At 68.3% G+C, this 57,671-nt stretch carries 45 protein-coding genes (2 of these 45 running past the window's edge); 21 read left to right on the plus strand and 24 right to left on the minus strand.

What is annotated here, in order from left to right:
- From EP7_RS24825 to EP7_RS24840, 4 genes are all read left to right on the plus strand, one after another.
- On the plus strand, positions 1 to 533 hold the 3' portion of the coding sequence (locus EP7_RS24825; RefSeq protein WP_463524912.1) for a LysR family transcriptional regulator. 460 nt of this gene lie to the left of the window's left edge; 533 of the gene's 993 nt are visible here — the last part of the coding sequence; the start codon falls outside the window, past its left edge; it ends in the stop codon at positions 531 to 533.
- Positions 534 to 722: 189 nt separating this feature from the next.
- Positions 723 to 5,288, plus strand: coding sequence for a glutamate synthase large subunit (gene gltB / locus EP7_RS24830; protein WP_463524913.1), 4,566 nt, complete (start codon positions 723 to 725; stop codon positions 5,286 to 5,288).
- Positions 5,281 to 6,753 (plus strand): glutamate synthase subunit beta, encoded by a 1,473-nt coding sequence (locus EP7_RS24835; protein WP_463524914.1) that lies wholly within the window; start codon positions 5,281 to 5,283, stop codon positions 6,751 to 6,753. The genes gltB and EP7_RS24835 overlap by 8 nt, the downstream gene beginning before the upstream one ends.
- Before the next feature lie 189 nt (positions 6,754 to 6,942).
- Entirely contained in the window at positions 6,943 to 8,634 is a 1,692-nt protein-coding gene (locus EP7_RS24840; RefSeq protein WP_463524915.1) for a hypothetical protein, read from the plus strand.
- A gap of 25 nt (positions 8,635 to 8,659) precedes the next feature.
- On the opposite strand, the gene EP7_RS24845 is transcribed toward EP7_RS24840, so the two are convergent.
- Both EP7_RS24845 and EP7_RS24850 read right to left on the minus strand, forming a co-directional pair.
- Positions 8,660 to 10,093 (minus strand): DUF1501 domain-containing protein, encoded by a 1,434-nt coding sequence (locus tag EP7_RS24845; protein WP_463524917.1) that lies wholly within the window; start codon positions 10,091 to 10,093, stop codon positions 8,660 to 8,662.
- 16 nt (positions 10,094 to 10,109) lie between these two features.
- Positions 10,110 to 12,599 carry a PSD1 and planctomycete cytochrome C domain-containing protein gene (locus tag EP7_RS24850; protein WP_463524918.1) on the minus strand — a complete coding sequence of 830 codons (2,490 nt, stop codon included), beginning with the start codon at positions 12,597 to 12,599 and terminating at the stop codon, positions 10,110 to 10,112.
- A gap of 413 nt (positions 12,600 to 13,012) precedes the next feature.
- Here EP7_RS24850 and EP7_RS24855 point away from each other — a divergent pair, with 413 nt between their 5' ends.
- Positions 13,013 to 13,831 (plus strand): SDR family oxidoreductase, encoded by an 819-nt coding sequence (locus tag EP7_RS24855; protein ID WP_463524920.1) that lies wholly within the window; start codon positions 13,013 to 13,015, stop codon positions 13,829 to 13,831.
- A gap of 115 nt (positions 13,832 to 13,946) precedes the next feature.
- Here the strand turns inward: EP7_RS24855 and EP7_RS24860 are convergent, their stop codons facing one another.
- The gene (locus EP7_RS24860; protein ID WP_463524921.1) at positions 13,947 to 15,020 is read right to left on the minus strand and encodes a hypothetical protein; all 1,074 of its coding nucleotides are present in this window, start codon (positions 15,018 to 15,020) and stop codon (positions 13,947 to 13,949) included.
- A 228-nt stretch (positions 15,021 to 15,248) separates the two neighbouring features.
- Between EP7_RS24860 and EP7_RS24865 the strand changes: the two genes are divergently transcribed.
- Both EP7_RS24865 and EP7_RS24870 read left to right on the plus strand, forming a co-directional pair.
- On the plus strand, positions 15,249 to 15,779 hold the full coding sequence (locus tag EP7_RS24865; RefSeq protein WP_463524922.1) for a rhodanese-like domain-containing protein: 531 nt from the start codon (positions 15,249 to 15,251) through the stop codon (positions 15,777 to 15,779).
- Positions 15,780 to 15,827: 48 nt separating this feature from the next.
- Entirely contained in the window at positions 15,828 to 16,811 is a 984-nt protein-coding gene (locus EP7_RS24870) for a DUF3592 domain-containing protein (protein WP_463524923.1), read from the plus strand.
- A gap of 97 nt (positions 16,812 to 16,908) precedes the next feature.
- On the opposite strand, the gene EP7_RS24875 is transcribed toward EP7_RS24870, so the two are convergent.
- Both EP7_RS24875 and EP7_RS24880 read right to left on the minus strand, forming a co-directional pair.
- Positions 16,909 to 18,516 (minus strand): hypothetical protein, encoded by a 1,608-nt coding sequence (locus EP7_RS24875; protein ID WP_463524924.1) that lies wholly within the window; start codon positions 18,514 to 18,516, stop codon positions 16,909 to 16,911.
- Between the two features lie 513 nt (positions 18,517 to 19,029).
- Positions 19,030 to 20,652 (minus strand): hypothetical protein, encoded by a 1,623-nt coding sequence (locus EP7_RS24880; protein WP_463524926.1) that lies wholly within the window; start codon positions 20,650 to 20,652, stop codon positions 19,030 to 19,032.
- A gap of 467 nt (positions 20,653 to 21,119) precedes the next feature.
- On the opposite strand from EP7_RS24880, the gene EP7_RS24885 reads away from it, so the two are divergent.
- The 3 genes from EP7_RS24885 to EP7_RS24895 all read left to right on the plus strand — a co-directional run bounded on the left by EP7_RS24885 (position 21,120) and on the right by EP7_RS24895 (position 23,193).
- Positions 21,120 to 21,617 carry an acetolactate synthase gene (locus EP7_RS24885; RefSeq protein WP_463524927.1) on the plus strand — a complete coding sequence of 166 codons (498 nt, stop codon included), beginning with the start codon at positions 21,120 to 21,122 and terminating at the stop codon, positions 21,615 to 21,617.
- Between the two features lie 63 nt (positions 21,618 to 21,680).
- Complete coding sequence (locus tag EP7_RS24890) at positions 21,681 to 22,793, plus strand: acyl-CoA dehydrogenase (RefSeq protein WP_463524928.1); 1,113 nt, start codon at positions 21,681 to 21,683, stop codon at positions 22,791 to 22,793.
- Positions 22,794 to 22,839: 46 nt separating this feature from the next.
- Positions 22,840 to 23,193, plus strand: a complete 354-nt coding sequence (locus tag EP7_RS24895) for a hypothetical protein (RefSeq protein ID WP_463524929.1) — start codon at positions 22,840 to 22,842, stop codon at positions 23,191 to 23,193.
- Positions 23,194 to 23,199: 6 nt separating this feature from the next.
- Here EP7_RS24895 and EP7_RS24900 read toward each other — a convergent pair whose 3' ends face one another.
- From EP7_RS24900 to EP7_RS24930, 7 genes are all read right to left on the minus strand, one after another.
- Positions 23,200 to 23,937, minus strand: coding sequence for a hypothetical protein (locus tag EP7_RS24900; RefSeq protein ID WP_463524931.1), 738 nt, complete (start codon positions 23,935 to 23,937; stop codon positions 23,200 to 23,202).
- A gap of 5 nt (positions 23,938 to 23,942) precedes the next feature.
- The gene (locus EP7_RS24905; protein WP_463524933.1) at positions 23,943 to 25,763 is read right to left on the minus strand and encodes a sulfatase-like hydrolase/transferase; all 1,821 of its coding nucleotides are present in this window, start codon (positions 25,761 to 25,763) and stop codon (positions 23,943 to 23,945) included.
- 61 nt (positions 25,764 to 25,824) lie between these two features.
- Entirely contained in the window at positions 25,825 to 27,147 is a 1,323-nt protein-coding gene (locus EP7_RS24910; RefSeq protein ID WP_463524935.1) for a nucleotide sugar dehydrogenase, read from the minus strand.
- Positions 27,144 to 28,109 carry an SDR family oxidoreductase gene (locus tag EP7_RS24915; protein ID WP_463524936.1) on the minus strand — a complete coding sequence of 322 codons (966 nt, stop codon included), beginning with the start codon at positions 28,107 to 28,109 and terminating at the stop codon, positions 27,144 to 27,146. Before EP7_RS24915 ends, EP7_RS24910 begins: the two co-directional genes overlap by 4 nt.
- 29 nt (positions 28,110 to 28,138) lie before the next feature.
- The gene (locus EP7_RS24920) at positions 28,139 to 31,498 is read right to left on the minus strand and encodes a UTP--glucose-1-phosphate uridylyltransferase (RefSeq protein WP_463524937.1); all 3,360 of its coding nucleotides are present in this window, start codon (positions 31,496 to 31,498) and stop codon (positions 28,139 to 28,141) included.
- A gap of 74 nt (positions 31,499 to 31,572) precedes the next feature.
- Positions 31,573 to 32,526, minus strand: coding sequence for a UTP--glucose-1-phosphate uridylyltransferase (locus EP7_RS24925; RefSeq protein ID WP_463524938.1), 954 nt, complete (start codon positions 32,524 to 32,526; stop codon positions 31,573 to 31,575).
- Between the two features lie 152 nt (positions 32,527 to 32,678).
- Positions 32,679 to 33,407, minus strand: a complete 729-nt coding sequence (locus EP7_RS24930; RefSeq protein WP_463524939.1) for a hypothetical protein — start codon at positions 33,405 to 33,407, stop codon at positions 32,679 to 32,681.
- Between the two features lie 284 nt (positions 33,408 to 33,691).
- Between EP7_RS24930 and EP7_RS24935 the strand changes: the two genes are divergently transcribed.
- The 5 genes from EP7_RS24935 (at position 33,692) to EP7_RS24955 (ending at position 37,280) form a co-directional block, all read left to right on the plus strand.
- A complete protein-coding gene (locus tag EP7_RS24935) occupies positions 33,692 to 34,237 on the plus strand; it encodes a pyruvoyl-dependent arginine decarboxylase (RefSeq protein WP_463524940.1) in 546 nt (181 codons plus the stop codon).
- Between the two features lie 138 nt (positions 34,238 to 34,375).
- Positions 34,376 to 34,606, plus strand: coding sequence for an addiction module protein (locus EP7_RS24940; RefSeq protein WP_463524941.1), 231 nt, complete (start codon positions 34,376 to 34,378; stop codon positions 34,604 to 34,606).
- On the plus strand, positions 34,603 to 34,896 hold the full coding sequence (locus EP7_RS24945; RefSeq protein ID WP_463524942.1) for a type II toxin-antitoxin system RelE/ParE family toxin: 294 nt from the start codon (positions 34,603 to 34,605) through the stop codon (positions 34,894 to 34,896). The genes EP7_RS24940 and EP7_RS24945 overlap by 4 nt, the downstream gene beginning before the upstream one ends.
- A 188-nt stretch (positions 34,897 to 35,084) precedes the next feature.
- Positions 35,085 to 36,251, plus strand: a complete 1,167-nt coding sequence (locus EP7_RS24950) for a homospermidine biosynthesis protein (protein ID WP_463524943.1) — start codon at positions 35,085 to 35,087, stop codon at positions 36,249 to 36,251.
- Positions 36,252 to 36,269: 18 nt separating this feature from the next.
- A complete protein-coding gene (locus EP7_RS24955) occupies positions 36,270 to 37,280 on the plus strand; it encodes an L-threonylcarbamoyladenylate synthase (protein WP_463524944.1) in 1,011 nt (336 codons plus the stop codon).
- Between the two features lie 11 nt (positions 37,281 to 37,291).
- Here EP7_RS24955 and ruvB read toward each other — a convergent pair whose 3' ends face one another.
- The 4 genes from ruvB to ruvA form a co-directional block, all read right to left on the minus strand.
- Entirely contained in the window at positions 37,292 to 38,392 is a 1,101-nt protein-coding gene (gene ruvB / locus EP7_RS24960) for a Holliday junction branch migration DNA helicase RuvB (RefSeq protein ID WP_463524946.1), read from the minus strand.
- 69 nt (positions 38,393 to 38,461) lie between these two features.
- A complete protein-coding gene (locus EP7_RS24965; protein ID WP_463524948.1) occupies positions 38,462 to 39,427 on the minus strand; it encodes a hypothetical protein in 966 nt (321 codons plus the stop codon).
- Positions 39,424 to 40,545, minus strand: coding sequence for a zinc ribbon domain-containing protein (locus tag EP7_RS24970; RefSeq protein WP_463524949.1), 1,122 nt, complete (start codon positions 40,543 to 40,545; stop codon positions 39,424 to 39,426). Before EP7_RS24970 ends, EP7_RS24965 begins: the two co-directional genes overlap by 4 nt.
- Positions 40,546 to 40,583: 38 nt before the next feature.
- Positions 40,584 to 41,246, minus strand: a complete 663-nt coding sequence (ruvA, locus tag EP7_RS24975; protein WP_463524951.1) for a Holliday junction branch migration protein RuvA — start codon at positions 41,244 to 41,246, stop codon at positions 40,584 to 40,586.
- Positions 41,247 to 41,483: 237 nt separating this feature from the next.
- Between ruvA and EP7_RS24980 the strand changes: the two genes are divergently transcribed.
- Genes EP7_RS24980 through EP7_RS24990 form a run of 3 tightly spaced genes read left to right on the plus strand, consistent with a single transcriptional unit; the run spans position 41,484 to position 44,336 of the window.
- Positions 41,484 to 42,323, plus strand: a complete 840-nt coding sequence (locus tag EP7_RS24980) for an MlaE family ABC transporter permease (RefSeq protein ID WP_463524952.1) — start codon at positions 41,484 to 41,486, stop codon at positions 42,321 to 42,323.
- The gene (locus EP7_RS24985) at positions 42,320 to 43,183 is read left to right on the plus strand and encodes an ABC transporter ATP-binding protein (protein WP_463524953.1); all 864 of its coding nucleotides are present in this window, start codon (positions 42,320 to 42,322) and stop codon (positions 43,181 to 43,183) included. The genes EP7_RS24980 and EP7_RS24985 overlap by 4 nt, the downstream gene beginning before the upstream one ends.
- A gap of 43 nt (positions 43,184 to 43,226) precedes the next feature.
- Positions 43,227 to 44,336, plus strand: coding sequence for an MlaD family protein (locus EP7_RS24990; protein ID WP_463524954.1), 1,110 nt, complete (start codon positions 43,227 to 43,229; stop codon positions 44,334 to 44,336).
- On the opposite strand, the gene EP7_RS24995 is transcribed toward EP7_RS24990, so the two are convergent.
- Positions 44,337 to 45,086 (minus strand): SDR family oxidoreductase, encoded by a 750-nt coding sequence (locus tag EP7_RS24995; protein WP_463524956.1) that lies wholly within the window; start codon positions 45,084 to 45,086, stop codon positions 44,337 to 44,339. It abuts the gene before it with no gap.
- A gap of 213 nt (positions 45,087 to 45,299) precedes the next feature.
- Between EP7_RS24995 and EP7_RS25000 the strand changes: the two genes are divergently transcribed.
- Positions 45,300 to 46,196: an AraC family transcriptional regulator gene (locus EP7_RS25000; protein WP_463524958.1), complete on the plus strand. Its 897-nt coding sequence runs from the start codon at positions 45,300 to 45,302 to the stop codon at positions 46,194 to 46,196.
- A 12-nt stretch (positions 46,197 to 46,208) separates the two neighbouring features.
- On the opposite strand, the gene EP7_RS25005 is transcribed toward EP7_RS25000, so the two are convergent.
- Positions 46,209 to 48,248, minus strand: coding sequence for an ArnT family glycosyltransferase (locus tag EP7_RS25005; protein ID WP_463524959.1), 2,040 nt, complete (start codon positions 48,246 to 48,248; stop codon positions 46,209 to 46,211).
- 173 nt (positions 48,249 to 48,421) lie between these two features.
- On the opposite strand from EP7_RS25005, the gene EP7_RS25010 reads away from it, so the two are divergent.
- On the plus strand, positions 48,422 to 48,964 hold the full coding sequence (locus EP7_RS25010; RefSeq protein WP_463524961.1) for a cysteine hydrolase family protein: 543 nt from the start codon (positions 48,422 to 48,424) through the stop codon (positions 48,962 to 48,964).
- A gap of 64 nt (positions 48,965 to 49,028) precedes the next feature.
- Here the strand turns inward: EP7_RS25010 and EP7_RS25015 are convergent, their stop codons facing one another.
- From EP7_RS25015 to EP7_RS25025, 3 genes are all read right to left on the minus strand, one after another.
- Positions 49,029 to 51,281: a KUP/HAK/KT family potassium transporter gene (locus EP7_RS25015; RefSeq protein WP_463524962.1), complete on the minus strand. Its 2,253-nt coding sequence runs from the start codon at positions 51,279 to 51,281 to the stop codon at positions 49,029 to 49,031.
- Positions 51,282 to 51,519: 238 nt separating this feature from the next.
- A complete protein-coding gene (xylB, locus tag EP7_RS25020; RefSeq protein WP_463524963.1) occupies positions 51,520 to 53,049 on the minus strand; it encodes a xylulokinase in 1,530 nt (509 codons plus the stop codon).
- A gap of 3 nt (positions 53,050 to 53,052) precedes the next feature.
- Complete coding sequence (locus EP7_RS25025) at positions 53,053 to 53,907, minus strand: MBL fold metallo-hydrolase (protein WP_463524964.1); 855 nt, start codon at positions 53,905 to 53,907, stop codon at positions 53,053 to 53,055.
- A 90-nt stretch (positions 53,908 to 53,997) separates the two neighbouring features.
- Between EP7_RS25025 and EP7_RS25030 the strand changes: the two genes are divergently transcribed.
- Positions 53,998 to 55,104, plus strand: coding sequence for a Fic family protein (locus EP7_RS25030; RefSeq protein ID WP_463524966.1), 1,107 nt, complete (start codon positions 53,998 to 54,000; stop codon positions 55,102 to 55,104).
- A gap of 1 nt (position 55,105) precedes the next feature.
- Here the strand turns inward: EP7_RS25030 and EP7_RS25035 are convergent, their stop codons facing one another.
- The 3 genes from EP7_RS25035 to EP7_RS25045 form a co-directional block, all read right to left on the minus strand.
- The gene (locus tag EP7_RS25035) at positions 55,106 to 55,435 is read right to left on the minus strand and encodes a hypothetical protein (RefSeq protein WP_463524967.1); all 330 of its coding nucleotides are present in this window, start codon (positions 55,433 to 55,435) and stop codon (positions 55,106 to 55,108) included.
- A gap of 492 nt (positions 55,436 to 55,927) precedes the next feature.
- A complete protein-coding gene (locus EP7_RS25040) occupies positions 55,928 to 56,971 on the minus strand; it encodes a methionine synthase (protein WP_463524968.1) in 1,044 nt (347 codons plus the stop codon).
- A gap of 95 nt (positions 56,972 to 57,066) precedes the next feature.
- Positions 57,067 to 57,671 carry the final stretch of a M1 family metallopeptidase gene (locus EP7_RS25045; protein WP_463524969.1) on the minus strand. Its footprint extends 1,309 nt past the window's final position, so 605 of the gene's 1,914 nt are visible here — the last part of the coding sequence; the start codon falls outside the window, past its right edge; its stop codon occupies positions 57,067 to 57,069.

The raw sequence follows: 57,671 nt of genomic DNA on the forward strand, positions 1-57,671 counted from the left end.
AGTGGCCCGAGCTCCGGGCCATCCCCTGGCGTGAGGAGGCGATGGTGCTGGCCGTCCATCCGACGCACAGGTTCGCCGGCCGCGCGTCCGTGGGCGTCGCCGAGCTGGACGGCGAGCGATTCGTCGGCTTCGACGCCGACCTTTCGATCCGCCGGGCGATCGACAAGTTCCTGCGGGCCCACGGCATCCACGTGCAAGTGGCCCTGGAATTCGACAATATCGAGAACATCAAGCGCGCCGTGGAGATCCCCGCCGGCGTGGCCATCCTCCCCGAGCCGACGCTGGCGCGTGAGCTGGCCGCCGGCACCTTGTGCAGCGTCCCCTTCGCCGACGCGAAGCTGACGCGCCCTCTGGCCGTGCTGCACCGCAGGGGCCAGACCCTGGGGCCCACCGCGGCCCGGTTCCTGGCGTTGCTGACCGCCGACGAAGGCGGGGCCGACGCCCACGCGACGACCGCCGGCGCGACCGCGACGACCGCCGCGGCCACGGCCGTATCCAAACCTGCCGAGGGGCACGTCCCCCTGGCCCAGTAAGCCAGGCCGGCTGCCCCCAGACCTCGACCGGCCCGCCCAGGTGCGAGCCCAGGGTCGCCGGCCTCTGTCCATTTCAACGTCAATCGCCCGGGACTTCCACCGGGCCCGAAGCCGCCGGGGCCCCCTGCCCGGCCCAGTTCGACGCGATCCCAAGTAGCGCCAGGCGCGAGTTGAGAAGGGTCCCAAACGATGAGTCACGGCCTCCCCCAAGCCCAGGGCCTCTACGACCCCGCACGCGAGCATGACGCCTGCGGCGTCGGGTTCGTTGCCGACCTCAAAGGCCGCAAGTCGCACAAGATCGTCCGCGACGGCATCACCGCCCTGATCAACCTCAACCATCGGGGCGCCTGCGGCTGCGAGGGCAACACCGGCGACGGCGCGGGCATCCTCATCCAGGTCCCCCACGCCTTCCTCTCCGCCAGGTGCGCGGAGATCGGCATCGAGCTGCCCGCCGCCGGCCATTACGGCGTCGGCGCCTTCTTCGCCTCGCCCAACGCCGAACGCCAGGCGTTCGGCAAGTCGCTCTTCGAACGGATCGTTGAGGAGGAGGGCCAGACCTTCCTCGGCTGGCGCCCCTTGAAGGTCGACAACTCCAACCTGGGCGACGGCTCCAAGTCGGTCGAGCCGGCCATGGACCACGCCTTCGTCGGCCGCGGCCCGTCGATCGCCGATGAGGACGCGTTCGAGCGCAAGCTCTACGTCATCCGCAAGCGGTTCGAGACCGAGATCATCGACAGCGGGCTGGAAGACCACACGTACTTCTATTTCTCCAGCCTCTCCTGTCAGACGCTCGTCTATAAAGGGATGCTCACCGTCGAGCAGCTCTCGTCGTACTATGCCGACGACCTGGGCGACGAGCGGCTCGTCAGCGCCCTCTGCCTGTTCCACTCGCGGTTCAGCACCAACACGTTCCCGAGCTGGGAGCTGGCCCACCCGTACCGGATGATCTCGCACAACGGCGAGATCAACACGCTCCGCGGCAACATCAACTGGATGCGTGCCCGCGAGGCCCAGTTCGAGTCGGACAAGTATGAGCCGGGCGACGTGAAGAAGCTGGTCCCGATCATCCGCGAGGGGCTCTCCGACACCGCCTGCCTGGACAACGCCGTCGAGCTGCTGGTCCGCTCCGGCTTCTCGCTGCCGCACGCGATGATGATGCTCATCCCGGAAGCCTGGGAAGGGCACGAGTCGATGTCGCAGGCGAAGAAGGACTTCTACGCCTACCACGCCAGCCTGATGGAGCCCTGGGACGGCCCGGCATGCATCGGGTTCACCGATGGCAAGTCCATCGGCGCGGTGCTCGACCGCAACGGCCTGCGGCCCAGCCGCTACTGGATCACCAAGGGGGGCATGGTCATCATGGCCTCCGAGGTCGGGGCGCTCGACATCCCCGCCGAGGAGATCGAGCGGAAGGGACGCCTGGAGCCGGGCCGGATGTTCCTGGTCGACCTGGAACGCGGCGTCCTGGTCGACGACGACGAGCTGAAGCACTCGCTGGCCAACTCCCAGCCCTACGGCGACTGGCTGGCCGAGCACCAGGTCAAGCTCAGCGAGCTGCCCGAGGCGCCCCACCTGCCCGAGCCCGACCCCGACACGCTCCTGAAGCGGCAGCGGGCCTTCGGCTACACGCTGGAAGACCTCAAGTACATCATCGGCCCGATGGGGACCTCCGGCGAGGAAGGGATCGGCTCGATGGGGACCGACACCCCCCTGGCCGTGCTCTCCGACCTGCCCCAGTCGCTGTTCAACTACTTCCAGCAGCTCTTCGCCCAGGTGACCAACCCCCCGCTGGACGCCATCCGCGAGGAGCTGGTCACCAGCGTCAAGACGGTCGCCGGCGGCGAGTGCAACCTGCTGATGCCCGGCCCCGACAGCTGCAAGCAGATCGCGCTCGACTCGCCCATCCTGGACAACGACGAAACCGCCCGGATCAAGCTGCTGGAGGGCTACCGCGGCTTCAAGTCGGCCGTGGTCCCCATGCTCTTCCGCGCCTCGCAGGGGGCCGAGGGGCTTGAGAAGGCGCTCGACGTCCTGTTCGACTCGGCCGTCGCGGCCATCGACGCCGGGGCCAGCCTGATCGTCCTGTCCGACCGCGGCGTCAACGCCGAGATGGCCCCCATCCCGTCGCTGCTCGCCTGCGCCGGCCTGCACCATCACCTCGTCGAGAAGGGCCTGCGCACCAAGGCGGGGTTGGTCGTCGAGTGCGGCGACGCCCGCGAGAACCACCACTTCGCCCTGCTGCTGGGCTACGGCGCCGGGTCGATCAACCCGTACGTCGCCTTCGAGACCCTGGACGCCCTGACCGGCCAGGGAGCCTTGAAGGACGGGATCACGCACATCGAGGCGGTCGAGAAGTATCGCAAGGCGATCAAGAAGGGGGTCGTGAAGGTGATGTCCAAGATGGGCATCAGCACGATCCAGAGCTATCGGGGGGCCCAGATCTTCGAGGCCATCGGCCTGAACTCCGCCTTCATCGACCGCTACTTCAAGAAGACCGCCTCGCGGATCGGCGGCATCGGCCTGCCCGAGATCGCACGCGACGTCGTCGAGCTGCACCGCCAGGCCTACACACCCCGCGAGGTCGGCCCGATCCTGCTCTCCGAGGGGGGCCAGTACCAGTGGCGCCGCGACGGCGAGTTCCACCTGTTCAACCCCGAGACCGTCTATCGCCTCCAGCACGCGACGAAGAGCGGTCGGTATGACCTCTTCAAGTCATACACTCGCGCCGTTGACGAGCAGGGCGAGCGGCTCTGCACCCTCCGCGGCCTGTTCTCGTTCGGCTTCGACCAGTGTACGCCGGTGCCGATCGAGGAGGTCGAATCGGTCGACTCGATCGTCCGCCGGTTCGCCACCGGGGCCATGAGCCTCGGCTCGATCAGCGAGGAAGCCCACGAGACGCTGGCCATCGCCATGAACCGGCTGGGAGGCCGGAGCAACACGGGCGAAGGGGGCGAAGACCCGCGCCGGTTTACGCCCGATGCCAACGGAGACAGCCGCCGCAGTGCCATCAAGCAGGTGGCCTCGGGCCGGTTCGGCGTGACGAGCGAATACCTCGTCAACTCCGATGAGATCCAGATCAAGATGGCGCAAGGGGCCAAGCCCGGCGAGGGGGGGCAGCTCCCCGGCGTCAAGGTCTCGCCCTACATCGCCAAGGTCCGGCACTCGACCCCCGGCGTGGGCCTGATCAGCCCGCCGCCGCACCACGACATCTACTCAATCGAGGACCTGGCCCAGCTCATCCACGACCTGAAGAACGCCAACACACGGGCGCGGATCAGCGTGAAGCTGGTGGCCGAGGTCGGCGTCGGCACCGTCGCCGCAGGCGTGGCCAAGGCCCATTCCGACGTCGTCCTGATCTCGGGGCATGACGGCGGGACCGGGGCCAGCCCGCTCACGTCGCTGAAGCACGCCGGCATCCCCTGGGAGCTCGGCCTGGCCGAGACCCAGCAGACCCTGGTGCTGAACAAGCTCCGCGACCGGATCGTGGTCCAGGCCGACGGCCAGTTGAAGACCGGCCGCGACGTGGTCATCGCCGCGCTGCTGGGGGCCGAGGAATACGGCTTCGCGACGGCCCCCCTGGTGGTCATGGGCTGCATCATGATGCGTGTTTGCCACCTGGGCACCTGCCCCGTGGGCATCGCCACCCAGGATGAGACCCTGCGGGCCAAGTTCGCCGGCCGGGCCGAGCACGTCGTCCAGTTCTTCAAGTTCATCGCCGAGGAGGCCCGCGAGCTGATGGCCCGCCTCGGCTTCCGGACCTTCGACGAGATGGTCGGGCGCAGCGACCTGCTGGAGACCGCCCGCGCGGTCGACCACTACAAGACGCAGGGGCTCGACTTCTCCAAGATCTTCCACCGCCCCGACGTCCCCGGCGCCGCCGTCCGGCGAATGATCGACCAGGACCACGGGATCGACCAGGCGCTCGACCAGACCCTGCTCGCCCCCGCCGCCCCCGCCCTGGAGCGAGGCGAGCCGGTGGTGATCGAGTCGCCCATCAAAAACGTCAACCGCACTGTGGGCACCATCCTCGGCAGCGAGGTCACCCGCCGCTACGGTGGCGCGGGCCTGCCCGACGACACGATCCGCCTGAACTTCAAGGGCTCCGCCGGCCAGAGCTTCGGCGCCTTCGTTCCGAAGGGGATGACGCTGACCCTGGAAGGTGACGCCAACGACTACGTGGGCAAGGGGCTCTCCGGCGGCAAGATCGTCATCTTCCCGCCCAAGGTTTCGACCTTCGTGGCCGAGGACAACGTGATCACCGGCAACGTCGCCCTGTACGGGGCCACCGCCGGCCGCGCCTTCTTCCGGGGCCGAGCCGGCGAACGCTTCTGCGTGCGGAACTCGGGCGCGATGGCCGTCGTCGAAGGGGTCGGCGATCACGGGTGCGAATACATGACCGGAGGCGTGGCCGTGATCATCGGCGCGACCGGCCGCAACTTCGCCGCGGGGATGAGCGGCGGCACCGCCTTCGTCCTCGACGAGGAGGGTGAGTTCGCCTCCCGCTGCAACCTGGGCATGGTTGATCTCGAAGCCCTCCAGGAGCACGAAGACGTCGAGCTGGCCCGCGACCTTCTCATCCAGCATGCCGGCTACACCGGCAGCGAGGTCGCCAAGCGGCTCCTGTCCGACTGGGACTGGGCCGTCTCCAAGTTCGTCAAGGTCATGCCGACCGACTATCGCCGAGTGCTCCAGGAACAGCGTCTGGCCGCCCAGCGCAAGCAAGACAGCGTCGAATTGGAGGTGAGCAATGGGTAAGCCGACCGGTTTTCTGGAGATCCTGCGCGAGACGCCGACCCGCAGGCCGATCGACGAACGCATCAACGATTATCGGGAGGTGTACAACCCCTTCCCGGTCGAGAAGCTGCGCGACCAGGGCGCCCGCTGCATGGACTGCGGAGTCCCCTTCTGCCACCAGGGCTGCCCGCTCGGGAACTTGATCCCCGACTGGAACGACCTGGTCTACCGCGACCGCTGGCACGCCGCCATCGACCGCCTGCACGCCACCAACAACTTCCCCGAGTTCACCGGCAAGCTCTGCCCGGCGCCCTGCGAGTCGTCGTGCGTGCTGGGCATCAATGACAAGCCGGTGACAATCAAGCAAATCGAGCTGTCGATCGTCGATCGGGCCTGGGACGAAGGCTGGATCGTCCCGCGCCCGCCGCAGGTCCTGACCGGCAAGAAGGTCGCCGTCATCGGCAGCGGCCCCGCCGGCCTGGCCGCCGCGCAGCAGTTGCGACGCGCCGGCCACGAGGTCACCGTCTTCGAGCGTGCCGATCGCATCGGCGGCCTGCTCCGCTACGGGATCCCCGACTTCAAGATGGAGAAGCGGTTCCTCGACCGGCGGATTGGCCAGATGGAAGGCGAAGGCGTCGTGTTCCGCGCCGGCGTCAACGTCGGCGTGGATGTCACCGGCGAGCAACTGCTGGCCGAGTTCGACGCCATCTGCCTGGCAGGCGGTGCCACCAAGCCGCGCGACCTGCCCATCGAGGGTCGCGAGCTTGAAGGCGTGATGTTCGCGATGGACTTCCTGCCGCAGCAGAACAAGCGGGTGGCCGGCGACACCCTGCCCGAGAAGACGTCGGTGACCGCCACGGGCAAGCACGTCATCATCATCGGCGGCGGCGACACCGGTGCCGACTGCCTGGGCACCTCCAACCGCCACCGATGCGCCAGCGTCCACCAGTTCGAGATCGTCCCTCGCCCGCCCGATAGCCGGAAAGCCAACAACCCCTGGCCGCAGTGGGACAACGTCTTCCGCGTGGCCCAGGCGCACGAAGAAGGGGTGGTCCGCGAGTTCTCTATCGAGACGAAGCGGCTCGTCGGCGAGGGGGGACGAGTCACCGCGCTCGAGACCGTGCACGTCAAGTCGGAGATGGTCGACGGCCGTCCCAGGTTCGTCGCGATCCCCGGCACCGAGAAGGTCTACCCGGCCGACCTCGTGCTGCTGGCCATGGGCTTCTCCGGCCCCGAGCCGGGCGGCCTGCTGGACCAGCTCGGCGTGACGCTCGACGGCGCCGGCAACGTCAAGACCGACGGACATCGGCGGACCTCGGTCGACAAGGTTTACGCCGCGGGCGACATGGCTCGCGGCCAGAGCCTGATCGTCTGGGCGATCGCCGAGGGCCGCCACGCGGCCCGCACCATCGACCTGACCCTGATGGGCCAGACCGACCTGCCCACCCCGCTCGACCACGGCAACATCGCCCGCCCCTTCATGTGAGCCGGGACGAGACCGAGATTCACTCCGACATCGTGGGGGGCGAGGCCATCAGCGGCCTCGCCCCTCGGCGATTCGCCCCCGCGCGATTGTCCCCCGGGCCTGGCTAGGGTTAAACTCAACGGCCGGCGGGGCACGTCGTCGACTTGCCTTCGCATCATCATGAGTCAGCCCAAGCGAGGATCTGGATCGATGCAAACCTGGACGCGAACCCTGGCGCTCGCCTGCTCGATCGTCGCGGCCTCGGGGGCTGCCTCGCTCGCCGCGGACCCGGAGTGGGAAGGGACCTGGAAGCTCGTCCTGCTCCCGTTCGGCGACTTCGAGACGCTCCTGCTCGACGCCAAGCAGGCCGATGGCAAGCCCGCGGCCGACGTCCGGGAAGCGCAGAAGGACCTGCTCCAATCCGCCAGCGTCGTCGCCGTCGACCGCAAGGATGGGTCGCTGGGATTGACCGTCATCTCGGCCGCCGGCGAGGGCAAGTTCGCCGGCACGCTGTCACGAGGCGAGGCCACCCCCACCTATCGCGGGACGTTCCTCCAGGGGGGGAGCTACCTCCCCGCCAAGCTCGAGAAGTCGACGAAGCGCAAGCTCGGCCCGCTGGTCGAGGGGCAGCTTTATAAGGACACGATGGCCGCCCGCAAGCTGTCCGACCTCAAGCTGCGGAAGCAGGCGCTCAGCGACCTGATCGCGAATCACCGCGACGACCCGTCCTCGACGCTGGCCCACGCCGACCTGCTCGCCGGCGCGACCGCCCTCAAGCTGTCCGAGGCCGAGGTCCGCGCCCTGCTGGAACGCTGGGTCGAATCGGCGAAGGTCTACGGGCCCGAGTGGATCGGCGAGATCCGCAACGTCGCGCTCAGCTCGCTGGCCGGGCAGCGGAATTACGCCGGCCTGACCCTGAAGCTAGCCCGCGAGGCCGAGGCCGCGATGCCCGCCGGAGTCCCGGTCGAGCGGCGGGCCGACATGATCCAGCTCATGGCCGATACCGCCAAGCTGGCCGACGACCCCGAGGCCGAGGCCGAGCTGCGTGCCCGCCGCGTGGCCATGGAACCCGAGCTGGACGCCAGCTATCGCAAGCTCGTCCCCCCGTTCGACCCGACCCCGTTCGCAGGCCGGCGCATGAAGGGGGCCGACCGCGTGGCCCTGGTGGAGCTGTTCACGGGGACCGAATGCCCCCCCTGCCTGGCCGCGGACGCCGCCTTCGACGCCCTGATCGAAGCCTACAAACCCGAAGATGTCATCACGCTTCAGTATCACCTGCACGTGCCGGGCCCCGATCCGCTGACCAATGCCGACGCCGAGGCTCGGGCCCAGTTCTATGACGTGCGAGGCACCCCGACCCTGATCTTCGGTGGCGAGCCCGGCGAGGCGGGCGGCGGCCCCCTGGCCGCTTCGGCGCAGGTCTACGAGGCCAGCCAGGGGCTGATCGACCGGATCCTGGAGACGAAGGCCAGGGCCAACATCGACCTCAAGGCCGACCGGGCCGGCGACGTCCTGACGATCCGGGCTTCGGCGAAGGTCGTCGGCGACCCCTCGCCCAATGCCAAGCTCAGGCTGCGGCTGGCCCTGGTCGAGGACGAGGTCAAGTACATCGGCGGCAACTCGGTCCGGTTCCACCACCACGTGGTCCGTGCCATGCCGGGCGGCGTCGGCGGCAAGGTGTTCGCCGACGGCAAGGCCGATGCCGAGGAAACCGTCGACCTCGGCCAGCTCCGCAAGGAGCTCGAGAAGCAGCTCGCCGACCGGGCCCGGCAGGGGGCCCCCTTCCCCAGGGCCCTCCCCTCGATCCCGCTGGAGCACATGTCGGTCGTCGCCTTTGTGCAGGACGAGGGCGACAAGAGCGTGTACCAGGCCGTGCTGGTCTCGCCCGGCCCGGCGAAGTGAGCGGCTGGCCGGCGTCCGCGGCGACTCAGACGGCCCGGACGCCGGCCAGCTTCTCGGAGACGGCCCCCTCGTTGACGGTCGCCCGCTCGGGGCGGCCCTTGTGCAGGTAGACGAGGCCGGCGTGGTCCAGGCCCATCAGGTGCATGATCGTGGCATGCAAGTCATGAACATGCATGCGATCTTCGACGGCGTGCAGGCCCACCTCGTCGGTGGAGCCGATGGTGCGCCCCCCCTGGATGCCGGCGCCGGCCATCCACATGGTGAAGCCGTAGGGGTTGTGGTCGCGGCCGTCCCCCTTCTCCGACATCGGCGTGCGGCCGAACTCGCCCCCCCAGACGACCAGGGTTTCGTCCAGCAGGCCGCGGCGCTTCAGGTCTGTGAGCAGGGCGGCGACGGGCTGGTCCATGGAGAGGCAGAGGTCGGAGTGGTTCTTCTCGATGCCTTGATGGGCGTCCCACTTCGACCCGGCGCCGTGGTAGAGCTGGACGAACCGGACCCCGCGCTCGACCAGCCGGCGGGCCAGCAGGCAGTTGCGGCCGAAGGCGGCGGTCTCCTTGCGGTCCAGGCCGTACATCGTGCGAGTCGCCTCGGTCTCGGTCGCCAGGTCGACGGCGCCCGGGGCCTCGGCCTGCATCCGGAAGGCCAGCTCGTAGGCGCGGATGCGGGCGTCCAGTTCGGTCTGCTCGGGGCGGTCCCCAGCGTGGCGGGCGTTGAGCTTGCGGAGGTATTCCAGCTTGCCCCGCTGGCGGTCGGGGCCCACCCCCTCGGGGGTCCCCAGGTTGGGGATGACCTCGACGCCCGAACCCAGCGACGTCCCCTGATGGGTGGCCGGCATGAAGCCCGAGCCCCAGTTGCGCGGGCCGCCGGCCACCGTGCTGGGCCTGTCCAGCAGGACGACGTAGCCGGGGAGGTCCTTGTTCTCTGAGCCCAGGCCGTAGCTGACCCAGCTCCCCAGCGAGGGCCGGCCGGCCAGGGTCGAGCCGGTGTTCATCTGGCAGACGCCGCCGACGTGGTTCAGGCCGTCCGACCAGCACGAGCGGATGACCGCCAGGTCGTCGGCGCAGCCGGCCGTGTGGGGGAGCCAGTCGGAGACCCATAATCCCCCTTCGCCATGCTGTTTCCACTTGCGCCTGGATGCCAGAAGCGGGGCTCGACCCTCGCCCATCGGGGTGAAGACGGGCTTGAAGCTGTCGGGCAGCGGCCGGCCGGCCAGGTCGTTGAGCCTGGGCTTGGGGTCGAAGGTGTCGATGTGGCTGGGGCCGCCTTCCATGAACAGGAAGATGCAGCTCTTGGCGCGGGCCGGGATCTTCCAGGCGGGTGAGGCGGGCGTCGAGGCGGCGGACGCCCTCCCCTCGCCCAGGAGCGAGGCCAGGGCCAGGGCGCCGAAGCCCCCGCCGCCTCGGATGAGCATCTCCCGCCTGGACATGCCGGGGCGTCGGTCGGTGTGTGCATCGCTCATGGGTCGGCCCCCTCGGTCAGTCGACATAGAGGAACTCGCTGGAATTGAGCAACGCGTGGCAGAAGTCGACCAGGGGGGTGTCGGGGGCCTTGCCGCCGGGCTGGTCGCGGAGGAAGGCGAGGGCCTCGGCCCGTTCGTCGGGCTCGGGGTTCCGGCCGAAGGCGCGGCGATAGGCCAAGGTCACGCGGCCTTCGGCGTCGGGGGCGGCCACCTTCAGGCGATCTGCGAAGGCGGAGGCGCGGGCCAGGGTCCAGGTGCCGTTGATCATCAGAAGCGACTGGAGGGGGGTCACGGTGATGTTGCGCTGGGGGGTGGTGGTCGACGGGTCGGGGGCGTCGAACCGGTCGAGCATCGCGTCGGGCGAGTTGCGCATCCCCCGGGTGTCGACGGTCCGTCGGGGCGAGGTCGCCGGCGCCGGCGGGCCGCCGATGGCGGGGTCCAGCTCGCCGCTGACGGCCAGCATGGCGTCGCGGATCGGCTCGACCTCCAGGCGGCGGGTGGACGCCCGCCAGAGCAGGCGATTCTCGGGGTCGACCCTGGCGCCGGCCTCGGGCGACGGGTGGCGGGCCGACTGCCGGTAGGTCGCCGAGCCCAGGATCAGGCGATGAATGGCCTTCAGGCTCCAGCCGCGGTCAACCAGCTCGCCGGCAAGCCAGTCGAGCAGCGCGGGGTGGCTGGGAAGGTCTCCCTTGCGGCCGAAGTCGCTCGACGTGCCGACCAGGCCGCGGCCGAAGTGGTACTGCCAGATCCGGTTGACCATCACTCGGCCGGCGAGCGGGTTGTCCGGGCGGGTAATCCAGGAGGCCAGGGCCGACCTCCGGCCGGTGGTCCGGGCGCCCGGCTTCACCGAGGGAATCGAGGCCGGGGACGGGTCGAGGAGCGTCAGGTATCCGGGCTCGACGGGGCTTTTGGTGCGGTCTCCGGGGATGGTCGTGGGCGGCGCCTCGGGGCCGACGTCGACGACGGAAAGGGCGGTGGGCAGCGGCTTGGGGCGGGCCGCGTCGTGCTCGGCCAGGCGCTTGCGCAAGGCGTCCCAGGCGGCCTTGTCCTTGCTGGTCTTCATGAAATCGGCGATGTGATCATATTCGTAAGTCATCTGGCGGTAGGCAAGTTCGGCGAGCTGGTGGTCGGCCGGGCTGCGTTCGGCCCTGGGGGTGATCAGGAGGGCCTTGGTCTCGGGCTGGAACTTGGCGAACGCATCAAAGATCCGCTTCTCGAGGACAGGGCGCTCGATGGCCTCCATCTCGCCGCGGATCTGGGCCGTCTCGGCCCGCCAGGCGGCCATCCGGGCGTCGTGTCGCCGGCGTTCGGCAGCGTCGGCCAGCTCGGCGTCCTGCACGGGGAGCATCGGCTCGAAGAAGGCCCGGAGGCGGTAGTAGTCACGCTGGAGGATGGGGTCGAACTTGTGGTCGTGGCAGCGGGCGCAGGCCATGCCCAGGCCGAGGAAGACGTCGCCGGTGACGTCGGTCACGTCGTTGAGGATCGTGTTCCACTGGCCGGGGATGTCGCGCTGGTTGTACTCATAAGTCCCCATACGCAGATAGCCGACGGCGACCTTCATCGTCGGGTCCGCGGGGTCGATCTCGTCGCCGGCCAGTTGCTCGGCCACGAACCGGTCGTAGGGGCGATCGGCGTTGAAGGCATCGACGACGTAGTCTCGATAGCGCCAGGCATTGGGGCGGAAGGCGTCCTGGTTGTAGCCATCGGAGTCGGCGTACCGGACCAGGTCGAGCCAGTGGCGGCCCCAGCGCTGACCGTAGCGCGGGCTGGCCAGCAGGCGGTCGACCAACCGCTCGTAGGCGTCGGGCCGCGTGTCGGCGATGAAGGCGTCGACCTCCTCGGGCGCGGGGGGCAGTCCGTGGAGGTCGAAGGTGAGGCGGCGGATCAGGGTCGGCCGGTCGGCCTCGGGTGCGGGGGTGAGGCCGGCGGCGGATATCCCGGCGAAGATGAATGCGTCGATGGGGTTGCGGCCCCGGCCGTCGTCGTCCACGGCGGGCGTGGCCTGGCGGGCGACGGGCCGGAACGACCAGAAGGCGCGGTCCTCGTCGGTGAGCTTGGCCTTCTTGGCGGCGGGCTTGTCGCCGGCCGGCCAGGGGGCCCCGACCTCGACCCAGCGGGCGAGGGTGGCTCTCTGGGTGTCGGCCATCTTGCCGTCGGGGGGCATCTCGACCCCCTCATAATTGACGGCCTCGACGAGCACGCTCTCGGCCGGCTTGCCCGGGACGATCGCCGGCCCGCCGTCGCCCCCTTCGAGCATGGCCCCCCTGGAGTCGAGCCTGAGGCCCCCCTCCTGCTTGTCTGGCCCGTGGCACTTGTAGCACTTCTGGGCGAGCAGCGGGCGGACCTCGGCCTCGAAGAACCTGGTCAGCTCGGGGGCGGGCTCCTGGGCCCGGGCCCGGCCGGCGCCGAAGGCCCAGAGTGACGACGCGATGACCAGGAGGGCGGCCGAGGCCCGGCGGGGGGCACGCGTGCGGGCACGGGTTCCGGGGCGGCAGGCCGAAGTCATCGAGATCCCCCCTCTTGACCGGGTCGGGTCGGGTCGATCGGTCTCGCGGATGCTCGGTCGTTTCGAGTTTAGGCGACGTCCCTATCGATCCAGGTCATCCCCTTGGACGAATTCGGGCTGATTGGCGAGATTCTTGAACGGATCGAGGCAATCGAGTCGCGGTGGCCGGGCAGAGACCCGGGCCGGGGGGGCTTGAAGCAGGGCCGGTTGGCCCGCCTGCAATCAAGAAGCACCGCACCCCCCAGCGTAAGGCACGGATCGGGATGGAACAAGGGAACTCCGCCCCGAGATCGGGACGGCCGGGTCCTTGGTGACAACCCGGCGGGTTGCCGGGCAGGCGGCGGGCGCCCCATAATCCAAAGTCATTGGCCCGACCGCGTTCGGTCGGCGTCCCGGGTCTCCGAGGAGCGGTGATGGGAATCGAGGGGCAATCGACGGCATTCGTGACGGGCGGCGGCCGGGGTCTTGGGCGGGAGATCGCGCTGGAGCTGGCCGGGCGCGGGGCCCGCGTGGGGCTGCTGGCGCGGACGTCCGCGGAGGTCGATGCGGTGGCGGCGTCGATCGTCGAGGAGGGGGGCGAGGCACGCGGGTTCGCGGCCGACGTGCTCGATGCACCGGGGTTCGAACGCGCCTTCGGCCAGTTCCTGGATTGGTCGGGAGGCTGCGACACCCTGGTCTCGGCCGCAGGGCGGTGGCGGGCGGTCGGGCCGACGGGGTCGGTGGATCCTGAAAACTGGTGGGCCGACGTCGAGGTGGCCGTGCGCGGGACGCAGCGGGCGATCCGGCTGGCCTTGCCGGCGCTCGAGGCCTCGGGCCGGGGGACGATCGCGGTGCTGGTCGGCCCCGGTTCCAACGGGGTCGTCCCGTTCGCGTCGGCCTATTGCGTGGCCCAGGCCGCCCTGGTCCGGCTGGTCGAGGCGGTCGCCGCCGAAAAGCCCGCGGGCGGGACGCGAATCTACGCGGTCTATCCCGGCCTGGTGCCGACGGCCCTGACGAACCACCTGCTCGACTCCGACGAAGGGCGCCGCTGGCTGCCGGGCATCACCGAGGCGTTTGCCGAGGGCAAAGAAGTGGACGCAAAGGTGGTGGCCGAGATGGTCGGCTGGCTCGCAACTCATCGCCCCGTCGAGCTTTCCGGACGACTCGTCCACGCACCCGCCACTCCCGAGATCGTGGAGACCCGCCTGACCAGGATCGCCGAAGGTGACCTGGGCGTCCTCCGCCTGCGCTGAGCGAGCACGCGGGGCCAGGGCCGTGCGGTCGACTCGCGCCTCTCCTGGTTCTGCGATCGAATTGAGAAATAGCCGGCGGGTTGGTGTCGAACGGAACATTGCGGCCGAGGCGCGATCAGCAGGTCTGGAGCAACGCCTCGGCGGCCCGACGGCGGGCCTGTTCCAGACGCAACCTGCGTCCCTGGCGACGGTTGCCGGCTGGCCTGGGGGCGATTTCGGCCCGATTTTGCGCCACCGGTCGGGCGGTCGCAGGTTCGGGTTTCAGGGCATCGGTGAACTTGGGTTGGCCCGAGTGGCTTCGTTTTGCACGGGGCTCGGGCGCGGTTTGGGTCGGCTGCGGGGCGGGTCGGTCGGTGTCGGCCTGGTCTGGGGCGGGGACTTCGGCGCGGGACCTGGTCAGGAGGCCGAGGGCCCACGTCATCCTGCGGAAGCTGGCCGTCTCGTAACGCCTGATCAGCTTGAGGGTTGGGTCATCGGTGACGTTCAGGCCGTGCATGGTGGCCTGGCGCAGTTCGTCTTCGAGGCGGTCGAGCGAGTGCTCCTGGCGACTGAGGAGCCGTTCGAGCTGGTCGTCGACGAGGGCCTGGCGGTGTTCGAGCAAGTCCAGGCCTTCGGGGGCCTCGAGGGGGCTCGATGCCGAACGCAACTCGGCGGCGACGCCCAGCAGGTCGAGGGCCAGTGAGGTCTGCTCGGCGGTCCACTCCCCCTTGGTGTCGAGCGCGTGGCCGAGCATCCGCCAGCGGGCGATCAGCCAGTCGCAGCCGGGCGAGGAAGTGGCCAACTCCAGGGTGGTCTCGGCGGGCCGTTTGGCCAGGGACCGGGCCTCGCGGGCGATGACGGCGGTGCGCTCGTCGCCCCAGCAATGCTCGGCCTTACGGGCGCGAATGTTGCGGGCCAGATTGTCCTCGGCGCGGCAACGCTCGATGCGAAGGGACTCGACGACGATGGTCTCGACCAGGGTTTCCTCGAAGACGTTGGCGGGCCTGAGCGACGCGTTCCACTGCCGGAGTCGTTCCCGGATGGCGTTGGCCTCGGCCTCGGCGACGACCACGCCTGATCCGGCCAGCCCGTGGGTCAGGCTGTTGCGGCGAGACGCTTCCTTGCCCTCGGCCGTCTTAGGCCCGGTGCTACGCATGGCGTTGCGGCGATTGGCGTCGATGCGCCTCTGGCTCACTTCGAGGGTACCCATGATGCAACTTCGCTTCCTGGGGTGCGGATTCCGAAGATGTTGACGCCCGCGCCGGCGAGGAGCCTCCGGCCGCGCACCATCGCGCGAACAAGGCCCCTATCAAGTACTATCCTGAAATCCGGCCCTGGCGATCACGCAAAATGGGAAATTTAAGACGATTATCGCCTTTTCTTTCCTGACGCCATACTGGGCGAGGTTGACGGTCGAATTCGAGCTGGGGGAACTGCGATGAGCGTCGAGATGATCACACCGACCGAGCTTGATGGGTTGAGGAAGCGGGGCGAGGACGTCGAGCTGGTGGACGTGCGGACCCCGAGGGAATATCGGGGGGTCCACGCGGTGGGCGCCCGCCTGGTGCCGCTGGACAGCCTGGACCCGAAGGCGTTCATGGGGGCCCGTGCCGGGCACAAGAAGGGGCCGATCTACCTGATCTGCGGGTCGGGCGGCCGGAGCCGGATCGCGGCCGAGAAGTTCAAGGCCGCGGGTTATCCGGGGGTCGTCAACGTGCAGGGGGGGATGGTCGCCTGGGAGGCGTCGGCCCTGCCGGTGATCCGAGGCGAGAAATCGGTCTCGCTGGAGCGGCAGGTCCGGATTGTGGCCGGCTTGCTGGTGGTGGCGGGGACGGCGCTTGGCTTTTTCCTGAATCCGGCCTATCTGGCGATCCCCGCGTTCGTCGGGGCGGGCCTACTGTTCTCGGGGGTTTCGAACACATGCGGGATGGGAACGGTGCTGGCGTGGATGCCCTGGAACCGAAGCTAGGGTTGCGTCAACGTTGGCGCCTGGTTTCCAAAGGTCAGAGGATTGCCGATGTCTTCGGGTGCCGTCTTCTTCACGTTCGTGATCGGGATGTTCCCGGCGCTCATTCTCGTCGCGTTGGCGGTGAAGCTCCGGGAGATCCAGGTCGTCGGGCGCTGGCCCGAGACCGCCGGGAAAGTCGTCGCGTCGAGGGTCAAGTCGCGCAGGAACAAGCCCGGCGACCCTCGATCGAACTTCGGCGACACGGAGGTGATCAATGAGCCGTTCGTGGAATACGAATACAAGGTCGGGGGCCGGGCGTATCGATGCAGCCGGTTCACCATCGCCGAGAAGACGGCCGGGTCGGAGCTGGAGGCGATCCTCGAGCGATACCGGGTGGGGACCGCGGTGACGGTCTATTATGACCCGGTCGACCCCTCGAAGGCGGTCCTGGAGCGAGTCCTGCCGACGGGCCCGATGGTCGCGGGCGGCCTTGCCGTGCTGCTCATCTTCGTGGGCGGCCCCCTCATCGCGGCGGCCGTCTACTTCAACGCCCTGGGCTGGCTGAGACCCCATCTGGCGATCCCGGGTCGGGCCCCGCTGGTGGCCGCGGCGACCGGGTTCGGGCTGGCCGTCTCCCTGTTCGGGGCGGTGTTTGCCAGGGCGGTGCGCGACGCCTGCGCCTGGCCGGTGGCGCCCGGACGGATCACGGCCGCCGGCGTCGAGGCCTATCGCGCCCGTCCCGACTTCGAGTCCAGCTACCGTCGTAGAAGGCTCCTGTACAAGCCCGCAGTGGTTTTCTCGTACGAGGTGAACGGCCGGAGCTACATCGGCGATCGCCTGACCCTGGGTGTCATCATGTCGGCGTCATTCCCCGGCCTCGCCGGCCGGATCGCCGCCAGGTACCCGGTCGGCAGCCATGTGGATGTCCGGTACAACCCGCTGAGCCCCGGCGAGTCGGTGCTCAGGCCCAGATCCCGGCTGCATCACCTGATCTGGATGGTCGCGGCGGCGATGTTCACCTTCGCATGGGCCCTGGCGACGGGGCGGATCTGACGGCTGGATTGTCCTCGATGAGAACGACGCCGCCCCCGGGCCGAGATGGGCCGGGGGCGACGTCGGTTCTGGATTCAAGACTTGAGTCGCATCAAGCTCAGAGTGCGCTGAGGTCGGCGGCGTAGACCTTGATCCCCTTCTTCAGGCCCAACTTCTCCACGATCTCGCCGGTCGCCGAGAACGAGAAGCTCCGGCGGGGAGGAAGCGCCATCCCCGCCAGCGCCTTCGGCTGCTCATCCGCCTTCGGCGAAGGGCCGATCAAGGCCACGCCATTGAGGATCAGCGGGGAATAGTTCTCCACCTTCACCCGGTAGGTGTCCTTCCCCTTGACCTTCGGCCCCTTCGTGAGCTGAGCCCGCACCAGGCGGCCCAGCACGCCCTCGGAGACCCCCGAGGCGAGGGCTTCGAGCTGCGCCTCGGCCTTGGCCGACTTCTCCAGCGGCAGGGTGAACTTGCCGGCGGCCAGCCAATGCTCGGCCGGTCCGTCGCTGACCCCCACCGTCACGGTGGCCCCCTCGTCGGTGAGCATCACCTTGCAGGCCACGGCCGGGCCGGTCGGCGACTCGGGCACGCCGAGCTCGGTTTTCAGGCCCAGGACCAGCTTGTCCTTGAGCCAGGCCTTGTAGGCCTCGGCCAGCTTGGCGCGGTCGCCCTTGACGATGACCTCGACCATCAAGACACCGCTTTCCACCGTTTGATCGGCGGCGGGGGCCGAGTCAAGGGTCTCGACGAAGGTGCGGGCCAGGGAGAGCTCGTGGGCGTTGGCCCAGGGCTGGGCCAGGCGCGAGATCGCGTCCCAGTCGAGGCCCGAGGCCACGTTCCACATCACCATCTGCGAGACGGCCTGCGGCGCCTTGTCGGCGGCCAGCCTCTTCAGCGCCTTCTGCACGCGAGGATTCTGCGTCAGCTCGCCGATGTCGCCGATCCGCAGCTTCTCTCCCTTGGGCGGCACCAGCGGGCCGTTGGACTGCTCGGGGTTGTTCAGGCTCGTCAGCTGGATCGGCAGATGGCGGGTCTGGCCGGAGTTGAGCGTGGCGAACGGCAGGCCCGTCGCCGGCACCGACCGCATCCCGCCGCCCATGCCGCCGCCGCCCATCCCGCCGCCCATCCCGCCGCCCATCCCACCGCCCATGCCGCCGCCCATTCCGCCCATGCCACCCATGCCGCGCTGGAACGAGGTGAAGTCCCAGGTGTCGGTCTCGCCGGTGAGGCTCATGATGAGGCTGGACATGATGCGCATGCCCATCATGGCGGGGACAACGCCGCCGCCCGAACCGCCTCGCTGGCCGCCGCCCATCCCGCCGCCACCCATGCCACCGCCGCCCATCCCGCCGCCGCCCATGCCACCGCCGCCCATCCCGCCGCCGCCCATGCCACCGCCGCCCATCCCGCCGCCGCCCATGCCTCCGCCCATCCCGCCCATCTGGCCGGTGGCGCCGCTAGCGACGAGGCCCGAGGGAAGGACGATGTTCAGCGGACGCCGGGTCCGGTTGGTCACGTGCAGGGTCATCTTGCCGTCGCCGGCGCTCTCGGCGTCGACGCCGACCTGGCCCGATCGGAGACCCTCAAGCAGGTCGACACGGGGGACGTCTTCGACCCTGGAGGGGGTGTCCTTGGATCTATTCTCGAGATCTGCGGCAGTGACCGTCCCCGAAGCGAGGAGGCTGCCGGCGAGCAGAATCAGCATGCACAGTGCGATTGCCATGGTAACCAGGCTTTCTGTCAGGAGAGTCGCGTTCGATCGGAAGACGGCGCCTCTGCTTTTGCCGTCGAAATTTGGGGGGGATTTTGGGGGGGAAATTGGGGGGAAGCTGGGTTGCGCTAATGCAGGCAAATGTCGGTCGACCCGGTCTCGACCTTCCGGAGGGTTGAGTACTTCTGAGTCTCACGCCATATCAATAGTGACTCACGCCCGATGGTCATTATTCAATCGGAGATTACCACAAGTGTGGAATGCACTCGAAACAATTGCCGCCCGGCAGTCAAAGACCCTAAAGACGGAAGTCTCGCTCCGGGTGCCTCATCGGGAGACGGCCGACCGGATGGACCGACCCGTTGCGCGAATACGGGCGATTGACGGGGGATTCTCCCGGATCTCAGGTCCGGCGGCTCACTCGATGACCCCGTTTTGCCCCCGCCAACGCGAAGACGCCGCCCCGGGACCTGATCGTCCCGGGGCGGCGTCGGTTCTGACTTCGAAGCTCGTGCCGGCAGGGCCTCAGAGGGCGCTGAGGTCGGCGGCGTAGACCTTGATCCCCTTCTTCAGGCCCAACTTCTCCACGATCTCGCCGGTCGCCGAGAACGAGAAGCTCCGGCGGGGAGGAAGCGCCATCCCGGCCAGGGCCTTCGGCTGCTCATCCTCCCTGGGCGAGGGGCCGATGAGGGCCACCCCGTTGAGGATCAGCGGGGAGTAATTTTCGACCTTCACCCGGTAGGTATCCTTGCCCTTGACCTTCGGGCCCTTCGTCAGCTGGGCGCGGACCAGGCGGCCGAGGACACCCTCGGAGACACCCGAGGAGAGGGATTCGAGCTGGGCCTCGGGCTTGGCCGCCTTGTCCAGCGGCAGGGTGAACTTGCCGGCGGGCAGCCAGCGCTCGCCGGGGCCGTCGCTGACACCAACGGTCACCGTGGCCCCTTCGTCGGTGAGGGTCACCTTGCAGGCCACGGCCGGGCCGTTCGGGGCTTCGGGAACGCCGAGCTCGGCCTTCAGGCCCAGGACGAGCTTGTCCTTGAGCCAGGCCTTGTAGGCCTCGGCCAGCTTGGCTCGACCCGCTTTGTCGGTGATTTCCACCATCAGGACGCCGCTCTCGACGGCCTTGTCAGCGGCGGGGGCCGAGTCGAGGGTCTCGACGAAGGTGCGGGCCAGGGAGAGCTCGTGGGCGTTGGCCCAGGGCTGGGCCAGGCGCGAGATCGCGTCCCAGTCGAGCCCCGAGGCCACGTTCCACATCACCATCTGCGAGACGGCCTGCGGCGCCTTGTCGGCGGCCAGCTTCTTCAGCGCCTTCTGCACGCGAGGATTCTGCGTCAGCTCGCCGATGTCGCCGATCCGCAGCTTCTCTCCCTTGGGCGGCACCAGCGGGCCGTTGGACTGCTCGGGGTTGTTCAGGCTCGTCAGCTGGATCGGCAGATGGCGGGTCTGGCCGGAATTCAGCGTGGCGAACGGCAGGCCCGTCGCCGGCACCGACCGCATCCCGCCGCCCATCCCACCGCCCATTCCGCCACCCATCCCGCCGCCCATTCCGCCACCCATCCCGCCGCCCATGCCACCCATACCGCCCATGCCACCCATACCACGCTGGAACGAGGTGAAGTCCCAGGTGTCGGTCTCGCCGGTGAGGCTCATGACGAGGCTGGAGAGGATGCGCATGCCCATCATGGCGGGGACAACGCCGCCGCCCATCTGGCCGCCGCCACCCATGCCGCCGCCCATCCCGCCCATACCGCCGCCACCCATGCCGCCGCCCATGCCACCCATACCACCGCCCATGCCGCCGCCCATGCCACCCATGCCGCCGCCCATGCCACCCATACCACCGCCCATCCCGCCCATGCCGCCGCCCATCTGGCCGGTGGCACCGCTGGCGACGAGGCCGGGGGGAAGGACGATGTTCAGCGGGCGCTTGGAGCGATTGGTCACGTGCAGGGTCATCTTGCCGTTGCCGGCGCTCTCGGCGTCGACGCCGATGTCGCCCGCGCGAAGCGCGTCCAGGAGGCTGACGCTGGGGGCCTCGTCGGCCTTGACCGGGACGCCGGCCTTCGTCGGTTTGTCGGCGGCCGAAGCCGTGCCTGCGGCGAGCAGGCCGGCGGCGAGCATGGAGAGCGTCGAGAATCGCGAGGCCATGTTAAGCACCTTTCCTGTCATACCGAGCCGGTGAAACTCGCGCCAATCGGGGGCGGATTGGCGCCCAGCCGGAGTCGTTCGAGGGAGGACGATCGCCCGGGTTTGAGGGCCGGGGGAAGGACGAGTCTAACGGGTAAACATACCGCGCCTCGTGGGCGGGGGGCTGAAACGGGCCGTCGATCTCACGGGTTTTCGACCCGGGCACGACGCGTTCAACTAGTCGACGTTCCGTCCGCGCCGGGTATTCGATGCGAGCGTGGCGAAAATCTCGGACTCCCCGCGTGCCCGGTCGGGTTGTGCGGGCTGAGATCGCTGGAGGGCTTTACCAGGCCGATCCGACCGGGGGGGCGATCCGACCATTGACCAGGGGGTGTCGCTCTCTTAATCTAGGGGGCATCGGGGATGGGGAAGGGGCCGGCTGGACTGCTGCATCGAGCGGGGGGCCGGCCGCAGATGGGGGTTTGTCCATGAGTTTCGGCGAGGGCGAGGGGATCGAGGTCGGCTTTGCGACGATGCAGCCGCGTAACTGGCCGTCGATCACGCAGTTCTCCGTCTTCCTGGAGAACCGCGTGGGGCAATTGCTGGAGGTCGTCCGGTCGTTCCAGGGGTCGAAGGTGCGCATCGTCGGCCTCTCGATTTCCGACTCGGCCGACTGCTGCGTCGTCCGCCTGATGCTCAGCCATCCCGAGCAAGGGCGTGAGATCCTCGAACAGAACAAGCTCCCCTTCGCCGAGAACGAGCTGCTGGTCGTCGAGCTGTTCAACGGCCCCCAGCCCCTGGTCGAGCTCTGCATGGCGCTGCTCCAGGCCGAGCTGAACCTGCATTACGCCTACCCCTTGATCATCCAGCCGCACGGCCGGCCGGCGGTGGCGCTGCACGTGGACAACATCGAGGTGGCCGGGACGACCCTGCATAACAAGGGGTTCGAGATCCTCAGCGAGGTCGACCTGTCGGCCCGCGAGTGACCCCGCGGCATTGTGGGCGGCTGGCCGCTTGGCATTTGGCCCGGCGGCCATAAAATAGCGTCCATGACGCACCCCGACGCAGATGACCTGGCCGCCCCCTACGCTGACTCCCCTTCCGAACGCACCCGCCTGGCCGCCCTGATCGGCCGCCTGGCCGGGGCCGACGCCGCGACCGACGAGACCGACGCCTGGCCGTCGGAACTCTGGCAAATCCTGCTCGACGAGCGTGCGACCCTCTGGTCTCTGCCTGCCGAACTGGGCGGCGAGGGCTGCGACCGACCCACGCTGGTGGGCCGCAACGCCGCGGTGGCGCAAGGCAGCCTGACGGCGGCGTTCATCCTCTCGCAGCACGACGCGGCGGTGCGCCGGCTTGCGGTGGTGGCCGACGAGAACCCGGTGGCCCGCGAATGGCTGGCGCGGATCGCCCGTGGCGAGTCGTTCGGCACCGTGGGAATCTCCCAGCTCACCACCTCCAGGCGCCACGGCACCCAGGCCATGCGCGTCACCGAGGCCGATGGCGGCTACGTCCTCGACGGGATCATGCCCTGGGTCACCGCGGCCGAACGCGCCGACATCTTCATCACCGGCGGGGTGCTGGAAGACGGTCGCCAGTTGCTGACCGCCCTGCCCCGCGACCGCCCCGGAGTCATCGTCAAGCCCGCCTTCCCACTGGCCGCACTGGGAGCCTCGCGCACGGCCGAGGTACGCTGCGAGAACGCCCGAGTCGAGCTGGGCGAAGTCTTGATCGGCCCCTCCAACGACGTGATGGCGATCCCCGGCCTCGCGGGAACCGGTGGCCTGGAAACCACCGCCCTGGCCCTGGGCCTGGCCCGAGCCGCCCTCCTCGCCTTCCGAGCCGAGGCCGAGCACCGCGAAGACCTGACCGAGCCCGCCGAGGCCCTTTCCGCCGAATGGATCGCACGCTGGGACGACCTAATGTCCCTGGCCAACAGCGAGCCCGGGGCCCCCGCCCCGCAGGCAATCCGTGGCCTGGGCAACGACCTCGTCCTCAGATTAACCCAGTCCTACCTCACCGCCGCCAAGGGCTCCGGCTTCGTCCGGGGAGAGCCCGCCCAGCGCTGGGCCCGCCAGGCCCTCTTCTTCCTCGTCTGGTCCTGCCCCAGCCCCGTGGCGCGGGCCTCGATGCGAGATATGGCGGGGTTGTGCCCGGTTTGATTCCCTATTCCCGCCCCAGACCTATGGCCGGACGCCACGACTCAAAATGCCCGAAAAGCGTTCCCAGCATGAGTTCAAGCGACTCGTCGAATTGGCAGTCGCCGACACGTGCAACCTCCCTCGCCCCGGCCTCTGGTTCTGTAGCGATGAGGTCGAGGCGATTGGTCGACCGCTCGACCGGCTCAAGGTCCGGGCGACACTGCACTTCCTACCCGCCGGCTCGCCGTTCTGTTGCGGAGAGCCGGGGTGCCACCTTGGTTTCGGGGAACTTTCCGAGGGGATTGGCGATCATATCCGCCGCGCGATGCGACTCCGACAGGCTCTGACGGTGGACTTCGGCCAGATCGGGGTGAACGTCCACCCGGGTGTCCGATTGACTTATGGACAGGCCGAGGGCTGATTCAGCTCATCGGCCGCTGTAAACCCACCATCTCCGGTTGTCCTGCCGGAGAAGTCTCACGGACCAAGGGGAGGAGCGGTCGAGCGACTCCGCCCGGATCTCCTGTGATGGATTCTTGTCCCGCGATGGATCCGTCAGCACAATCTTCAGGCTCATCTTGTGGACGGCAGACACAGCAAGCTCGGCAGACAACTTGAAACGCTGGTCGTAGACGATGAGGCGTGTCCATCCGTTCGCTTTCGAGACCCGATCGAAGACGTCGGAGTTGAAATTGAAAGACTGGATTTGTGCCGGGAGGCCTCGAACGATCGCCGCAGAATCCTTCTCGGAGAGTCGCTCGATTCGATCCTCGCCAATTTTACTCAGACGCAAGGATCGTTTGAACAGATAGAATCCATCGGAAAGTCGGGTCACGGGCCCACGATTCCAAAGTTCGAAGGATTCGCCCTGCTCGAATTCGAGGAGTCGTTGTTTGACCTTCCCGTCAGCGGTAACCTCGAAGCGGAACAATCGGAGTTGGTCATATACCGTGCCGGGCGACCTGACCAATCCCGGTCGCTCGGTCACCTGGTCAACCTCGACGAAGAGGATCACGGACTCTGGACCTTCGAAGATCTGCACGGCTTTGATGCGATTCCAGCAGGTCTCTGGCCGTCCCACACCAATAAAGACCACGAGAATCATCGCGAGAATGAGAACAAAACAACCGAGGCAACCTCGGCGCACGCGATCCGTCCCGCTCACTTTGCTCAAAGCTTCGCCGGTGTGAGCTTGAGCTGGCGAATGTCCATGACGGCGGGGCCGGGCTTGGAGAGGGCTCGGAGTTCAATTCGGTGGCGGCCGGGGTTGGTGATGGTGAACTGGCCCAGGGGCATGGGTTTGAAGTTCTGGAAGCCTCCGGTGACGGGGACGGTCAGGGGGAGGGTTTGGGCGTCGAGGCGGAATTCGACGAGGCTTCCTCCGCAGTTCTCGCCGCAGCCGATGAGGCCCAGGACGTCGAAGGTGCCGGGGCGGTCTACGGTGAAGTCCCAGTGGGCCCAGTCGTCGGGCTTGACCCAGTAGCCCAGGGTTTCCTTGTGGGGGAGGGGCTCGAAGCGGAGCATCCGGCCGTGAACCTCGGCGGTGGACGCGTGCAGGGTGATGGATCCGTCGGGGGCCTGCGGGTTGGGGACGTGGGCGGGGTTGGGGGTGGTGGATCTGGCTCCGACGGATTCTTTCCAGGCGATGAGTTGATCGGTGAGGGCGCGGACCTTGTCGGGGTTGTCAAGGGCGAGGTTGACGTTCTCGGAGGGGTCTTTGGCCAGGTTGAAGAGCTCGGTGCGGCCGTCGTGCTCGGACTGGATCAGCTTCCAGTCGCCTTCGCGGATCGCGGCGCCGGGGCGGCCCCCCTGGTTGCTGTAATGGGGATAGTGCCAGTGGAGGGCGCGCGGGGCGACGGGCGTGTTGTCGGTGAGGAGCGGGGCGAGGTTCTGGCCGTCGAGGGGGCCGGGGTCGGGCAGATGGGAGAGGGCAAGGAGGGTCGGGACGAGGTCGGCGGCCCAGGTGGGCGTGGGGTCAGTTCCGGGGGCGATGCGGCCGGGTTGGCGGATGATGAGGGGGACTCGCAGGCCACCTTCGTAGAGCCAACCCTTGCCTTCGCGGAACGGGGAATTGTTGGTGGCCGGGGTGAGGGGGCCTTCGCGGGTGGCGAGGCCGCCGTTGTCGCTGGTGAAGACGAGGATGGTGTTGTCGGACAGGTTCAGGCGGTCGAGCGTGGCCGTGACCCGGCCGACGGCGTCGTCGACGGATTCGAGCATCGCCGCGTAGGTCGGATTCTGCTGCTTGCCGCGCGGGATGCCGTCCCAGGGGGGATATTTCGCGACGAGGTCGGCCTTGGCGTTCATCGGCGTGTGGACGGCGTAGTGGGGAAGGTACAGGAAGAAGGGGGCCGACTTGTGGGCCTCGATGAAGCGTTCGGCCTCGATGGCCAGTCGGTCGGTGAGGTACTGGCCGGCGGGGGCCTCGGCAAGCCCGGGCATGGTCCGGCCGTTCCTGGTGAACGGGGCGACATAGCTGAGGGGTGAGCCGGTGGCGTCGCCGGCGATGTTCAGGTCGAAGCCCTGACGGGTCGGCTCCAGGCCGGGGCCTCCCAGGTGCCACTTGCCGATGAGTGCGGTCGCGTAGCCGGCAGCCTGGAAACGCTCGGCCAGGGTGGTTTCTTCGAGCGGCAGGCCGGGGGGCAGGGGCGCAGACAGGCGTTTCTGGTCGGGACGGTTGCCTCGACCGGGGAGCCAGTCGGTCAGGCCGAGCCTTGCCGGGTGCTTGCCGGTGAGGAGGGCCGCGCGGGTGGGCGAGCAGACCGGGCTGGCGGCGTAGGCCTGCGTGAATCGCCGGCCCGATGCGGCCAGGCGGTCGAGGTTGGGGGTCTTGTGGAAGGTGCTGCCGTAGCAACCCAGGTCGGCCCAGCCGAGGTCATCGGCGACGATGAGGACGACGTTGGGTCGGGGGTCGGCGGCCGGGGTGCGTCCGCTGGCCGCGATGGGCGCGAAGAGCAGCATCAAGGCGGCCAGGGTCGGGCGGACATTGGACATCGAAATCCCTCGGTTCAAGACATCCGGGTGTTCGGCCAGGTTCTCGGCCGAGGGTTTCCGCTCAGGCCCCGACGATCCGGTCGCGGTTCCGGGTCACGTCGCGGGTGGCGTTGCGGGTGTCGACGACGAGGGGGGCGTGCTCGACGATGAAGTCCCAGTCGTAGGCGGAGTGGTCGGTGCAGATGAGGACGCAGTCCTGATCGGCGAGGAACGCAGGGGTGAGGTCCTGGCTCTCCAGGCGGATCGAATGCTTGCGCATGGCGGGGAGCCTGGGGACGTGGGGGTCGTTGTAGGAGACGTCGGCCCCCCGGTCCTGGAGGCGCTCCATCAGCTCGAACGCGGGGCTCTCGCGCGGGTCGTCGACGTCCTTCTTGTAGGCGGCGCCCAGGACGAGGATCTTGCTGCCATTGACCGGCTTGCGGCGGTCGTTCAGGGCGGCGGCCACGGCGTCGATGACGTAGGCGGGCATCGACGTGTTGATCTCGCCGGCCAGCTCGATGAAGCGGGTGTTTTGGCCGTACAGGCGGGCCACCCAGGCGAGGTAGAAGGGGTCGATGGGGATGCAGTGGCCGCCCAGGCCGGGGCCCGGATAGAACGCCTGGAAGCCGAACGGCTTGGTCCTGGCGGCGTCGATGACGGCCCAGATGTCGATGCCCATCGCCTTGAAGACGACCTTCAGCTCATTGACCAGGGCGATGTTCACGGCCCGATAGGTGTTCTCGAGGATCTTGCAGGCCTCGGCCACCTCGCAGCTGACGACCGGGACGACGCTGGGCACGACGGCGCCGTACAGGGCCAGAGCCACGCGGGCGCTGCCGGGATCGAAGCCGCCGACGACCTTGGGGATCTTGCCGGCGGAGTGCTCGGCGTTGCCCGGGTCCTCGCGCTCGGGGCTGTAGGCGAGGAAGTAGTCGACGCCCGCGGCGAGGCCACCCACCTCAAGCTCGGGGCGGAGGATGTCGCGGGTGGTGCCCGGGTAGGTGGTGCTCTCCAGCACGACGAGCTGATTCGGGCGCAGGTACTTGCCGATGGCGCGGCCGGTGCCGATGACGGCCCCCAGGTCGGGCTCGCGGTGCTCTCCCAGGGGGGTGGGGACGCAGATGAGGATGGCGTCGGCCTCGACGAGCCGGGCGAAGTCGGAGGTGGCCTCGAACCGCCCTTCGGCGTTGAGCGCCGCGACGCGTTCGGAGCCGATGTGGCCGATGTAGCTGCGGCCGGCGCGCAGGGAGCTGACCTTGGTCTCGTCGATGTCGAAGCCGAGCACGCGGAAGCCCGACCGGGCGAACAGCTCGACAAGCGGGAGACCGACGTAACCGAGGCCGATGACCGCGACGCGTGCCGTGCGGCCCTCGATGGCCGCGAGCAGGGTTTCGATGCCGTTCATGAGATGACCTCCCCGGCGGACCGGAACCAGTTGACGGTGCGCTTCAGGCCGGCCTCGAAGTCGATCGAAGGCTCATAGCCGAGGCCGGCTCGGGCGCGGTCGAGCGAGGCGAGCGAGTGGCGGACGTCGCCGGCTCGCGGGGGGGCGAAGATGGGCTGGATGTCGGTGTGGAGCAGGTGATTGATCGCGTTGATGAGGTCGACGAGGCTAATCTGGCGGCCGGTGCCGACGTTGTAGACCTCGCCGCCGAGGGGCCCGGGTGCCTCCATGGCCAGGAGGTTGGCCTTCACGGCGTTGGCCACGTAGGTGAAGTCTCGCGTCTGCTGTCCGTCGCCGTAGATCGTGGGCCTGACCCCGTGCATGATGGCCTTGGCGAACAGGGAGATCACGCCGCTGTAGGGGCTGCTGGGGTCCTGGCGGGGGCCGAAGATGTTGAAGTAGCGGAGGCTCACGCCGTCCAGGCCCATCGACTGCGCGTAGACCCTCACCAGGTACTCGCCGGTCACCTTCCCCACGGCGTATGGGCTGAGTGGCCTGGGCATCATGGCCTCGTGCTTGGGCAGCTCCTCGGTCTCGCCGTAGGCGCTCGACGAGGCGGAGAAGACGACGCGGCGGACGCCGGCGAGGCGTGAGGCTTCCAGCAGGTTCTGGGTGGCGAGCGGCCCGCTGGTGAATGACCTCAGCGGTTCCAGCATCGACAGCGGGACGCTGGGGATCGCCGCGAGGTGGAAGACGGTGCTCACCCCCTCGACGGCCCTGCGGCAGGCGTCGAAGTTGGCCAGGTCGGCCTCGATCAGCTCGTACTTCCCCCGCAGCGCGATGAGGTTGATGCGGTGGCCGGTGGAGAGGTTGTCGATGACCCGGACTGTGCGGCCGGCCTCGACGAGCGCGGTGACGAGGTGGCTGCCGATGAATCCGGCGCCTCCGGTGACGAGGACTGTGTCCGCCGCTGAATCGCTCATGGGGTGATTTCTCGTCTCCGCGCCTTACATCATGATCCGAAGTCGCACAGCGAACGAATATACTCGCGACTGCCGTCGTTCGCCCAGCCGTCGAGCTGCGCGGTGTCCTTTAATTGCTGGCCGCGGCGGCGGTCGACGGCGAGGAAGGCGGAGTGGATGTCGGGCAGCGAGGTGAGGTCGCCCCAGAGCTTCTCGAACTGGACGACGGGGAAGACGTCCTCCTGGCCGTGTCCCCATCGCCGCTTCACGTCCTTGATCGTCACATAGGTGGGGAGTCGCGAGGCGAGCGTCCTGACGGCCTGGGCGACCTTGGCGGGGTCGGACGCGAGGTCGTCGCGGGTCAGGCCGAAGGCGCCGAGGAGGGCGTCGACGTTCACCCAACTTGTGAGCGTGTTGTAATATTTCAACTTGAACTCGGTCTCCTCGCGCGGCTGCGCCAGGCCCTCGAGCAGCCGCAGGCGGCCGTCGACGCGTGCGAGGCCGCCGCCCCGGTCCTCGATGCGCTTGGGGATGACCTCGAAGGCGAGCGCGGCGCCCGCCTCGATCACCCGGCCGAGTGTGTCGGGGTCGGGGCGTGCGCCCAGGGTGTCGATGTTGTGGACCATCAGCCAGGTGAGGCCGGGCTGCTTCGCCAGGAGGCCGGCCAGGACCCCGTTGCGCAGCATGTTGGGCACCTCGTAGAAGTGCCCCGGGGGGTTGAACCGCTGGATCGGGACGTTATCGACGTAGTCGGACCCTTCGCCCTTGGAGCGGGCCCAGTCGAGGATGGCGCGGCGGCCGGCCTCGCGCACCTTCTGCTTGTTCTCGTCGAGGGTCTCGTGCGACGACTCTTCCCAGAGGAACGTCAGGTCGCGGGTCATCGGCACCAGCCGCTGGCCGATCGACTGGCCGGGCGAGAGGATGACCGGCCCGACGTGGCCATACCGGCCGGTGTGCTCCAGGTGGCGGGCGATGGCGCCGTGGGTGAGGTAGCTGGTGGTGACGACGTGCGGGATGGTCGCGGCGTATTCCCTGGAGAGCTTGAGCGTCTTGGCCAGGTGCAGCTCCAGGAAGTTGCGGTGCCGCCCTTCGAGGTCGACGAACGGGTTGATGGCCTTGACGACCCCTGCGCCGGTGGTCCAGCGGCTGCCGACTCCGGCGGCGAGCGAGACGACGGCGACCCTGCCCTCGCGAAGGGCGGCCTCACCCAGTCGTCGGGTCGATGCGGGAGCCGGGCCCCGGGCGTCGACGAGGTCGGAGTCGGCCGCGTCCTCGATGTCGGTGTTGACGGGGAGCCGGTTGCGCGAGAGGCCGATCCTGCCGCGCTGCAGGTCGTCGCGGAGTTGCGCGTGCTGGGTGTGGTCGAACCCGTTCTCGCGGCGGATGGCCTCGGCCTGGCGGTCCCAGTCGCCCGGCGCGTCGCCGGCCGTGCGGACGACGGGGAAGAGAGCGTTGACGGTCGTGCGGAAGACCCTGAGCAACTCGCCGACATCGCCGCTCTGGTTGGCGAAGTGGTCGACGTCGGCCATCCGCAGGGGGTCGGCGGCCTGCTTCTCGGCGACCATCCTGGGGACTTGCAGGGCGTAATATCGGGGCGGCATCATCGCCTGCGGTCCCGACATCAGCTCGGCGCTGGTGCCGGCCGGGTTGATCCTGAAGTCATAAACGACCGGCTCCATGGCGAACGGCAGCGCGTCGTCGAGCCTCGCCTTGGTCCGGCGCATGATCTCGGCGATCCGGCCCCGGAAGTCGTCCCGGCGGGCCGGATTCACGAAGAAGCCCATGCCGCCGCCGGACATGCCGCCGAGCATCAGGAAGCCCCAGAAGTCGTCGCCTAGCTCGGCCCTGGCCTCGGCGATGATGGCCTCGGTGAACTGGCTGCTGACCCAGGGGATGATCTTCTTGAGCGGGCCGTCCCAGTTCCTGGTCGTCAGGGCGCCCAGCGCCTTGACGTCGGCGGAGCGGACTGCGGCGACGATCTGCTCGAAGATGTCGAGCGCCTCGGCACGGGCCTTCCACTCGTCCTCGCTGCGCAGGAGGTACTTCTCCGTGACCATGTTGAGGATCGGCCCGACATTCTGGGCCATCCCGCCGTGGACCAGCACGAGGCTCTCGGCCAGGGCCTTGTGGAATCCGACCGAGGAGGGCCCGCCGTCGTCGAGCAATTCATGCGCGGGGAGGAGCCGGCCCCGGCTGACGCCGGCCTCGGGGTCGTGCTCGTCGGTGACCACCCCCTTGATGACCTTGACGCCGGGGAAGATCCCGCCCGAGTCTTGCCAGCCGCCGCCCGAGCCACCGAGCCACTCGCCGAGGATGGCCCGCGAGACGACGACGGGGGCCTCGGCCGGTTCGAGCGGGCCGCCGAGGTTCTTCGCCTGTCCGGTGGCACGCATCAAAAGGCTGATCAGCGAGGCGAGCAGGTTCGTCGAGACGGCCAGGCGCGACCCCTTGGGGATGTCGCGGACCATGCTGACGATTTCCAGGCCATAGCCCGGGCGGACGATCCGGCCGAGCAGGTCGCCCAGCCGCGCCGAGGTCCCCTCCAGCGACGACGGGATGAGGCCCGAGGCGATGACGCCGGCCTTGACCAGCCCGAGATAGTCATTGCCGAAGTTGAACAGCTCCTCCAGCGTCGACACGTCCTTGCATGCGTTGAGGTCGATGCTGGTGAGCCTCAGCACCGGCTCGGCGATAACGCGCAGGCGGGTCTCGATGGGCGGGGACGGGTGCGGATCACGGCCGTGGACGCCCAGGTCGACGGAGATGTTCAGGACGCGCGCGCCCTCGGGGTAGTCCATCCCGAGGAAGAAGATGTCGGACCAGGCGCTGTGGGAGAGGTCCATGCGCACGGGGGTGCGCTCGACCAGGATCGGGAACAGGCCGGTGTCGGGGTCGCGGGCCAGCAGCGGCCGGCGGACGCGGATGGTGTGCTCCTCGGCCACGCCGACGCGGAACATCCAGCGGTTGCCCCGGCTACCGCGGACCGACTTGCGGACCTGGTCGGCCAGCGTCTGATAGGTCACCTGCTCATACGCCTGGGCCAGGGCGCTGGCGAGCGTGCCGTTCATGCCCTGGGCCCGCGAGGCGGAGCGGAACGAGGCGATCGCGCCCTCGAACCGGCGGTCGAGCAGGTCTTTGATCCCGTCGAGCGGGATGGTGCCGGCGGGGTCGACCCCCGGGGCCTCCTGGATGGCGTAGCGGTAGAGCGCGTGCAGGAACATCGAGGCCCGGACCCGATGATAGAGGTTCGCCGAGCCTCGGCGGAACGCCTCCAGGTCCTCGCAGGCGAGCAGGATCTCGTCGACGCCTCGGCCCGCGATCAGGTCGCGCAGCGGCCGGTCTCGCGCTGCGGGGTCGACGGCGCAGATCGTCTCGACGAGGGGGATCGGGCCTGGGGCACTCGCCGCCACGTTGCGTTCCTCGGGATGGGTTCGTCCGGCCCCTTGGCGCCGGGTTGGGTTCATTTCGTCGAGGGCCCGGCCGGTCAGGTGGCGGCCTGGTCGATGCGGATCACCGACTCGAGGAGGCCGGCGAGGAACGGCTCGCGGTCGACCCCGGCCAGCGACAGGGCGATCTGGGCCTCGACGGTGCCGTACTTGACCCCCAGGTTGTACCGCGACCCGCGCGTCTCCAGGGCCAGGTAACGCTCGCGAGAGGCCAGCTCGTTCAGCGCGGTGGTCAGCTGAATCTGGACCCCCTCGCGGCGGCCGCGGCCGACCAGGTCGCCCAGGAGGTCAATGGTCGCGGGCGTCAGGACGTGCATGCCGAAGAAGCAGAGGTAGTGGCCGACGCGGAGGCCCGGGACGTGCAGCTTCAGCTCGGCCTGCGTGAGCGTGGGCTTCTCGATGATCTCGTCGATCTGGTAGACGTCGTGCCGCTCCGAAAGCCTGCGGCCGGAAAGCGTGCCGAACTGGTTGATCCGGTGCTCGCGGGTGGCCTGCACGGCCGAGACCGAGCAGCCTTCCGCGGCGGCCAGGTCCAGCAACTGGCGGGCGCAGCTGCGGTCTTCATGCGAGACGTAGACGTGGTCGCCCAGCAGCAGCAGGAAGGGCTCATCGCCGATGAAGTCGCGGGCGCACCAGACGGCGTGGCCGTAGCCCTCGGGCTCGGGCTGCACGGCGAACCGGAGCCGGCGGCCCAACTCGGCCATGATCCTCGACTGCTCGGCCCCGTCGCCGTCGGCCGGGTCGTCGGAGAGCAGGCCGGTGGCATACGACTGGAAGTGGCGGCGGTAGCGCTCCTCGTCGCCGGGCGCGGTGACGACGCAGAGCTCCTCGATCCCGCTGGCCAGGGCCTCCTCGGCGATGATCTGGAGCGTCGGCTTGGTCCGGCCGTCGCGGTCGACCAGCGGCAGCATCGCCTTCTGGACGGTGTCCGAAGTGGGATACTGCCGGCCGCCGCGGCCCGCCGCGGTGATGACCGCCTTGGTGATCTGCATGCAAACTTCCCCACCCGCTGCGTCGGCACGGTCGGGCCCGCCCGGGCCCCCCGGCGCGGGGTCTCCATCCCCCTCGACGTGCAGAGGGTAACGCAAGCGTTCCCCCACTCGCAAGCCGACCACCCGCCGGCGAGGGGGGATGGCCGCGCGCCTCAGCCCAGCGGTTCGCGTCGCCGCATGCCGAGGGGCGACGGCAGGCTCTCGCGCATCGACCCCTCCTCGCGGCCGGCCCTCAGCCTCTCGGGCGTCGTCGAGCGCCCGAGAGGCTCGGAGCGGGAACGATCGACGATGAAGGGCGGCTCCTGCGAGGTCGGCAAGAGACCCTGGCGGACGACCGGGCCGCTTGGCCCCGGCCGTTCGACCGACTGTGTGTCCCGATTGGCGGGAGCCGACCGATCGATCTGGTCTCGCCAGGCGGGCACGGGCCGGGCCTCAGGCCTCGGGGCGGGGGCCAAGTCGGCGACCGGCCCGGGCATCGGCCAGTTGGGCAGGTCGTCGGGCCTGACCTCGAAGTCGACAGGCCTGCCGTCGCGGCCGAGGGAGTCGAAGGCCTGCGTCGCCGCAGCCTGCCGCGAGGGCGCGGGCAAGTCGAGCCCCGCCGAGGGGGTGGCCCACCGGGTCGGGTCGCGCAAAAATTCCGGAGTCGCGGGGGCCGAGCTGACAGAGGTTCTTGGCGTAAAGTCTGCCATTTCCCGGAGATTGGGCGAACCGACGTGCCCCACGTCGGCCGGCGATTCGTCCGCGGTGTCGGGCGATCCCGGGGGGGGCGGGCTCATCTCGCGCGGGCGGATGGAGAGGAGCCAGGCGACGGCCGGGGCGTCGGCCATGGTCAGGAGGACGCCTTCATCGGCGGGCCCTTCGGCCGGATTCTCGGGGTTCATCGGTGTCTCTCGCGGTGCGTCTCGCGGCTCGGGGGGCGCAACAGTCGACATCCCCCTTTAGAGATAGTCGTAAAATTTGCGCGTTTCCTCCCTACAATCTTCCCGGAACGCGGAGATTCCAACCCTTGAAGGCGGGGGCCGAATATCTTAGCCTGAAGGCGCCGGGGCGTAGGCCCATGACTCGCCCCGAAGGATGACCGAGGGGCGATGCTGCGGGTGAGGTGCGACGATGGGGGCGAACGACGCCGGGTCGTTGCCCTTCAGGGGAGGGTTCCAGGACCACGATGTACGTACCGAAACAACTCTTCTTCACCAAGGGCGTGGGCACGCATCGCGAGAAGCTGACGAGCTTCGAGATGGCCCTGCGCGACGCGAAGATCGCCTGCTATAACCTGGTCCGCGTCTCCAGCATCTTCCCGCCCCTCTGCGAAGAGACCGGAATTGATGAGGGCGTCGCCCAGCTGATGCCGGGCCAGATCGTCCACGTCGTCATGAGCGAGGCGGCCACCGCCGAGCCCAATCGGCTGATCGCCGCCAGCGTCGGCGTGGCCATCCCCCGCGACCGGTCGACGTTCGGCTACCTGTCGGAGCACCACGCCTACGGCCAGACGGCCAAGGCCGCCGCCGACTACGCCGAAGACCTCGCCGCCGAGATGCTCGCGACCGTCCTGGGCGTCGAGTTCGATCCCGACGGCTCGTGGGACGAGAAGCGCGAGATCTGGCGCATCGCCGACGTCATCTACAAGACGAAGGAAGTCACCCAGACCGCCGTCGGCCACAAGGACGGACACTGGACCACCGTCGTCGCCGCCGCCATCCTGCTGCCCTGAGGCACGGAACTCACCAACCGGGGACCAGGATCGGGCCCATTGATCGGGGCTCCGACCTGGCTCCTGGTCGGATGCTCGCATAACCGCCGTCGATCATCATCAATGCCGCGGCCCTCCAACCGGACGGGTAGGTGATGCATGGATTACCAATCGATCCTCGAAGAGGTCGAGACCTGGCCCGTCGACGAACGCCTACGGCTGGCCGATGAGATCTGGCGCCGGACCCCCGGCGAGCGAGAAGACTCGGAGCTATCCGACGCGTGGAAGGCGGAATTGCTTCTCCGGATCGACGAGATGGACAGTAACCCGGACGCTGGCATCCCCTGGGAAGTCATCAGGGCCGAGACCCTGAAGCGACTCAGGCCGTGAATCTGCCTGTCATCCTCGGCCCTCCGGCCGCCCTGGAATTCAAGGCCGGGGTCGACTGGTATGAGCGTGAAGCAGGGCTGGGCGAGGCGTTCCTCGATCGCGTGAACGAGACCTTGGATCGAATCGGGCGAATGCCCGAGTTGCATGCCCCCATCTTCGCGGGCATCCGTCGCGCTCGGGTCGAACGGTTTCCCTACCACGTCTTCTATCGGATCCTTGAAGACCGGGTCGAAGTGCTCGCGATTCACCACAGCAGCCGCGATCCGAAGAACTGGAAAGACCGGGCGTGATCAGACCGAAGGATCGCCCCGCGATCGATTCAGAGGTTCGCCAGGACGGATCGCCGCATTGAATCGTGGGCAATCCTCTTCGGCCTTCCGACTCCAGGTTGCTCTGGTCGGATACGGATCTCTTCTCTCGCCCATGACCGAGTCCCGACGCCATCGCGGGATCTTCTTGATTCGAAAGTGACACCGTCATGACGACGCCCGAAGGCGAAGCTTCCCCCGCGCTGCACAAGGTCAGCAAGCATCGGATCGCCCCCCCGGCCGTGACCGGCGATGTGGCCGCGGCCGACCTGATCGACGGCGCCTTCCTGAGCTACAACGCCGGGCGGCTCCGCGAGGTCTGCCAGGTCTTCACCCGCAAGATGCTCCAGCCCGACTGCACCGTCGGCCTGACGCTCTCGGGCGCCCTGACCCCCGCCGGGCTGGGGATGAGCTGCCTGATCCCCTTGATCCGCGCCGGATTCGTCGACTGGATCGTCTCAACAGGCGCAAACCTTTATCACGATACGCATTACGCTCTCGACCTGCCGCTCCACCAGAGCGGCCCGAACCTCGACGACTTCAAGCTGCGTGAGCACGACATCATCCGGATCTACGACATCGTCTTCGACTACAAGACGCTGCTCGACACGGATGCGTTCTACCGGACCCTGATCGAGAGCGAGCCGTTCGCCAAGAGCATGGGGACGGCCGAGTTCCACAACCTGGTGGGGGCCTATCTCCACGAGCGTTCCGTCAAGCTGGGTCGGCCCGCCAATAGCCTGCTGGCCGCGGCCTACGAGGCTGGGGTGCCGATTTATACGTCGAGCCCCGGCGACAGCTCGATCGGCATGAACCTGGCCGCGCTCAGCCTCCAGGGAAGCGCCCTGCAAATCGACACCTTGCGGGACGTGAACGAGACGGCCGCGATCGTGTACGACGCCAAGAAGGGGGGCGGGGCCTCGGCCGTCCTGATCCTGGGCGGCGGCAGTCCCAAGAACTTCATCCTCCAGACCGAACCGCAGATTCAGGAAGTCCTGGGCCTGGACGAGAGCGGTCACGACTACTTCCTGCAAGTCACCGACGCGAGGCCGGATACCGGCGGTCTCTCGGGCGCAACTGCCAGCGAGGCCATGACCTGGGGCAAGGTCGACCCCGAGCGTCTGCCCGATAGCGTGACCTGCTACACCGACACCACCATCGCGCTGCCCTTGCTGACCGCCTATGCCCTGGCCCGTCACGAGCCGAGGCCCTTGAAGCGACTGTACGACCGCCGCGAGGTGATCTACGAGGCTCTCCGTTCGGAGTATCTGAAGCGTCACCATCAGGGCGACGGCCCGAGCATCGAGGCCCGCAAGCGGCCCGCAAACCCGGCCTGAGCCGGCGGGAAGAGACCCGTGGACCCCGCCGAAACCCGCCTGATCACCGTCGATCGCGACGCCCCGCAGGCGTCCGCGATCGACGAGGCGGCGCGGGCCCTGAGGCGGGGCGAACTCGTCGCCTTCGCCACCGAGACGGTTTACGGCCTGGGGGCCGACGCACTCGACCCCGACGCCGTCGCCCGGATCTTCGCCGCCAAAGGTCGACCGGCGACCAACCCCCTGATCGTGCACGCCGCCGACGTGGACGGGGCCCGGGCCTGCGTCTCGGCCTGGCCCGACGACGCCCAGACCCTGGCCGAGGCCTTCTGGCCGGGACCGCTCACGCTCGTCCTGCCCGCCTCGGCGAACATCCCGCCGATCGTGACCGCCGGACGGTCGACCGTCGGCATCCGCATCCCCAGACCCGAGGTCGCCCGTGCCCTGATCAGGGCCGCAGGTAGGCCGATCGCCGCCCCCAGCGCGAATCGATCGAACGGCGTCTCGCCCACCTTGGCCGAGCACGTCCGCAAAGACCTGGACGGGCGAATTGCCATGATCCTGGACAGCGGACCGGCCGAAGTCGGGCTCGAATCCACGGTCCTGGACCTCTCGGGCGTCACCCCGGTCGTGCTCCGACCTGGCCAGGTTTCCTCGGCCGAGATCGCCGCGATCCTGGGCCGACCGGTCTTCGAATCGACCGTGCATGCTCCGGCTTCAGGCCCGTACGGGCTGGCAAGCCCGGGACAGCTCGCGGTCCATTACGCGCCGAGGACGCCGGCCGACTGGGTCGAACGTCTCGATGAGGGCGTCGCCCGGGCAGAACAGGAGGCTGGGGTCGGGCTCCTCGTCATCGGTCGGACGGTTGAACGCGGATCGGGGACGATCCTCTCCCTGGAAACTCCCGAGCAGGCTGCCCGCGAGCTGTATGCGACGCTACACGCCTGGGACGAGCTTGGCCTATCGCGGATCGTGATCGTCCCGCCCCCCGACCTGCCCGAGTGGAGGGCGATCCGCGACCGACTCCGCCGCGCGACCGGCCCTCGGTGACCCGGTCGGAATCAATCGAACATCCGGCGCTGGTCGAAGACGCTCAGGTCGGGCTCGATGACGAGGGGCTCGGGAAGGTTGAGATGGCGATAGGCGGCGGCGGTGGCTCGTCGGCCGCGGGGGGTCCGGATGATGTATTCGCGGCGGAGGAGGTAGGGCTCGACCTCGTCGGAGAGGGTGTCGACGGCCAGGTTCATCGTGGCGGCGATGGCGTCGACCCCGGTGGGCCCCCCTTTGAAGACGCCGATGAGGGTCTCCAGGTAGCGGCGGTCCTGACGGTCCATCCCCTCAGCGTCGATTTCCTGCATGTCGAGGGCGTCGTGCGCCAGGGCCAGGGTGATGTGGCCGTCGGCGCGAGCCGTGGCATAGTCACGCACCCAGCGCAGGCGGGCGTTGGCCAGGCGCGGGGTGCCTCGGCTGCGGCGGGCGAGTTCCCAGGCGGCATCCTCGGTGATCGTCGTGCGGAGCTTGGATGCGTTGATCGCGACGATCTTGGCCAGGTCGGGCGGGTCGTAGAATTCCAGATGCTCGTGCATGTGGAAGCGGTCGCGGAGCGGCCCGGAAAGGGCTCCGCTGCGGGTGGTGGCGCCGATGATCGTGAACTTCTTCAGCGGTAGGTTGATCGTCCGGGCGGCCATCCCTTCGCCCAGGACGACGTCGACCCGGAAGTCTTCCATCACCGGGTAGATGAACTCCTCGACTGTCTTGGGGAGGCGATGGATCTCGTCGATGAAGAGGATGGAGCCCTCGGCCGCGTTGGTGAGGTAGGGCATCACGTCCATCTTCTTGTCGAGCGCCGGGCCGCTCGTCATGTTCAGCTCGACGCCCAGCTCCCTGTGCAAGACCGTGGCGAAGGTGGTCTTGCCCAGACCCGGGGGGCCGTCGAAGAGGATGTGCGGCAGGGGCTCGTTGCGCTTGCGCGAGGCGGACAGCGCGATCGCCAGTCGCTCGGCCACGGCGCGCTGGCCGACGACCTCGGCGAGGCTCTGCGGCCTCAGCTTTTCGTCCCCCTGATCGGCCTGCGGCCCTTGCTCGGATTCCGGCTGGGGCTCGCGCCGCTTGGGCTCGTCGTCGTCACGCCTGCCGCCGCCGATGATCGTGGGCTCTCTCATCCGGTCACCCTCCCTATTTGCGGTCGGATCATTGTACAGACGAACACCAAAAATGTCGAGGGGCCGGATTCAGGATGATTGAGAGGCGGCCCAGATGAGCAGCACGACGATGACGATGACGGCCAGGACCGCAGCGGCGATGCGAGGGGCCGAGACGGGGGACGTCCCGGCGGAGCGGCCGGTCTGGCCGTTGACGAGGAACCGGTACGAGGCCTTTCGGTAGCGGTAGGCCAGGATGTAGACGGGGGCAAGCGCGGCACGCGAGGTGGTGCCGCTCAGCACGACATTGACCCGGACATTGCGCGCCTGGCCGGGGACACGTTTAGCCGAGGCCCAGGTCTCCAGATCCTCGACCCTTCGCTGAACCAAAGGTCTGGCCTGGCGGCGAGTTCGGGCGAACTGCTCGATAGTGGCGTGTTCCAGGTCGGCCTTGTCGGGAGGGAGGGCCGACTCGAGATCGAACGGGCCGATCGAGTCCAGCTCGTCGAGCGGGACGGCCTCGCTGGCGGGAACCCAGAGGTCGTCGTAGTGACCCGCCTGATTGCCTCGGATCGGTGCCCAGGAGGCCCGCGAGCCGGGGGCGACATCGCTCGTGTCGGCGGTCCAGCGAGTGGAGTAGTCGGTGGAGACGACCCAGAACGGGACATACACGCGACGCAGCTCGAAGATCTGGGCCCCCGACTTCAGGTCGCCGGGATGCCAGACGCTCGACCCGAGCCAGTCGCGCAGGCGTTTCTCGGCATCGCCGACGTCGAGAGCGAACGGGAGGACGCAATCGGGGGCGAGGATCCCCTTGGTCCCGTCGTCGACGAGGTCCACCGATGCGCAGAAGGGGCACTTCAGGTCGCGTGCCCCGGCGTCGTAGCTCATGGTGGCGCCGCAGTTTCGGCACTCGAAGTTCTTCACTCCCAGGGGCATGCGGCTCAGGGCCCGCCCGATGGGCTCGGGAACTTCCCGGCCGCAGGTCGGGCAGAAGAGATCCTCGATGTCGACCATCGAGTTGCAGGACGAACAACGCTCGATGGCCACGCTCATCGGGCCCCCCAGGTCGCCAGGACGTAAGCGGCGGCGAAGATGGCCAGGATGAGGGTCACCGCGACCGTGACCCGAGGGATCGAGAGCGGTTCCTGGCCGACGATCTTGCCCGTCTGGCCATTGATGATCACCCGATAGAGCGTCCCGCCGTAGCGATAGCTGCGCAAGTAGATGGGCAGGAGGATCAGGTCGGAATCGGCCTCGGAAAAGTCGGTCTCGACGCCGAGGTCCGTGTGGGTGTCCCCCGGCAACAGGGCGGCGATGGCCTCCTGCTCGCGGCGACGGGTCTCGTCCTGGCTGCGGGCGAGGGCCTCGTCGCGGTCAACCGAATATTCCTCGCTCAGCCAGCCGGCCAGGTAGCGCGGGGCATAACGTCGGAGGGCATCAAGCCGATAGGGCAGGACCTGATCGAAGTCTTGCTGCGGCAACCCTTTGGAGGCACTGACGAGGTAGAGGCTGTAATAATCCTGATGCTCGCCATCGAGAGGCCCCCACTCGATCTCGCGGACCTGGCGGGTGCGGGTCACGGTCCGGCCGTTGGAATCGCGGGTGGTGTAAGTCTCGGTGCGATACCAGAATTCGCCGATATTCGCCCGCCATCGTGAGCTTGCCCGGACGCTGAACGACCAGAACGGCAGGTAGATGCCGCGCAGCCCGTCGGCGAGCGCGGCCCTGCCCAGATCCCCCGGCCGGAACAGGGCGCGGCCACCGATCCATCGGCGATAGATCGCCTCGGCGCGGTTGCGGTCGATCTCGAAGCCGAGCACGAACTCGGGGGCCTGGCGGCCGGTGCGGTCGGGGGGCCGGTCGACGACGTAGGGGGAGTCGCAGAAGGGACAGGTCGCAGTCCGCGAATCAGGATCGCAGCGGACCGAGGCGCCGCAATTCTCGCAGGTGAAGACGGTTCCTGAGTCGGCCTTGGTCTCGGCGGGCTCAAGGGGCAGGGCCCCGTCCACCTCGGAATCAACGGCGTTATCGAGGGCCTGGCCGCAGTTGGGACAGAAGACCGCGCCTCGTTCGAGGGGTGCGGAGCAGTTGGGGCAGAGCCGGGCGCGCGGGGGCTCGGCGGCGGTCTCGGCCGGCGGGGTGCCGTGGGTGAGGTGAGGGCCGGGCGGCATGGGTCGGGCGGGCCTCGTCGGGGTCCGGGTCCGATCGTTCAGCGTTCGTTGCGATCCTGCAGATAGATGGCATCGATCATCTCGGCCACGCTCTTGTACTTTTTCTTGCCCATCAGGACACGATCGATCGCCTGGCGGGCCTGACTTTCGTTGTGGCCGACGGACATGAGCGCCGCGAAGGTGTCGCGGATGACGTCGGCCTGGGCGTTCTCCACGACGCCGTTAGCCTGGGAAGCGGCGGCAGGCTCGTTGGGGGAGCCGGGCTGCGCGACCATCAGGGCGAACTTGCCGACCTTGCGGCGGAGCTTGGCGACGATCCGCTCGGCGGTGGCCTCGCCGATCCCCGGATAGGTGGCCAAGGTCTTGACCTCCTGATCCTGGATGGCGCGGGCCAGCTCGCGGACGGGCCGGACCATGGCACGCAAGGCTTTGCGCACGCCGACGCCGTCGACCGAGCAGAAGATCTCGAAGAACTCGCGCTCGATCGTGGTGAGGAAGCCGACGAGCCTGGGGGTCATCCGACCGACGGCGTTGCCCTCGATATAGAAGATCGTGTGGAGCGCGATCTTCTCGCCAACCTGCCCCTGGAGCGCCCTGCGGGCGTGCTCGGGGATGAGGATCTCGAGCTCGTAGGGGTCGACCTCGAGGACGAGCTCTTCCACGCCGACGGAACGGACGATGCCTCGGACCTGGGAAATCAACGTGGGCCTCCGTGGGCGTGCGCCCCTAGAGTTGGGGCTCGCCTGTGATTTTGTACAGAGAGTTTGCCGCGCATCGGGGTTTGCGGCAAGGGGGTTCGGCGGTTTGAGCTGACCTTGTGTTTTCCTGGCAGGCGTGCAGAATGCAGGGAGGCCCTAGGGATGGGTGCTGGACCGGACGGACGAGGCCCCTGGCGGGCTCGTCGCCACGGATCCAAGCTCGGGAGGAGCGTCGAACGCATGGCCGTTGCCCCGACGTCGCACCACGGCCATACCCCGGTCCATCGGCTGGGCGAGCGATTCTTCGACATCGTCGCAGACGTGGGCGATGTCGCCCAGTTCTCGGCGACGACGCTGGCCTGGACTTTCCGCCGGCGGGTCCGGTGGTCGGTGCTGGTGCCGAACTTCTACGCCATCGGCGTGATGAGCTTCCCGGTGGTGGCGATCACCGGCACGTTCATCGGTATGGTGCTGGCCTCTCAGGCGCACAGCCAGTTCGCCATGATGGGCCTGGCCACCCGGCTGGGCTCGGTGATCAATATCTCGCTGGTCAAGGAGCTGGGCCCGGTGCTGGCGGCGACGATGCTGGCCGGCCGCGTGGGATCGAGCATGTCGGCCGAGCTGGGGACGATGCGCGTCACCGAGCAGATCGACGCGCTGGAGGCCCTGGGCACCAACCCGATCCACCACCTGGTCGTCCCCCGGTTCCTGGCCTGCGTGCTCCTGATCCCGCTGCTGACCCTGATGGCCGACTTCATGGGCGTCATCGGCGGGGCGGTGGTGAGCACGAAGATCCTGGGGGTCGACTCCTACTTCTACTGGTATCACTCGCGCAATTATGTTGGCGCGCTCGACCTGTTCGCCGGCATCTTCAAGAGCTTCTTCTTCGGCGCGGCGATCGCGATGATCAGCTGCCACCGCGGGTTCAACTCCAAGGCGGGTGCCGAGGGGGTGGGCAAGGCGGCGACCGAGGCGTTCGTCTATTCGTTCATCGCGATCCTGGCGCTGGACTTCGCGCTGGGGATCCTCTGGAACTCGGTGTATTACGCAATCTGGCCAGACTCGTCGGGGCTGCTATGAGTGCCGACCCGATCATCGAGCTGGACCGGATCACGATGCGGTTCCGCCAGCAGACGGTCCTGCGCGACCTGACGTTGAACGTCAGGCTGGGCGAGACCCTCTGCGTCATCGGCGAGAGCGGCTGCGGCAAGACCGTGCTGCTGAAGCTGATGATCGGACTGCTGACGCCGACGAGCGGGACGGTCAAGTTCGACGGCAAGGAGCTGTCGAAGATGAGCGAGCAGGAGCTGACGCGCACCCGGCTGCGGTTCGGCTTCCTGTTCCAGATGGCCGCCCTGTTCGACAGCCTGACGATCTTCGACAACGTCGCCTTCGGCCCCCGGCAGCACAACCTGTACGACCCAGAGACGATCCGCAAGGTGGTCGCCGAGCGACTGCACGAGGTGGGCCTGCCCGCCGGCGTCGAGCACAAGAAGCCCGCGGAGCTGTCCGGCGGCCAGCGCAAACGGGTCGGCCTGGCCCGCGCCCTGGCGCTCGACCCCGAGGTGATGCTCTACGACGAGCCGACCACCGGCCTCGACCCGATCATGAGCGACGTGATCAACCAGCTCATCATGCAGACGCACGACACCAAGGGGGTCACCGGCATCGTCGTCACCCACGACATGACGACGGTGACGAAGGTGGCCGACCGCGTGGTGATGCTCTACCCGATCCGCAGGCTGGGGCCCAAGGATTCGCAGGTCCTCTTCGACGGGCCGCCGGACCTGCTGCACGACCACCCCGACCCCCGCGTCCGCCAGTTCGTGCGGGGCGAGGCCGGCGAGCGGCTGCGCGAGATGTCGCAGCAGCAGCGCGAGGCCAACGCGACGCCCGACTCCGGCGCCGGCGACGACTCGGACTCGGGGCCCGACGTATGACGGCCACACACGACGCGACGATGCCGCCCAGACGAGGTCAGCCATGAACGAGCGGGTCATGCAGTTCCGGATCGGCATGTTCGTCATCGTGGCGGGCCTGGTCCTGTCGATGCTCCTGGTCTGGTTCGGCGAGAGCCCCTCGCTGCTCCGCGACCATGTCTTCGTCACCGCACGCTATGTCGAGGCCCCCGGCGTGGCCGAGGGCGTCCCCGTGCGAAAGAGCGGGATCCGCGTCGGCGAGGTCACGGCCGTCACCTTCGACGAGCGCGAGGGCCAGCCGGACGGCGTGCTGGTGACGATCCAGCTCGAGCGCAAATACAAGCTGAAGGCGGGGTCGAGGCCCAGGATCACGCGATCGCTGATCGGCGACGTCTCGATCGACATGATCCCCGGACCCGGACCCGAGCTGCTCCAGACCTTCAAGAGTCACAACCCGCCGCCGACCCTGGAGGGGGAGATCACCCCCGACCCGTCGAAGGCGCTTCAGGCGGCGACCGAGGCGTTCCAGAAGGCGGGCAACACCCTGGCCGCCATCGACGCGGCGGCCAGCGGGATCGCCGACATCTCCAAGAAGGCCGGCAGCCTGGGCGAGTTCCTCGACACCTGGGGGACCACCGGGCGCAAGATGATGACCCTGGCCGAGGACATCGACCGCGTGGTGCGCGACAACGAGGCCGACATCAAGCCGGCCGTGGCGAACCTGCGGCAGGCGGTGGAGAAGGTCAACGCGGTGCTCGACCCGTCCACCCAGGCCAACGCCAAGTCGGCCATCAACCGGATGAACAAGGTCACCTCCGAGCTGGAGCTGGGCCTGGCCGAGGTCCGCCCCCTGCTCCGCGACCTGGGCGCCCCCGCGACCACCGTCCCCCAGACCGGCGCCGGCCAGACCGTGCAACGCCTCAACCGGATCGCCAGCGACGTGGGCCTGCTGACCCACACGCTCAACGACGGCAAGAACGGCCTGAACACCAACGGCACCCTCCAGCGAATGCTGACCCACCCCGAGCTGTTCGACAACCTGAACCGGATGGCGGCGACCGCCAACGAGGTCATCAATGGGGCCAAGCCCGTGGTGAACTCCTTCCGCACCTTCGCCGAGAAGCTGGCGCGAGACCCCTCGGCCATGACCCGAGGGGCCTTGCAGCGTCAGTGATCAGAGCGACTGGGCGGTGGGCCTGACCAGGATCTCATTGACGGCGACCGACGCAGGTTGCCGGATCGCGTAGAGAACGGCCTGGGCGATCGCCTCCGCTGGGATCGCGATCGAGGTGAACGCCTTGACCATCTCGGCGGTCGGGGCGTCGGTGATGTGGCTGCTCAGCTCGGATTCCACCGCGCCGGGGCTGATGATGGTGCTGCGGATGTTCGGGCCGGCCTCCATCCGGAACCCCTCCGCGATCGCACGGACCGCGAACTTCGTCCCGCAATAGACAGCGGCGCCGGGGAAGACATGGTGCCCTGCGACCGATGACACGCTGATCATGTGCCCGCTTTGCTGGGCCAGGAAATGCGGCAAGGCGGCCGAGATGCCGTAGAGCACACCCTTCACATTGACGTCGATGGTCCGGTCCCACTCGTCCACCTTGTCGGCCGCCAGCGGCGACAGCGGCATATATCCCGCGTTGTTGATCATCACGTCGATCCGGCCGAAGTGCGAGACGGCCGCGGCAACCAGGCCTTTCACCTCGTCATGCTTGGTCACGTCGACGGCATGGGCCAGGGCCTGCCCGCCCGATGCCCGGATCTCGCCGACGATCGATTCCAGACGATCGCCGCGCCTCGCCCCGAGTACCACCTTCGCGCCATTCGCGGCCAGCAGCCGGGCCATCGCCTCGCCGATCCCGCTGCTGGCCCCGGTGATGACGACGACCTTTCCGTCGACCTTGGTGTTCCATTCAGACATTGCCGGATCCTCTCGGGATGACATCGAGCAGATGCGACCGATCGCCGCACGACCGGTCGGATTCTAGGGCGTTCAGGCCACGATGCGCTATCCCGATCCTCGCCGATCCTTGCACGATCGTGCATAAGCCGCCGGATTTCTCCGGACGGCGACTCCGCGGGCTGCGTACACTGAGGGAACGAAGCGACCGAGGACGAACGAAGGGGCGAGCGGATGAGCGGACGGACCGTCGAAGAGCTGGCCGAGCTGATCGAGCGGCATACCGGCGTGGATGGTGAGCATCCGACCGCGATCGGGGGGCTTGACCTGTTCCGGCTCTCGGCCCCGAACGAGCCGATCCAGATCGTCTACGAGCCGTCCCTCTGCCTGATCGCGCAAGGCCGGAAGCGGGTCATCCTGGCCGACGAGATCTACATCTACGACCCTGCGCATTTCCTGCTCGCGTCCGTCGACCTGCCGGTCGCCAGCCAGGTCATCGAGGCCTCTCCGCAATCTCCCTACCTGGCCCTCAGGATCAATCTCGATGCCGGGCAGGTCGGGGAACTGGCCGCGGACGCCGGACTGGCGCGACCGGCGGGCCCGCCGAAGAATCGAGGACTGGCCGTCAGTCCGGTGGGGCCTACGCTGCTGGACGCGGTCGTGCGGCTGCTCGACCTCCTCGATAGCCCGGGGGACGTCGGGATATTGGCGCCGCTGGTCCTGCGCGAGATCACCTACCGGCTGCTGGTGGGCGAGCAGGGTCCTCGGCTGCGCCAGATCACCGCGGTGGACGGCCAGGCGAGGCGAATCGTGCGGGCCATACAGTGGCTCAAAGGCCACTTCGCGGAGCCCTTCCGCATCGACATCCTCGCACGCGAGGCGAGGATGAGCCCGTCGTCGCTCCACCACCAGTTCAAGGCCGTGACGGCGATGAGCCCGCTCCAATACCAGAAGCAACTCCGGCTCCAGGAAGCCCGACGCCTGATGCTCGGCGAGGGGCTGGACGCGGCGACGGCCGGATACCGCGTGGGCTACGAAAGCCCCTCGCAATTCAGCCGCGAATACCGCCGCCTGTTCGGCCAGCCCCCGCGGCTCGATCTGGCCTCAATCCGGACCGCATCACGGCTGTAACCTGCCCACCGATTAACGGGCCTGCCAGTGGCGGGCGAGGCGGTCGGCGTCGGCCTGATCGAGGCGGTAGAGGTTGATGGAATAGCCAATCTGGGCGATGGGCTTCAGCTCGCGGAAGTAGCCGAAGGCGTCGGCGAAGGCGGGGTAGGGGGCGAACCGGCCGGGGGCGTAGACCCTCCAGGGAAGGCCATGGACCAGCGACACGCTCACGGCGTAGAGGCCGGGTTTCGGGCCGTCGACGGGCGTCCCGGCGGGCGAGCCGTCCAGGCCCCTGGGCTTGGCGGTCGGCAGGAACCAGGGGAACGAGTCGCCCCGCAACGCGAACATATTCGGATGAATCTGGCCGAAGTAGGCGATCCCGACGGGCTCCTTGACGTCGTTCTCGCGCAGCCAGGCGCGGAGGTTGATCAGGTCCTGGCCCCAGTCGATGTTGCTGTCGATGAGGTGCGAGGAGCCGTTGGCGGGGCCGCCGCTGGCCACGTTGAAGTAGGCCAGGTAGTGCGGGTGGACCGAGAGGCTGCCCGCCGCCGCAAGCGCGACGAGCCCGGCGACCGCGCCGCAAGCGACCCTCCTGGCCCCCACCCCGGCGAAGCCCGAGGCCCAGGGGGCGATCCGGCCCAGGGCGATGTAGGCATAGGGAAAGATGGGCAGGATGTAGCGCAGGCCGATGTTGATGTCGGTGCCGAAGCTGATCGCGGCGAACGTGGCGGCCGGGACGACGACCAGGCTCAGCTCGTCGCCCAGCGACGCCCGGGCCCGGCGCGAAGTGGCGGCGGCGACGAGCGCCAGGGCGGCCAGAAGGATCGTGGCGTCGGGCGTCTTGTAGGCCAGTGCCCAGAGGTAATAGGTGCGCCAACCCTGGCTCCTGAGGCTGCCGTCCAGGTAGACAGGATAGCCGCGGATCTCGCCAGCCCGCACCGGCGGCGGCTCCGCGTTGAGGATGTGAAGCGGGACGCCGTCGGCCTCGAGCTTCTGGTTGTCGAACCCCAGCAGGTAGTGCGCCGGGAGCGGGACGGGGATCGAGCCGAGCCAGGTGCCCCTGAATCGGTTGACGCGATAGGAACGCAGCTTGACTAGCAGGTCGGCCCTGTAAGGGGGGAGCACAAGGTCGGCCTCCCGCTCCCGGGTGAGCGGTGCGCTGACGAACTGGTAATTGCCCAGCGGCGTGAAGGAGCCTTCGAACTCATAGCCGAGGTTAATGACGAGCACGCTGACCGAGACGATGACCAGGCCGCGGCCGGCGGCGCCGGCGATGCTGCGACCGAGCCCGGCTCCCCTTCCCTTCGCCCAGACGTCGATCGCCCAGATGAGGGGCCAGAGGGCGTAGAGGACGACCAGGCTGAACTTGGTCAGTTGCGCCAGGCCCAGGACCGCGCCCAGGCCGAGGGCGGCCCACCAGCTCGGCCGCCTCAGCGATGACCAGAACAGGTACGTGGCGGCGACACCCAGCGAGGTCGCGGCGACGTCGGTGGTGATCAGCCGCGAGTGGGCCAGCACGTTCGGGCAGGTGCACCAGAGGGCGAGACTGAGCAGGCCACCGGCGGGCCCGAACAGCCGGGCCGACCAGGCGAACACGGCAAGTCCGCCGATGAGGGCGAACGTGGGCATCACCAGCCTGGCCTTGGTGAATAGCTCGAAATAATCGGCCGCACGCAACCGGGCGAACTCGTGGGCGAACTCCGCCTTGTTGGGCAGCTCCGACGTCCATGCCGGCGACCGATAGAGCTCCTCCGTCGTCGCGTCTCGCCCGGAAACAGGCCAGGCGGCGAGCATCTTCACCAGCGGCGGGTTGTGGTGATAGAGCTTGAACGTCCCGGTCTGCCAGTAGCTGATCCCCGCCGGCAGGTGGATGACCTCGTCGATCGTCGGGTTCTCGCGGACCAGGCTCAGGACCGCCAGGCACCACTGGGCGATGAGCAGGAACGCCACCGCGCCCGCGGTCCGCCCCTTCGTCCAGAACGGCGGTCGGGTTGCAACCGAAACCGAGGGAGGCGGGGGCTCGACCGGGGCCGGGTTCGGGGCGGATCGCTGCGAAGGGGGACGTCGGGCCATCGGTGTTTCCTGCAATCGTCGGAGGAGCGTGCCGGCATGGCGACGGTCCCCCATGATCGCCGGGCGGCCCCTGATTGTCGATCCGCTGGTTCACGCGACGGGGATCGGCTCGCGGTAGAATCGGCGGCCGTCTCGCGGGATTTCGGGCAGGAACCATGGGCCGAGGGCCGAAGATGAGCCGCGCATTGCTCGTGATCGACGTACAGAACGAATACTTCGACGGCGCACTGCCGATCACCCATCCGGCGGGCCACCTCGACCGGATCCTCGAAGTGATGGACGCCGCCCGGGGGAAGATCCCGACGGTCGTCATCCAGCACCACTTCCCGCAGCCCGACAAGCCCTTCTTTCAGAGGGGAACCCACGGCTGGGAGTTGCACAAGGAGGTGGCCGGCAGGCCCAGGGATGCCCTGATCGAGAAGACGATGCCGGGCAGCTTCACCGGCACCAACCTGGAGGCCTGGCTCCGCGAGCGTGGGATTACCACGGTGACCATCGCCGGATACATGACGCACATGTGCTGCGACACCACCGCGAGACAGGCCGTGCATCGGGGCCTGACCGTGGAGTTCTTGAGCGACGCGACCGGCACACTTCCGCTGTCCAACGCCGCCGGCTCCGTGACGGCCGAGGAGTTGCAGCGGTCGATCCTGTGCGCCCAGCAGATGCTCCTGAGCGAGGTGCTTCCGACGTCGGAGTGGATCGGGCGGCTGTGAGGCACGAGCCAGCCTCGAACTCGGGCCCGACCTGGGCCCGAGTTCGAGGGGAGACTCCATGCGTTCAGGACCCGAGGACTTCGATCTTGGGCGGGTGGAAGTCGGGGGTGGGCGGGGCGGGAGCCCGCTCGTCGTCGAGGATTTCGAGTTCGGGGAGCGTGACCCGCACGCCGGCCTTGGTGAACTCGACGGGGATCAGCTCCTTGGAGATGGCCGCGTCGTAGCCCAGGCCGAAGAAGCGATGCGCGGGGGTCGACAGGCGCAGGCTGAAGCGGAAGAGCTGGAGCCTGAGCCAGTGCAGGCCCCGGATGTCATCGCCGAGGATGATGTCTTCCTCGCCGATGACGATGATCCAGCGATTCGACGGGATATCGATCTGGCCGCGGCGTTGCAGCTCCACCAGGGCCCCCCGGACGTCGGGATGCTGCATGTATCCGTACGTGCCCGAGATCGAGATGATGTTACGCCCCAGGTTGATGATCTCGAAGAGATCGTTCCCCTGGGCCTCGGCCACCGAGACCTGGTGGACGTGGAAGAGGGTGATATGCGCCGGCAGCACGCCGTACTTCTTCAGGAAGATTCGCAGCGAGACCGGCAGGAACTCGTCGAGGGTGCGGATGGGCCTGGAGCAGAGGAAGACGAAGGCGCGGTCGGTCTCGACCACCCGCCGGCGACCCTGGACCAGCAGGCGGGCCTGGGGGAGGTTCTCGAGGATCGACAGCTGGATCTCGTCGAGCTTGTCGCGCAAGGCCACCAGCCAGGAGACCCGCTTGCCCCCCTGCACGCCGAAGGCGAAGTAAGCGCGGGCGATCTCTCCGCGGCCCCACTGCCAGGTGAGCATGATCGTCACCAGCACGACGGCGATGCCCACCGGCACGTAGCCGCCGTGGATGAATTTCAGCAGGTTGCTGAAGAAGAAGGTCAGGTCCACCGCCATGATCGGCACGCAGACGGCCAGGGCCTTTGCGATCGACCATCCCCATCGGAAGTGCGCCACATAGCCGAAGGCCAGCGTGGTGATGCCCATCGTGCCGGTGACCGCGATCCCGTAGGCCGCTGCCAAATTGCCCGCGGTGCGGAAGATCAGGGTGATGGCCACGCAGCCGAGGAACATCGACCAGTTGATGGCCGGGATGTAAACCTGGCCCTCGGCCTCGCGGCTGGTGAATTTGACGTCGAACCGGGGGCAGAAGCCCAGCGCGATCGCCTGCTTGACGATCGAGAACATCCCCGTGATCAACGCCTGCGAGGCGATGAACGCCGCGATGGCCGAGATGACGAGGTCTGCCCCCAGGATCACGCGGTCGACCAGCGGGTTACCCGTCTGCGGCGTCAGGGCGTAGAACGTGTTGGCCCGGGGGGGCACGCCCTTCTCGAGCATGTACCCCACCTGCCCCGCGTAGTTGCAGATGAGCGCGGGCAGGACCAGGTAGAACCAGGAGAACATGACCGGGCGTCGGCCCGAGTCGGCCGCGAGGACGCTCTTGCCCTCGAGCACCTCGCCCTCGCCTCTGCGGGCGAAGTGGCCGATGTCGGCGTACTTGGCCTCACCGCCGGTGATGGCCAGCACCACGACGCCCAGGATGACGAAGGCCCCCAGGCTGGGGAACTGGGCCAAGAAGTCGTACGCGTACCGGGGGTCGATCGCGCGGAAGACCTCGGGGTGGCGGAACGCCCAGGGAAGCCCCTTCAGGGCGATCCAGGGGAACCAGATGAGCATCATGAACCAGCCGAAGAGGCCGCCGACCTTGCTCGTCCCGCGCCACTGCGCCTTGAACAGGATGAACAGGCTGACCAGGGTGGCCCAGACCGCCGTCGTCTCGCCCAGCGGCTCATACGCCCCCAGCATGCTGATCGGCGGCGTGATCACGCCGTCGGCCGCGAGCAGGCCCGCCGCGGCGACGACCAGATAGCCCAGCATCGAGATGCCGACGATCTTGCCCGAGTAGCCCTTCAGCAGCCCCCAGAGGGCGAACGTCCCCCCCTCGCCCCGGTTGTCGGCCCGCATGATGAGCAGGTCGTACTTCACCGTCAGGAAGAGGAGCGCCCAGAGCACCAGGCTGAAGCCGCCGAGGATCTCGCGTGCGTTGAGCAGGTCGGCCCCCCCGTGCTCCAGGACGGGGACCATCTCCGCCTCGTGGTGGATGCCCCGCTTGAGCCGGACGGTCTCACGCGTGATCTCCATGATGGTGTAGAGCACCGACGTGCCGATGTCACCATAGACGGTGCCGGTGGCCTCGCGCATGCGAGTGAAAAGACTGCTGCTGCCATGCGAGGGCTGATGCGACTCGGGTCTGCGTTTCTCGGCCGGATCCACGAAGCTCGCTCCACGGGGGCTCGATCGATAGGCTATCCGGGCGGGGGCCCCACCAACTTAACTTCCGGACCGGTCGCGGGATAGGGGTGATCGACCGCCCGCCCCGCTCCGAAGGCCCGATCCAGACCCGCCGCCAGCCGTTCGGGCGGGCCGATCACGGCGGCGACGAAGTTGGGGACGGCGTCGGGGTCCGGGCGGCGATTGATGCAACGGACGTGCCCGCGGCATCACGGCCCACTCAGGCGAGCGTGGAGAGCGTCTTGAAGCTGGCCTGAAGCGCCGGGTAGAGCGCCCGGTAAGCGGCGTAGCCACGGTCGTAATAGGCCTTGGCCTCGGGCTGCACCGTCGCCCGGTCGACCGCCCTGATGGTCGCGTCGCAGGCCTCGGGCACGTTGGAGAACGTGCCGACACCGACGTGGGCCAGCAGCGCGACGCCGAAGGCGGGCCCTTCGGTGGCGTTGACCGTCTGCACGTCCTGGCCGTAGATGTCAGCCTGCACCTGCCTCCAAAATGGGCTGCGGGCACCGCCGCCGGAGACCCTGATCTCGTCGATTGGCGCCCCGCTCTCGCGGATCACCTCCAGGCAGTCGCGCATGGCGTAAGTCGCCCCCTCGATCACGCTGCGGATGAGGTGCGGCCGGCCATGCCGCACGGTCAGGCCCACCCAGGCCCCCTTGGCATCCGGGTCGGAGTGAGGCGCCCGCTCGCCGGTCAGGTAGGGCAGGAAGATCAGGCCTTCCGATCCAGGTCCCACCTGCGCGGCCTCGTCGGTCAGCAGCGCATAAGGGTCGACGCCCAGGGCCTTGGCCTGTTCCACCTCGACCTGGCCCAGCTGGTTGCGGAACCACTGGAAGCTGCCGCCGGCGGCCAGCACGACGCCCATCGCCACCCAGGCGCCCGGCACCGCATGACAGCCGCTCTGCACCCGCCCCTCGGGGTCGATCGCGGCCTCCTTGGAATGGGCGAACACCACGCCCGAGGTCCCCATCGTCGCCGAGACCACCCCAGGGCGCACGATCCCGTTGCCGATCGCGCCGGCCGGCTGGTCTCCGCCCCCGCCCACGACCGGCGTGCCCACGGCCAGCCCGCAGGCCCTCGCGCCCTCAGCTCCGACCTTCCCCGAGATTTCCTGGCTCTCGTAACAGGTGGGCAAAAGCGACATGTCGATCTGGAGCAGGCCCGCCAGCTTGCGGCTCCAGCGGCGGTTGGCCACGTCGAAGAGGAGCGTCCCCGAGGCGTCGCTCACCTCGGTCGCATAAGTCCCCGTCAGTCGATAGCGGATGTAATCCTTGGGCAGCAACACCTGCCGCACCCGGTCCCAGTTGGCCGGCTCGTGCCTGCGCACCCAGAGCAGCTTGGGCGCGGTGAACCCGGTCAGCGCCCGGTTGGCGACGAGCTTGACCAGCCCCGCCCTGCCCCCGGCGGCGGCCTCGATCTCGTCGCACTCGGCGGCCGTGCGCTGGTCGTTCCAGAGCAGGGCCGGCCGGATGACCTCGCCCGCTTCATCCAGGAAGACCGAACCGTGCATCTGCCCGCTGAGGCCGATGCCCGCGACGTCGGACGGCTTCAGGCCCGCGCCCGACATCACCCGGCTGACCGTGTCCGCGGTCGCCTTCCACCAGAGCTCGGGCTCCTGCTCCGACCACCCCGCCCTGGGGTGGCTGCACGGATATTCGGCCGACGCCGAGGCGAGGATCGCCCCCTTGGCGTCGACGGCGATGGTCTTGGTCCCCGACGTGCCGATGTCGATCCCGAGCGTGACGGCCAAGACCTAACCCTCCCCGGTCAGCACCCAGGCCTCGCCGCAGCGCAACGCCCGGGCCGTCACCCCCGCCGGCAGCGCCCGGGCCAGTTGCCCGAACTCCTCGACGGAGGCCGTGTTGAATGTGAACATTTCATAATGATGAGGCACGACGAACCGGGGCCGCACCGCGGCCGCCAATGCCAGCGCCTCGGCCGACGACATGTTCCCCGGCACGCCCCGCGCCGGGTCCCGGCCGTTGATCGGCAGGAACATCGCGTCGAACGCCCCCGGCCCCAGCGCCCCGACGAGCCCGTCGTAAACGAGCCCGTCGCCGCTGTGGTAGACCCTGATCCCGTCGGCCTCGATCACGAACCCCAGGTAAAGATGACGCCCCGCCGCATCCGTGTCGAGCCCCTCGTGCGCCGAAGCCAGGGCCCGGACCCGGAACCCCGCCACCTCCACCGACTCCCCCGCGTCCAGCCCCAGCAGCCGTCCCGCATCCAGGCCCATCCCCGCCGCATGCTCCAGCAGGCTCGCCGGCAGCCCCAGCAACGCCCCCGGAGACGCCGCCATCAACCCCGGCATCGTCCCCGGGTCCAGATGGTCCGAATGCTTGTGGCTCGCCAGAATAAGGTCCACCCCGGCCAGATCATGCCCCCGAAGCGGGGCCTCGGTCATCCGCACATGCGGCTTGTCGGTTTCGGCATATTTGGTCGTCAGGTGCTCGGACAGATAAGGGTCGATGACCAGCAGGCCCGTCCGAGACTTGATGACGAACCCGCTCTGCCCTAGCCACCAGACGATCAGCGAGCCGGCCTCGGGACTGGCCCCGGCGATCTCCTCGACGAGTTCGGCCCCTTTGCGAACGGGCTGAATGAGCATCGGATAACACCCCCTGGACTCGCCGCCCTTTGGATTGCCCGTGCGGAGCAAATCGCGTATTCTCTCCGCACAACATGCGGAGAAAAAGTCGTGTGGATTCACGAGCACCCCGACTGGCCTCATTTCATCTGGGACGCCGCGTCGATCACCGATCGCCTTGCCTCTCTGCGGCACCGCCAGGGGAGGCTCGTCGGCCGTATGGAAGGCCTCGGCTTCCGCCTGCGCGGCGAGGCCGAGCTTGCCACACTCACCGAGAACGTCCTGCGATCGAGCGAGATCGAGGGTGACATCCTCGAACCCGAGCAAGTCCGGTCGTCGATCGCGCGTCGACTGGGGATCGACATCGGCGGCCTTCTCCCCGCCGATCGGCGCGTCGAAGGGGTCGTCGAGATGATGCTCGACGCCGCCCAGAACAGCCAGGCCCCACTCTCCGCCGAACGTCTCTACAACTGGCATGCCGCCCTGTTCCCGACCGGCCGTAGCGGCCTGGGCCGGATCGTCGTCGGCTCCTGGAGGGACGACGCCAACGGCCCGATGCAGGTCGTCTCGGGACCGATCGGCAAGGAACGGGTCCACTTTCAGGCGCCGGAGGCCGGTCGTCTCGAAGCCGAGATGACGCACTTCCTCGACAACTTCAACGCCGAAACCGCCATCGATCCGGTCATCAAGGCCGCGATCGCGCATCTCTGGTTCGTGACCATCCACCCCTTCGACGACGGCAACGGCCGGATCGCCCGCGCCATCGCCGACCTGGCCCTCGCCCGCTCCGACCGCAGCCCCCAGCGATTCTACAGCATGTCGGCCCAGATCCAGCTCGAGCGCAAGGCCTATTACGAGATCCTCGAACAGACCCAGAACGGCCCCCTCGACATCACCCTCTGGCTCGACTGGTTCCTGGCCTGTCTCGACCGCTCGCTCGTCGGCGCAGAGCAGACGTTGACGGCGGTGCTGACAAAAGCCCGGTTCTGGGAGGCCCATTCCGAGCAACCCTTCAACGACCGCCAGCGCAAGATCATCAACCTTCTGCTCGATGGGTTTGACGGCAAACTCACGTCTTCCAAATGGGCGAAGCTAGGCAAATGCTCGCAGGACACGGCGCATCGTGACATCGTCGACCTGATGGGCCGCCACATTCTTGCTCAGGAAGGTGTCGGCCGCGGGACGGCGTATTCACTTGTCGAAACAGATTCGATGTAAGCTACGCAAGATCGTCCCTGTCCAACGACTCTGGTTTCCGCTTCCCGCCACGCCTGCCCCGCACGAAGACCACCAATGGGCCAACGACGGCGAACGCCGAGGCGGCGAGCAGGAGATTCCTATGGAGCCGGATGGTCTCCCAGGTCCGAAACGACGCATCTTCCCCCGCAGCCGCGACGATGACCATGAAGAACATCAGCGAGACACCCAGAACGAAAAAACTCCAGGCGATCCGATCGCTCAGAGGTTTCGACGACGCGCCGGGCTTCCAGAGTCTTGTAAGGAGCAATGCGAGCAACACGCAGGACAGATAGAGCGGGAAACAACCCATGAGAGGCCTCCGCGATCATCCGGCTCACGTCAGACTCGCCGAACCCTCGAACTTGTGAGGAATCTCAATTCATCGACGCGAAATCGTTCAAGTCCTCCGACTTCGCGGCAGGTTTCTTACGGAGTCGAGTCACGAAGAACGCTACAAGCGGGCCGCCCAGAGTGATCGAGATGGCGGCCATACCAAGCCAGAAGGTCTTACGCTTCCGAAGGAACTCCACCTGCAAGGGCTCCGGCCGCACTCCTTCATGCGAAGGTGTGGAAATAAAGAATAGATCGAGGACCACGCAGAACAAGAACAGACCGAGGAAAAAACAACTCCAGGCGATGCGGTCGGAACGGGATATCCCAGGTGCACCCGGCCTCCTGGGCGGGGTGAGATGATGGGCGAGCAGGATGAGGACCAACAACACACCAAATGCACATGTCATGAATTTATAATTTAACGTGCGATAATATCAACCATGACCCACCTTGCTAGTCCACCTCGCAGTCATGCGGACGCCCCGCCGAGTTCCTGCCGCATAATCCTCGCCCCGTCCGCCAACGCCTTCGACTTGGCGACCGCGATGTGGCGGGCCGTCTGCGAGAACCCGCAATCGGGGGTCACGGAAACCCTCGATGCGTCGAGGTGCTTCAAGACCAGGCGAATCCGCTCGGCGACAAGGTCGGCGGGCTCGACCCAGGTGTTCTTGACGTCGACGAGGCCGACGGCCACGTCCATGGTCTCGGGCAGGTCGGCGAGCAGCTCGACCTCGGCCATCTCGCGGCTGGCGAACTCGAAGGCCAGCTGGTCCACGCGGGCCCGGCCGATGTGCGGGAAGAGCGGGGCGTAGGAGCGGTGGGCGACGGCCCTTGCCCGGTAGTTGCCGAAGCACATGTGCATGCTGATGTAGGCGTCGACCCCCTCGACGGTGCGGGCCACCACGTCCAGGAACCGCTCGGGGTCGTCGGGGTGGCAGGAGAAGCTCGGCTCGTCGAGCTGGATCATGTCGACGCCGGCCGCGACCAGGGCCCGCAGCTCGGCGTTGACGATCGGGATCAGGGCCTCGGTGACGGCACTGCGATCGGCGTAGACGTCGCCCCCGCCGATGCAGCCGGCCAGGGTGAACGGGCCCGGGACGGGGACCTTGGCCGGGGCGTCGGTGATCGTGCGGAACCGGCGATATTCCTCGACCGTGCCCAGGCCGCGAGGGGCCGTGATCGCGGCGACGCAGCGGTACTTGCTGCGCTGGTCGTGCGCCGGGGCACCCCAGAGGCGGGCCCTCGGCAGGGGGTCCAGCCCTTCCAGATAGTCATAAAAGCCGAGGTTGAAGTCGATCCGTTGCATCTCGCCGTCGGTGATCCGGTCGAGCCCCGCGCGGATCTGATCGTCGACGGCCAGGCGGACCGCGTCGCGCACGGCCTCCTCGCGGTCGAGCTTGCCGAACTGGTCGGGCTCGGCCGAGACGTCGGTGATGAACTTCTCGTACCAGCCGGGGAACGACCAGCTGCCGATGACGGTGGCCGGCAGAGGCGGATCTTGCGGTCGGTGCATGGCTCGTCCGTCCAAGCGGGTTTGGTTCGGGTGGCGAGGGAAAACGGGGACTGACTCCGGAGCAAGGCGCAGGTATCTGTCCCCGTTTTCCCGGATCAGGACTCGGGGCGCCCGATCAGCTTGTCGACCGACTCGACGGCGATCGGGTGATAGCCACGCCTGGCCTTCGCGTAGATCGCCCGGGCGCGGGCCAGACCTTCGGGGGTCTTCTTCAGCTCCGAGTACAGCGGCATCAGGTATTTGCGACGGCCGACGACCGCGAGGAACGCCTCGAGCTTCGCGTCGGCCGGCTTGTATTTGGCGCGGATGGCCATCTGGAGCCACTCGGCGGCGATCTCCGAGTTGCCCCGGTCGGTCAGCTTGAAGGCGGCATCGAGGTCGGCCATCTTCTCGGGAGAGAGGTCGCGCGGCAGGCCCCGCAGGAAGCCCAGCCATTCCTGGGTCGACCAGTCGGCCGTTTCGATCCTGGCCAGAGGCATCGACCCATCCACATAACCTTTCACGGCCCGGTCGACCGCGGCGAGCCGGGGCGAGGTCGGCACGGTGTATTTCTCGTCGAGGCCGGGCTTCTCGATCCAGCCGTCCACGTCGATCGACTCGGCGAGCTTCGGGTCCGACGCCAGCAAGGTCTTCTCCAGGTGGTCGCGGAACTCGGCGGTCGTCAGGCTGCGGAAGGCGAACTTGTCGAAGTAGCCTTTGA

Source organism: Isosphaeraceae bacterium EP7 (genome assembly GCA_038400315.1).
GTDB lineage: Bacteria > Planctomycetota > Planctomycetia > Isosphaerales > Isosphaeraceae > EP7.

Excerpts from the sequence above, each read along its gene's own strand:
- gltB (WP_463524913.1), top strand. The coding sequence starts at position 723 with ATGAGTCACGGCCTCCCCCAAGCCCAGGGCCTCTACGACCCCGCACGC.
- EP7_RS24835 (WP_463524914.1), top strand. The coding sequence starts at position 5,281 with ATGGGTAAGCCGACCGGTTTTCTGGAGATCCTGCGCGAGACGCCGACC.
- EP7_RS24840 (WP_463524915.1), top strand. The coding sequence starts at position 6,943 with ATGCAAACCTGGACGCGAACCCTGGCGCTCGCCTGCTCGATCGTCGCG.
- EP7_RS24845 (WP_463524917.1), bottom strand. The coding sequence starts at position 10,093 with ATGAGCGATGCACACACCGACCGACGCCCCGGCATGTCCAGGCGGGAG.
- EP7_RS24850 (WP_463524918.1), bottom strand. The coding sequence starts at position 12,599 with ATGACTTCGGCCTGCCGCCCCGGAACCCGTGCCCGCACGCGTGCCCCC.
- EP7_RS24855 (WP_463524920.1), top strand. The coding sequence starts at position 13,013 with ATGGGAATCGAGGGGCAATCGACGGCATTCGTGACGGGCGGCGGCCGG.
- EP7_RS24860 (WP_463524921.1), bottom strand. The coding sequence starts at position 15,020 with ATGGGTACCCTCGAAGTGAGCCAGAGGCGCATCGACGCCAATCGCCGC.
- EP7_RS24865 (WP_463524922.1), top strand. The coding sequence starts at position 15,249 with ATGAGCGTCGAGATGATCACACCGACCGAGCTTGATGGGTTGAGGAAG.
- EP7_RS24870 (WP_463524923.1), top strand. The coding sequence starts at position 15,828 with ATGTCTTCGGGTGCCGTCTTCTTCACGTTCGTGATCGGGATGTTCCCG.
- EP7_RS24875 (WP_463524924.1), bottom strand. The coding sequence starts at position 18,516 with ATGGCAATCGCACTGTGCATGCTGATTCTGCTCGCCGGCAGCCTCCTC.
- EP7_RS24880 (WP_463524926.1), bottom strand. The coding sequence starts at position 20,652 with ATGGCCTCGCGATTCTCGACGCTCTCCATGCTCGCCGCCGGCCTGCTC.
- EP7_RS24885 (WP_463524927.1), top strand. The coding sequence starts at position 21,120 with ATGAGTTTCGGCGAGGGCGAGGGGATCGAGGTCGGCTTTGCGACGATG.
- EP7_RS24890 (WP_463524928.1), top strand. The coding sequence starts at position 21,681 with ATGACGCACCCCGACGCAGATGACCTGGCCGCCCCCTACGCTGACTCC.
- EP7_RS24895 (WP_463524929.1), top strand. The coding sequence starts at position 22,840 with ATGCCCGAAAAGCGTTCCCAGCATGAGTTCAAGCGACTCGTCGAATTG.
- EP7_RS24905 (WP_463524933.1), bottom strand. The coding sequence starts at position 25,763 with ATGTCCAATGTCCGCCCGACCCTGGCCGCCTTGATGCTGCTCTTCGCG.
- EP7_RS24910 (WP_463524935.1), bottom strand. The coding sequence starts at position 27,147 with ATGAACGGCATCGAAACCCTGCTCGCGGCCATCGAGGGCCGCACGGCA.
- EP7_RS24915 (WP_463524936.1), bottom strand. The coding sequence starts at position 28,109 with ATGAGCGATTCAGCGGCGGACACAGTCCTCGTCACCGGAGGCGCCGGA.
- EP7_RS24925 (WP_463524938.1), bottom strand. The coding sequence starts at position 32,526 with ATGCAGATCACCAAGGCGGTCATCACCGCGGCGGGCCGCGGCGGCCGG.
- EP7_RS24930 (WP_463524939.1), bottom strand. The coding sequence starts at position 33,407 with ATGAACCCCGAGAATCCGGCCGAAGGGCCCGCCGATGAAGGCGTCCTC.
- EP7_RS24935 (WP_463524940.1), top strand. The coding sequence starts at position 33,692 with ATGTACGTACCGAAACAACTCTTCTTCACCAAGGGCGTGGGCACGCAT.
- EP7_RS24940 (WP_463524941.1), top strand. The coding sequence starts at position 34,376 with ATGGATTACCAATCGATCCTCGAAGAGGTCGAGACCTGGCCCGTCGAC.
- EP7_RS24950 (WP_463524943.1), top strand. The coding sequence starts at position 35,085 with ATGACGACGCCCGAAGGCGAAGCTTCCCCCGCGCTGCACAAGGTCAGC.
- ruvB (WP_463524946.1), bottom strand. The coding sequence starts at position 38,392 with ATGAGAGAGCCCACGATCATCGGCGGCGGCAGGCGTGACGACGACGAG.
- EP7_RS24965 (WP_463524948.1), bottom strand. The coding sequence starts at position 39,427 with ATGAGCGTGGCCATCGAGCGTTGTTCGTCCTGCAACTCGATGGTCGAC.
- EP7_RS24970 (WP_463524949.1), bottom strand. The coding sequence starts at position 40,545 with ATGCCGCCCGGCCCTCACCTCACCCACGGCACCCCGCCGGCCGAGACC.
- EP7_RS24980 (WP_463524952.1), top strand. The coding sequence starts at position 41,484 with ATGGCCGTTGCCCCGACGTCGCACCACGGCCATACCCCGGTCCATCGG.
- EP7_RS24985 (WP_463524953.1), top strand. The coding sequence starts at position 42,320 with ATGAGTGCCGACCCGATCATCGAGCTGGACCGGATCACGATGCGGTTC.
- EP7_RS24990 (WP_463524954.1), top strand. The coding sequence starts at position 43,227 with ATGAACGAGCGGGTCATGCAGTTCCGGATCGGCATGTTCGTCATCGTG.
- EP7_RS24995 (WP_463524956.1), bottom strand. The coding sequence starts at position 45,086 with ATGTCTGAATGGAACACCAAGGTCGACGGAAAGGTCGTCGTCATCACC.
- EP7_RS25000 (WP_463524958.1), top strand. The coding sequence starts at position 45,300 with ATGAGCGGACGGACCGTCGAAGAGCTGGCCGAGCTGATCGAGCGGCAT.
- EP7_RS25005 (WP_463524959.1), bottom strand. The coding sequence starts at position 48,248 with ATGGCCCGACGTCCCCCTTCGCAGCGATCCGCCCCGAACCCGGCCCCG.
- EP7_RS25010 (WP_463524961.1), top strand. The coding sequence starts at position 48,422 with ATGAGCCGCGCATTGCTCGTGATCGACGTACAGAACGAATACTTCGAC.
- EP7_RS25025 (WP_463524964.1), bottom strand. The coding sequence starts at position 53,907 with ATGCTCATTCAGCCCGTTCGCAAAGGGGCCGAACTCGTCGAGGAGATC.
- EP7_RS25035 (WP_463524967.1), bottom strand. The coding sequence starts at position 55,435 with ATGGGTTGTTTCCCGCTCTATCTGTCCTGCGTGTTGCTCGCATTGCTC.
- EP7_RS25040 (WP_463524968.1), bottom strand. The coding sequence starts at position 56,971 with ATGCACCGACCGCAAGATCCGCCTCTGCCGGCCACCGTCATCGGCAGC.